At 63.9% G+C, this 56,587-nt stretch carries 55 protein-coding genes (2 of these 55 running past the window's edge); 19 read left to right on the top strand and 36 right to left on the bottom strand.

Going from position 1 to position 56,587, the window contains the following annotated elements:
- The 20 genes from KW832_RS01545 to KW832_RS01450 all read right to left on the bottom strand — a co-directional run.
- Positions 1-216 carry the 5' end (the start) of a hypothetical protein gene (locus tag KW832_RS01545; protein WP_176888249.1) on the bottom strand. 738 nt of this gene lie to the left of the window's left edge, so 216 of the gene's 954 nt are visible here — the first part of the coding sequence; its start codon is at positions 214-216; the stop codon falls past the left edge of the window.
- A gap of 172 nt (positions 217-388) precedes the next feature.
- Positions 389-841: a hypothetical protein gene (locus tag KW832_RS01540; RefSeq protein WP_218298877.1), complete on the bottom strand. Its 453-nt coding sequence runs from the start codon at positions 839-841 to the stop codon at positions 389-391.
- 74 nt (positions 842-915) lie between these two features.
- Positions 916-3,318, bottom strand: a complete 2,403-nt coding sequence (gene gspD, locus KW832_RS01535; RefSeq protein ID WP_218298878.1) for a type II secretion system secretin GspD — start codon at positions 3,316-3,318, stop codon at positions 916-918.
- Between the two features lie 36 nt (positions 3,319-3,354).
- On the bottom strand, positions 3,355-3,723 hold the full coding sequence (locus KW832_RS01530; protein WP_255577456.1) for a hypothetical protein: 369 nt from the start codon (positions 3,721-3,723) through the stop codon (positions 3,355-3,357).
- A 131-nt stretch (positions 3,724-3,854) separates the two neighbouring features.
- Complete coding sequence (gene gspM, locus KW832_RS01525) at positions 3,855-4,409, bottom strand: type II secretion system protein GspM (RefSeq protein WP_199727039.1); 555 nt, start codon at positions 4,407-4,409, stop codon at positions 3,855-3,857.
- The gene (locus tag KW832_RS01520) at positions 4,406-5,407 is read right to left on the bottom strand and encodes a PilN domain-containing protein (RefSeq protein WP_218298879.1); all 1,002 of its coding nucleotides are present in this window, start codon (positions 5,405-5,407) and stop codon (positions 4,406-4,408) included. Before KW832_RS01520 ends, gspM begins: the two co-directional genes overlap by 4 nt.
- Positions 5,404-6,318 (bottom strand): general secretion pathway protein GspK, encoded by a 915-nt coding sequence (locus tag KW832_RS01515; RefSeq protein ID WP_218298880.1) that lies wholly within the window; start codon positions 6,316-6,318, stop codon positions 5,404-5,406. Before KW832_RS01515 ends, KW832_RS01520 begins: the two co-directional genes overlap by 4 nt.
- Complete coding sequence (locus KW832_RS01510; protein ID WP_121507613.1) at positions 6,318-6,929, bottom strand: prepilin-type N-terminal cleavage/methylation domain-containing protein; 612 nt, start codon at positions 6,927-6,929, stop codon at positions 6,318-6,320. Before KW832_RS01510 ends, KW832_RS01515 begins: the two co-directional genes overlap by 1 nt.
- Positions 6,926-7,378 (bottom strand): prepilin-type N-terminal cleavage/methylation domain-containing protein, encoded by a 453-nt coding sequence (locus KW832_RS01505; protein ID WP_055396819.1) that lies wholly within the window; start codon positions 7,376-7,378, stop codon positions 6,926-6,928. The genes KW832_RS01510 and KW832_RS01505 overlap by 4 nt, the downstream gene beginning before the upstream one ends.
- Positions 7,375-7,869: a GspH/FimT family pseudopilin gene (locus KW832_RS01500; protein WP_121422234.1), complete on the bottom strand. Its 495-nt coding sequence runs from the start codon at positions 7,867-7,869 to the stop codon at positions 7,375-7,377. Before KW832_RS01500 ends, KW832_RS01505 begins: the two co-directional genes overlap by 4 nt.
- A 50-nt stretch (positions 7,870-7,919) precedes the next feature.
- Entirely contained in the window at positions 7,920-8,363 is a 444-nt protein-coding gene (gene gspG / locus KW832_RS01495) for a type II secretion system major pseudopilin GspG (protein ID WP_055396821.1), read from the bottom strand.
- Positions 8,364-8,389: 26 nt separating this feature from the next.
- Positions 8,390-9,598 carry a type II secretion system F family protein gene (locus KW832_RS01490; protein ID WP_218298881.1) on the bottom strand — a complete coding sequence of 403 codons (1,209 nt, stop codon included), beginning with the start codon at positions 9,596-9,598 and terminating at the stop codon, positions 8,390-8,392.
- Complete coding sequence (locus KW832_RS01485; protein WP_218298882.1) at positions 9,591-11,309, bottom strand: GspE/PulE family protein; 1,719 nt, start codon at positions 11,307-11,309, stop codon at positions 9,591-9,593. Before KW832_RS01485 ends, KW832_RS01490 begins: the two co-directional genes overlap by 8 nt.
- A gap of 72 nt (positions 11,310-11,381) precedes the next feature.
- Positions 11,382-12,320: a glycosyltransferase family 2 protein gene (locus tag KW832_RS01480; protein WP_370628611.1), complete on the bottom strand. Its 939-nt coding sequence runs from the start codon at positions 12,318-12,320 to the stop codon at positions 11,382-11,384.
- A gap of 68 nt (positions 12,321-12,388) precedes the next feature.
- Complete coding sequence (locus tag KW832_RS01475; protein WP_255577455.1) at positions 12,389-13,582, bottom strand: DUF1972 domain-containing protein; 1,194 nt, start codon at positions 13,580-13,582, stop codon at positions 12,389-12,391.
- Positions 13,579-14,124: a dTDP-4-dehydrorhamnose 3,5-epimerase gene (rfbC, locus tag KW832_RS01470; protein ID WP_218298884.1), complete on the bottom strand. Its 546-nt coding sequence runs from the start codon at positions 14,122-14,124 to the stop codon at positions 13,579-13,581. Before rfbC ends, KW832_RS01475 begins: the two co-directional genes overlap by 4 nt.
- Before the next feature lie 6 nt (positions 14,125-14,130).
- A complete protein-coding gene (rfbA, locus tag KW832_RS01465; RefSeq protein WP_055396830.1) occupies positions 14,131-15,015 on the bottom strand; it encodes a glucose-1-phosphate thymidylyltransferase RfbA in 885 nt (294 codons plus the stop codon).
- A gap of 14 nt (positions 15,016-15,029) precedes the next feature.
- The gene (gene rfbD, locus KW832_RS01460; protein ID WP_218298885.1) at positions 15,030-15,920 is read right to left on the bottom strand and encodes a dTDP-4-dehydrorhamnose reductase; all 891 of its coding nucleotides are present in this window, start codon (positions 15,918-15,920) and stop codon (positions 15,030-15,032) included.
- Positions 15,917-17,011 (bottom strand): dTDP-glucose 4,6-dehydratase, encoded by a 1,095-nt coding sequence (rfbB, locus tag KW832_RS01455; protein WP_218298886.1) that lies wholly within the window; start codon positions 17,009-17,011, stop codon positions 15,917-15,919. Before rfbB ends, rfbD begins: the two co-directional genes overlap by 4 nt.
- A gap of 111 nt (positions 17,012-17,122) precedes the next feature.
- A complete protein-coding gene (locus KW832_RS01450; protein WP_218298887.1) occupies positions 17,123-19,108 on the bottom strand; it encodes an SDR family oxidoreductase in 1,986 nt (661 codons plus the stop codon).
- Between the two features lie 227 nt (positions 19,109-19,335).
- Here KW832_RS01450 and KW832_RS01445 point away from each other — a divergent pair, with 227 nt between their 5' ends.
- The 3 genes from KW832_RS01445 (at position 19,336) to KW832_RS01435 (ending at position 21,666) form a co-directional block, all read left to right on the top strand.
- The gene (locus KW832_RS01445) at positions 19,336-19,941 is read left to right on the top strand and encodes a phasin family protein (RefSeq protein WP_218298888.1); all 606 of its coding nucleotides are present in this window, start codon (positions 19,336-19,338) and stop codon (positions 19,939-19,941) included.
- Between the two features lie 229 nt (positions 19,942-20,170).
- Entirely contained in the window at positions 20,171-20,833 is a 663-nt protein-coding gene (locus KW832_RS01440; RefSeq protein ID WP_218298889.1) for a TetR/AcrR family transcriptional regulator, read from the top strand.
- Positions 20,834-20,889: 56 nt separating this feature from the next.
- Entirely contained in the window at positions 20,890-21,666 is a 777-nt protein-coding gene (locus tag KW832_RS01435; protein ID WP_218298890.1) for a hypothetical protein, read from the top strand.
- Positions 21,667-21,858: 192 nt separating this feature from the next.
- Here KW832_RS01435 and KW832_RS01430 read toward each other — a convergent pair whose 3' ends face one another.
- Entirely contained in the window at positions 21,859-22,626 is a 768-nt protein-coding gene (locus tag KW832_RS01430; RefSeq protein WP_055396845.1) for a type III pantothenate kinase, read from the bottom strand.
- Positions 22,627-22,806: 180 nt separating this feature from the next.
- Between KW832_RS01430 and lysM the strand changes: the two genes are divergently transcribed.
- Positions 22,807-23,292 (top strand): peptidoglycan-binding protein LysM, encoded by a 486-nt coding sequence (gene lysM / locus KW832_RS01425; protein ID WP_055396847.1) that lies wholly within the window; start codon positions 22,807-22,809, stop codon positions 23,290-23,292.
- A gap of 197 nt (positions 23,293-23,489) precedes the next feature.
- Here the strand turns inward: lysM and KW832_RS01420 are convergent, their stop codons facing one another.
- From KW832_RS01420 to KW832_RS01390, 7 genes are all read right to left on the bottom strand, one after another.
- Complete coding sequence (locus tag KW832_RS01420; RefSeq protein ID WP_218298891.1) at positions 23,490-23,912, bottom strand: rhodanese-like domain-containing protein; 423 nt, start codon at positions 23,910-23,912, stop codon at positions 23,490-23,492.
- A gap of 137 nt (positions 23,913-24,049) precedes the next feature.
- Positions 24,050-25,018, bottom strand: coding sequence for a M48 family metallopeptidase (locus tag KW832_RS01415; RefSeq protein ID WP_218298892.1), 969 nt, complete (start codon positions 25,016-25,018; stop codon positions 24,050-24,052).
- 11 nt (positions 25,019-25,029) lie between these two features.
- Positions 25,030-25,806: a 1-acyl-sn-glycerol-3-phosphate acyltransferase gene (locus KW832_RS01410; RefSeq protein WP_121508834.1), complete on the bottom strand. Its 777-nt coding sequence runs from the start codon at positions 25,804-25,806 to the stop codon at positions 25,030-25,032.
- 65 nt (positions 25,807-25,871) lie between these two features.
- Positions 25,872-26,483, bottom strand: a complete 612-nt coding sequence (gmhB, locus tag KW832_RS01405) for a D-glycero-beta-D-manno-heptose 1,7-bisphosphate 7-phosphatase (RefSeq protein ID WP_055396855.1) — start codon at positions 26,481-26,483, stop codon at positions 25,872-25,874.
- Positions 26,484-26,535: 52 nt separating this feature from the next.
- On the bottom strand, positions 26,536-28,677 hold the full coding sequence (glyS, locus tag KW832_RS01400; RefSeq protein WP_218298893.1) for a glycine--tRNA ligase subunit beta: 2,142 nt from the start codon (positions 28,675-28,677) through the stop codon (positions 26,536-26,538).
- Positions 28,678-28,697: 20 nt separating this feature from the next.
- Positions 28,698-29,603: a glycine--tRNA ligase subunit alpha gene (gene glyQ / locus KW832_RS01395; RefSeq protein ID WP_008907201.1), complete on the bottom strand. Its 906-nt coding sequence runs from the start codon at positions 29,601-29,603 to the stop codon at positions 28,698-28,700.
- Positions 29,604-30,061: 458 nt separating this feature from the next.
- The gene (locus KW832_RS01390) at positions 30,062-31,138 is read right to left on the bottom strand and encodes an asparaginase (RefSeq protein WP_121422219.1); all 1,077 of its coding nucleotides are present in this window, start codon (positions 31,136-31,138) and stop codon (positions 30,062-30,064) included.
- Between the two features lie 214 nt (positions 31,139-31,352).
- Between KW832_RS01390 and KW832_RS01385 the strand changes: the two genes are divergently transcribed.
- On the top strand, positions 31,353-32,270 hold the full coding sequence (locus tag KW832_RS01385) for a LysR family transcriptional regulator (protein WP_055396861.1): 918 nt from the start codon (positions 31,353-31,355) through the stop codon (positions 32,268-32,270).
- Positions 32,271-32,496: 226 nt separating this feature from the next.
- Here the strand turns inward: KW832_RS01385 and fabB are convergent, their stop codons facing one another.
- The 6 genes from fabB to KW832_RS01355 form a co-directional block, all read right to left on the bottom strand.
- Positions 32,497-33,720, bottom strand: a complete 1,224-nt coding sequence (gene fabB / locus KW832_RS01380) for a beta-ketoacyl-ACP synthase I (protein ID WP_055396863.1) — start codon at positions 33,718-33,720, stop codon at positions 32,497-32,499.
- Complete coding sequence (gene fabA, locus KW832_RS01375; RefSeq protein ID WP_008907199.1) at positions 33,717-34,238, bottom strand: 3-hydroxyacyl-[acyl-carrier-protein] dehydratase FabA; 522 nt, start codon at positions 34,236-34,238, stop codon at positions 33,717-33,719. Before fabA ends, fabB begins: the two co-directional genes overlap by 4 nt.
- A 159-nt stretch (positions 34,239-34,397) precedes the next feature.
- Positions 34,398-36,020: an apolipoprotein N-acyltransferase gene (gene lnt / locus KW832_RS01370; protein WP_218298894.1), complete on the bottom strand. Its 1,623-nt coding sequence runs from the start codon at positions 36,018-36,020 to the stop codon at positions 34,398-34,400.
- On the bottom strand, positions 36,020-36,904 hold the full coding sequence (locus KW832_RS01365) for an HlyC/CorC family transporter (RefSeq protein ID WP_055396869.1): 885 nt from the start codon (positions 36,902-36,904) through the stop codon (positions 36,020-36,022). Before KW832_RS01365 ends, lnt begins: the two co-directional genes overlap by 1 nt.
- Before the next feature lie 114 nt (positions 36,905-37,018).
- Positions 37,019-37,756 (bottom strand): GNAT family N-acetyltransferase, encoded by a 738-nt coding sequence (locus KW832_RS01360; RefSeq protein WP_055396871.1) that lies wholly within the window; start codon positions 37,754-37,756, stop codon positions 37,019-37,021.
- A 221-nt stretch (positions 37,757-37,977) separates the two neighbouring features.
- Positions 37,978-38,460 carry an Lrp/AsnC family transcriptional regulator gene (locus tag KW832_RS01355; protein WP_055396873.1) on the bottom strand — a complete coding sequence of 161 codons (483 nt, stop codon included), beginning with the start codon at positions 38,458-38,460 and terminating at the stop codon, positions 37,978-37,980.
- Between the two features lie 163 nt (positions 38,461-38,623).
- Between KW832_RS01355 and KW832_RS01350 the strand changes: the two genes are divergently transcribed.
- From KW832_RS01350 to phhA, 5 genes are all read left to right on the top strand, one after another.
- A complete protein-coding gene (locus tag KW832_RS01350; RefSeq protein WP_055396875.1) occupies positions 38,624-39,565 on the top strand; it encodes a triacylglycerol lipase in 942 nt (313 codons plus the stop codon).
- A 3-nt stretch (positions 39,566-39,568) separates the two neighbouring features.
- Positions 39,569-40,558: a lipase secretion chaperone gene (locus KW832_RS01345; protein WP_218298895.1), complete on the top strand. Its 990-nt coding sequence runs from the start codon at positions 39,569-39,571 to the stop codon at positions 40,556-40,558.
- Positions 40,559-40,743: 185 nt separating this feature from the next.
- Positions 40,744-41,856: a 4-hydroxyphenylpyruvate dioxygenase gene (hppD, locus tag KW832_RS01340; RefSeq protein ID WP_056059508.1), complete on the top strand. Its 1,113-nt coding sequence runs from the start codon at positions 40,744-40,746 to the stop codon at positions 41,854-41,856.
- Between the two features lie 73 nt (positions 41,857-41,929).
- Entirely contained in the window at positions 41,930-42,898 is a 969-nt protein-coding gene (locus KW832_RS01335; RefSeq protein WP_218298896.1) for a tripartite tricarboxylate transporter substrate binding protein, read from the top strand.
- Positions 42,899-42,963: 65 nt separating this feature from the next.
- Positions 42,964-43,803 (top strand): phenylalanine 4-monooxygenase, encoded by an 840-nt coding sequence (gene phhA / locus KW832_RS01330; protein WP_218298897.1) that lies wholly within the window; start codon positions 42,964-42,966, stop codon positions 43,801-43,803.
- Between the two features lie 1,187 nt (positions 43,804-44,990).
- Here phhA and KW832_RS01325 read toward each other — a convergent pair.
- Complete coding sequence (locus KW832_RS01325) at positions 44,991-45,887, bottom strand: triacylglycerol lipase (RefSeq protein WP_218298898.1); 897 nt, start codon at positions 45,885-45,887, stop codon at positions 44,991-44,993.
- A 98-nt stretch (positions 45,888-45,985) separates the two neighbouring features.
- On the opposite strand from KW832_RS01325, the gene KW832_RS01320 reads away from it, so the two are divergent.
- From KW832_RS01320 to KW832_RS01280, 9 genes are all read left to right on the top strand, one after another.
- Positions 45,986-46,729: a hypothetical protein gene (locus tag KW832_RS01320; protein WP_218298899.1), complete on the top strand. Its 744-nt coding sequence runs from the start codon at positions 45,986-45,988 to the stop codon at positions 46,727-46,729.
- A gap of 74 nt (positions 46,730-46,803) precedes the next feature.
- Complete coding sequence (locus KW832_RS01315) at positions 46,804-48,486, top strand: AMP-binding protein (protein WP_099731323.1); 1,683 nt, start codon at positions 46,804-46,806, stop codon at positions 48,484-48,486.
- Between the two features lie 304 nt (positions 48,487-48,790).
- Positions 48,791-49,744: a sugar ABC transporter substrate-binding protein gene (locus tag KW832_RS01310; protein ID WP_218298900.1), complete on the top strand. Its 954-nt coding sequence runs from the start codon at positions 48,791-48,793 to the stop codon at positions 49,742-49,744.
- A gap of 160 nt (positions 49,745-49,904) precedes the next feature.
- Positions 49,905-51,566 carry a sugar ABC transporter ATP-binding protein gene (locus tag KW832_RS01305; RefSeq protein WP_218298901.1) on the top strand — a complete coding sequence of 554 codons (1,662 nt, stop codon included), beginning with the start codon at positions 49,905-49,907 and terminating at the stop codon, positions 51,564-51,566.
- A complete protein-coding gene (locus KW832_RS01300; protein WP_218298902.1) occupies positions 51,563-52,555 on the top strand; it encodes an ABC transporter permease in 993 nt (330 codons plus the stop codon). The genes KW832_RS01305 and KW832_RS01300 overlap by 4 nt, the downstream gene beginning before the upstream one ends.
- Before the next feature lie 57 nt (positions 52,556-52,612).
- Positions 52,613-53,635 carry a LacI family DNA-binding transcriptional regulator gene (locus KW832_RS01295; RefSeq protein WP_218298903.1) on the top strand — a complete coding sequence of 341 codons (1,023 nt, stop codon included), beginning with the start codon at positions 52,613-52,615 and terminating at the stop codon, positions 53,633-53,635.
- Entirely contained in the window at positions 53,632-54,576 is a 945-nt protein-coding gene (rbsK, locus tag KW832_RS01290) for a ribokinase (protein WP_218298904.1), read from the top strand. Before KW832_RS01295 ends, rbsK begins: the two co-directional genes overlap by 4 nt.
- The gene (gene rbsD, locus KW832_RS01285; protein WP_218298905.1) at positions 54,573-54,962 is read left to right on the top strand and encodes a D-ribose pyranase; all 390 of its coding nucleotides are present in this window, start codon (positions 54,573-54,575) and stop codon (positions 54,960-54,962) included. The genes rbsK and rbsD overlap by 4 nt, the downstream gene beginning before the upstream one ends.
- Before the next feature lie 125 nt (positions 54,963-55,087).
- Positions 55,088-56,020 (top strand): MBL fold metallo-hydrolase, encoded by a 933-nt coding sequence (locus tag KW832_RS01280; RefSeq protein WP_218298906.1) that lies wholly within the window; start codon positions 55,088-55,090, stop codon positions 56,018-56,020.
- Positions 56,021-56,156: 136 nt separating this feature from the next.
- Here the strand turns inward: KW832_RS01280 and KW832_RS01275 are convergent, their stop codons facing one another.
- Positions 56,157-56,587 carry the 3' portion of a DUF4124 domain-containing protein gene (locus KW832_RS01275; RefSeq protein ID WP_218298907.1) on the bottom strand. The gene runs 169 nt beyond the window's last position, so 431 of the gene's 600 nt are visible here — the last part of the coding sequence; its start codon lies beyond the right edge, outside the window; the stop codon is at positions 56,157-56,159.

Here is a 56,587-nt window from a genome sequence, read left to right as displayed (position 1 = left end):
GGTGACGTGGTTGGAGTTCGCATCAAAGAACGTCCAGAACACAGGCACAACGTTGCCGGTGTTGTTGACCAGACCCACTGCAGTGGTGTCGGTATCGCCGTTGTGGATCACGTTAGGAACCACGAAACCATTGCTGTACGTACCCACGGTGTACGCCTGCGCCACACCAGCACTCAGCGCAGCGGCTGCAACGGCTGCCATTGCAAATTTTTTCATCTTCTCAGTCCTTAGATAATTGAAGGAAGCTTTCCCACCCTGTGCGGGATCTGCAACCCATCCGTACTCCGTTTGGGTTGATGCAATCTTATACTGATACCTTTGATTTTTTCAACCTATTTCCACCAGAAACCCAACACACCCTTGTTTGTTGCACTCAAACAACGAAGTATCACTGGGCTGTTGGAAACATGACACTGCGCCGCTGCACATGGTGCCACACACCGTCAATGCGGCGCCATTCGTCTTCGGTCGCAGCCTCTTGCTTTTTCAAGCGCAGCAACGGCAAAGAGTAGCGCATCCACACATTGACAGTCGCGCGGTCGCCCTCAATGGCGCGCACCCCACGCACCTCCACCGCATCGAATGTAATGCCTCCACGCTTGAGATAGCCCTCCAGGGTGGCGCTCGGATCCTTGGACATTTCCTCATAGGCCCAGGCACTCACGCGGTCGTTTTTCTGAATGAGCGCCCAGTACGCCGTCGACCGGGCCAGAAGTGCAGCTTGGTCATCTTCGGCCGACACCACTGCACCCCCAGCGGTAGCGCAGCCCACCAGCACTGCCAGTACCGCAGGCGCTGCCAAGGTCGTGACGAGATGACGACGGGTAACAGGTTTTGTCATGTAAAGAATCTCCTGATTGACTATCTATATATGGGATACGCCACGCTGGCTAGGGCCATAGCAGCCAGGCGCAGTCAGCGCGAAGGTTGCAACTGGGCATCTGGGGGGCGGAAACTCATGGGTTGGGCCTGCAAGGACAAGGAGCGCATGCGTTCGCGCATCTCCGCACTGGCCGAACGCAATTGGTCATCGTCCTCCAGGGCGCGGGGCGTCATTAGCACCAGCAGCTCCGTGCGTCTACGCTGGTTTGACGTATTTGAGAATAGGGCCCCCAACACCGGGACGTCTGCAAGCCCCGGCAAACCGGCACGGCTGTTGGTGTCATTTTCACGGATCAACCCACCCAGAACGATGGACTCGCCGGAACGCACTGCGACACGCGTTTGTATTTGCCGGGTCTGAAAGGACCGCTGACTCGTCACAACGTCCCTGTCACCCACATCGGTGACTTGCTGAGAGATATCCATGGAGATCAACCCCCCCGCATTGACGGATGGCGTGACTGAGAGCATCACACCAGTATCTTTGTAGGTAATGGACTGAGTGATAAAGCTACTGCCAGTAGCAGCCGAAGTTGAACTCAGAATGGGCTGTTGGTCTCCGACTTGAATGGTCGCGGTGTGGTTGTTCAGCACCAGGAGCGACGGACTGGATAACAACCGGACCTGATTTTTTGAGGCAACGGCGTTCAGCGCGGCGCGAACCACGTTCGCCTTGGTAATGGTGTACGAAAAGCCAGGCACTTTAGGGCCTATCCCGCTGATTTCGCTGTTGAGATCCAACAGTGCCCCACCTTGGCGGTCCCTGCTAAGACCGTTCTGCAGGAACCACTCCACACCATATTCAAGGTTGCCCGTGAGGCTCACCTCCACGATGCTGGCCTCGATCAACACCTGCATCGGAGCCTTGTCCAGTTCGCGCAGAGCCTGCTCGATACGGCGGTATTCGGTGCGCGGAGCACGGATCAGCAGCGCATTGCGCTTTTCGTCCGCAACCACACGCACGTTGCCATCCAATTGACTCGTTGACGTAAGGGATGTGTTGTTCGAAGAAGTTCTGTTTCCGCCAGCACCCAGCGCTGCGTTCATAGGACTACTGCCAGTGCCAGTGCCGGAACTACTGCTATTGCCATAGAGGCCGCTGGAACTGCCCGTATTGCCAGTGCTGCCCGTACCCAGACCGGAGCCCCCCGCCCCCCGTGAGAACTGCGTGGGCGCCGAGCCCGCCGCGACGCCACCCGAGCCGGCTTGCCCGGACTGCCCACCAAAAAGGCCATTGAGCATTTCCGCCAGCTGCAATGCCGAGCCGTTTTGCACCGGATACACGAACAGGCTGGCCTCCAGCGTATCGGTGGGACGGTCCAGGCGACGGATCCAGGTTTCCACTTGGGCCAACAAATGACTGCGCGGCGTGACCACCACCAGGGCATTCAGACGCTCAACGGGAAAGACGCGAATCAAGCCACCCAAAGGGGTCGCCATCTGGGCGCCGGCACCGCTGGCACCACCACTTGCGGCCGCACCACCTGCAGCAGCACCCGACGTGCTAGGCGCCCCCCCCGCAGGTGCGGCACCAGCCCCCCCATAGGGATCGGAGGATTTGTCGGAGCCTAGCATCGCCTGCAGAGCATCCCGTACCACGTTGACGTTGGCGTTTTCCAACACGAACACACCCAGCGACATGCCAGAGAGAAAGTCCACGTCAAACGCTTCTACCATTTCCAGCCAACCACCCAACTGGGCCTTGCTGCCCTGCAGCACCAGCAGGTTGCGCAGGGAGTCCACGTAGACGATGGCCTCACGGGGTGCGATAGGCGCCAGAATCTTGGCCATCTCGGCCGCTGCTATGTGGTTCAAGGGAACGATAACCGTCCCGGCACCTGACAGATCCTTGAATTTGGACGCCCCTACCACCGGGCGCGCGCCTACGGTAACGGTACGCTTGGTCACGTGATAGACCCCCGCGTTGTCGCGGACGATGGCCAAGTCGTGGGGCAACAGCACCGCATCCAGCACATCCAGCACCTGACTGCGCAGCAGCGGCTGGCGCGTATGCAGGCTCACCACCGTTTCGCCACCTGCGTCGATGGTGTAGTTGAGCTTGAGCAGGTCACCTAGCAACGCTGTAGCCAAGTTGCTGACAGTGACATTCTCGAAATTGAGCGCCACCTTGTCGCCCTTGGCAAGCACGGGATCGATTGCAGGCGCCTTGTCGCGCTTGAAAAACTGGTCGTTGCCGGGATATAGCTTGGTGCTGGAAGAAGCATTCTTTTGCGCCTGCTCCTTGGGCGCTGACGCCGCCGGTGCAGGGCTTGGCGCCACTGGCGCAGCCGCAGCTGCAACAGGCTGCGATGGCCCCGGTGCTCCGCCAACTGCGACCTTGGAGTCCGCAACTCCGGACGCCGCAGGACCTCCCTGCGTGCTGGCACAGCCTGCCGCCAGCAATGCGAGCAAGAGGATGGATGGCCGAATATTCATAGAGATAGCTCCAATATTGGGGTACGCCGCTAGGGCTTATTGATTTGTTGCAGGCCTGCGCAGGCGGTCACCGATCGGTCCGGCTTTCACGGCCGCCGCACTTCCCGCTTCCAGCGGGCGCTCTACACGTTGGTCATCAGCTGACACAAAGAGAGCCTTGCGGCCATCAAAGGACTCAACTCGCCAGGGTTTGGTTTCCCCGGTGATCTTGAGGGTGCTGCCATCGGGGCGCTGCAAGATGGCCACACGCTCCTTGCCAGACTCAAATACTGCAGTGAGGCGCGCCTGCAGCAACTCCGTGACCAAACTGGTCTTTTTTTCTTCCACCGCCACCGGGCGCCGCGATGCCCACAACAAGGGGCGCTCCACTGCCTGCTTTGCCCGGACCTTGATCACAGGGGGCATGGGCTCAACCTTTGGAAGATCGGGCCGGCGCGCTTGCGGCGGGTTCCAGCGCTCTTTTTCGGTATGCCACCAGTAAGCGCTCGCAGCCACAGCTACGGCACCCAGGACGGGGCCGACGTACCAAGGTTTGATCATGGCTTGGCCTTTTCTGGTGCCAAGGGGGCCTCCAGCTGCAAAGACAGGCGTGCATTTTGCGGACCCGCGCCAGAACTTGCCCCCTCACGCGTGATGTTGGCGGTGCGCACCCAGAAAGGAGGGCGGTGCGTCTGAAGACTTTCCATAAAACTCACCAACTTGACCCATTCACCATTCACGGTTGCCGTCAAGCGTATGCGCGCCAGCTTGCCATCCACCCCAGGCTCCAGCGCGACCTGGGATGAAACCAGCGTGCCGCCAGAAGCCATGATCATCTGGCGAAGCTTCTGCTGGATATCGTTTTGAGAAGTTTCGCCAGCAGGGTGCACCAGCGGGGCCACTGTACTGCTTGCAGCGCTGAGCAGGGTTTCGATTTCAGCGCCGGCGTTCACCACCCCTTCCAGGCGTTCGCTACGGGGCTCCAGTTGTTGCAGGGCGTTGTTGTAACGCGCCCAGAGAGTGCTGTAAATCAGAGCGGCACAAGCCAAGGCGCCAACAAACAGCACCAGCAGCAAAACCACCGAATGACGGCGCCATACATTCATTTTCATGGTTTTGCTCCCTCGCCCCGCCAGCGCATTTCAAACGTGAAGCGCTCTTTATTCAGCGTGCCGTCGCGCACATTTGCCCCGGTGGCGCGCACATCCACCAGGCCAGGCTGGCGCCCTAGATGCCCAATAAGTTCGGTAGCATTTGCCGTCAATCCCGTGATCCGGATTTCGCTACCGTTGACTTCGATGCGATCCAGCCAGGTGTCGGCAGGAATAGCGGCGGAAAGCGCATCCACGACACTGGCGAGAGGCAGGTCCGTACTGATGTTCTTGCGAAGCTCTTCCGCCAAGTCTGCCTGGCGGCGCAGTTCATCCATCTTCTGGCGCAAGGGAGCCGCCTTGGGCTCCAGCATGTTGACGTGCTCCACAGCGCGGACCACCGCCTGGCGCTTCAAGACCAGAGGCATGAGTGCCGGCAATGACAGTGCGGCGAGCAGGACAAGCACCAGCCCCACCCCCAACCAATCCATCCAACGCTGGCGGTTGTACTGCTTTTGCCACGCCGCTGTACGGACGGGAAGCGCGCGCCCCTGGCGCATCAGATATACAGGGGCATTTTCGGCAAACCCGTGCTGCGTCAATTGCTCGGCCAGGGTGTTGCGTCGGCACATGCCCCACTCCACCATCCAACCACCTTGGGCTTGAGGTTCTGCCCACCATGCCGCCACAATCTGTTCCGGCGGCATGGGAGAGACCCGCCACAGGGCTTCTTCGACGCCGCCTGCCAACGAGCGCCGCGGCATATCCGGCAACTGCACGGTGCCCCAAAGACAGCCGGACTCCGGTACCAGCAGGCTGGAAGCCTTTCGATTGTTGGCGCGCTTGCGGGCACGGGTTCCAGTGATGGTCCAACGCCCTCCGTCGGACGCAATGGCTGCACTCGCGACTGCAGGCCAGGCGCCATGCTCCATGAGAACGCGCATGAGATCACCGAAACCCCATGCCATTCGGTCCAGTGTTTTTTGCGCACGAAGAGATAGCTGCCCCCAACCTGTCATGGCTTGAATTCCTGTTCCGGCTTGTTTAAGCGGCGTGTCGGCTCCAAAGAGAGCGTTGTCCAGGGCGTCAGACCACCGGGACGCTCGCTGAGATCGATCCATGCCTCACGCTGCCACCAGCGATCACCTTCAGCCCGCACAAAAGCATTGAGGCGCACTGTCAGACCGCCTCCAGCGCGGGCAGGCGAGAAAAATTCGGCTGCAGCTCCTGTCAAAAGCACGCCAGCCCGCGTTTCCGGTGGGGAGTTGTGAATGCGCGCCCCCAAACCTAGCTGTCCCGTGAGGACGTCGATCAGGGCGGGAGGGGCTGAATCGATTTCGATGCGTTGCTGCCCATTGATACCCAAGTGGGGCGCGATTATCTCATAGAGCTCAGACGTCATTCCCAGGACTGATCTCAGTTCCGAAAGGTCATCCAGCGCGCCATTTCGAGGCAGGGAGGGCCAGCCAGCAGCGCGGTATTGGGCAGCCTCAGCCCCGCCCACCCCACCTGGCGTGTCGTCAGGGTCGATGAAGTCCCGCACACGTGAGGTCAAGATGGCAGCCTCCCCCGAGGAGAGCCCTCCAGCTCTTTGAAAAAGCGCCTGCAGCAAAGCTTCGCTGGCGACATTAACGTCTACCAGCCCTCCAGAGGGCGTGATCTCCACCCAGATGTCATTCGGCCCCATTGGCAAACGTTGAATGCGGTACCAACTGTCTGCGGTCTTTTCGGACATCATTCGCTGCGCAGTCAGTTGGATCGCGGCGTCCAGCACGGACTCAGCGCGCAAGCGTTCCAAATCCAGCCCTGCGCGCTGCGTTTGCTGGCGAATCCCCCGTGAACTCGCCATCACCACCAATGACAAGGACGCAACCAGCCACAGCACCAGAATCAGCGCTGCGCCCCGGCTGCCGTGTTTCGACCGCTTCATCACCTTGCCCTCGCGAGAGGGAACACCAGAGGAGGCCAGTCTCCGCGCGCATCGGCAATTTCCACCCGGATACGTGCGGGGTACTGCGCTTTGGCAGAGTCCCATTGCTGAGTCCACTGACCCGTCAGCCCGTCCTGGTAATGCCACTGAAGCGTTCGCACATCCGACAGAAGTGTTTCGCGCAAAGCCTTGCCCCAGTCCAGCGCCATCAGTGCTCCGTCATAAGGAACGGCTTCTACCGACAGATCGACGCGCCCATCGGCATGGCGCAGGGGGCTCATGCGAAATACATAGAGCCCCCCAGCATCCCCCCGCTCCGGCAATGGCGCCACCCAGATCGCACCCGCAGCATTTCCGCTAAAAAAATTCACAAAGATGTTTTCGTCGCGCCGACTCAACAAGCGCAGGGTGTCAAACTTGCGCCCAAGCCATTGGCTGACCACCAACATGCGTTCAGAGCGCTCAATGACGCGCTGGTTGCGCTCTTCCGAACGCCCGATGACTCCCACGCCCGCAAACATCAGAGCGACCACTGCGGACGTCACGGCCAATGCGACCAGCAACTCCAACAAGGTAAAACCACGGGAAGTTTTTCGAAAAGAGTGGGTCATGGTGCAGACCTGTAGGGCTTCCATGTGGTCCATGTGACAGCCGTCACACCATCTTTACTGACCTCTACGGTCACCCTTGCCGCACGCACAGGTGGCCCGGCTACCGGGCGACCACTCTCGTCCATCATTTGGACCGGTTCGGGCGCCACCTGAATCCGCCAATTCCAATCGCCTGCCCGCCCGGAATCCTGTCGCATCAAATCCTCTGCAAAGGTTCCAGCAGCCACTGCCGACCTGGCCACGAGAGAGGCCTCCACCCGAGCCTCCACATCCACCACATTTTTGGAGCCTTGCCCCACGCTGCGGTAAAGACTTGCCAGCGCAATGGAAGCAATTGCCATGGCGACCAAGGCCTCCAGCAAACTGAACCCCCGTTGATTCCGTGGCGCTCGCCTGAATGACTTGAAAATAGGATCAATCAGGGGCAACAGACAGCACGTCACGGTCATGACTGGGCCGCGACCATGGATTGCTCCACCGTCCCAAGGAGCCAGTTCACGCGAAAGCTGACGCCCTGCCCACCTCTTAGCACTGCAAGCCGCCCGCCACGTGCGCCGCCGTCGGAATTGAACACAAAAATAGGTTCTCCCACGGCAGTTGCAGTTTTGCCAGTCCGCGAATTGCGTTCAATCGCTTCCCACTGGACCACCAGTGATGCAGGCACCTCCAGGGCCAGGCGCCCGTCAACCACCAGCCTGCGAATGTCTGACTGGTAGGTCACGGTCACCGAACGGCCTTCCTGGACGCTGAGCGCACGCGCTTTGTTCAATTGGCTGGAAACATCCCGTACCGTCTGGTTGTAGCGTGACCGCTCCATGTACGCCTGCCCGCCCGCCCCTACCACGGAGACAGTAATGGCAGCCAGCACCAGCACGACCAGCATCTCCAACAACGTGAAGCCACGGATGCGGAGGTCTGACGCCAACAAAGGGCGGCTCATGCGAAACAAGTCACCAGACGGCACGGGGGAGTGGAAAGCGCAACAGAGCCTCAGTTAAAAACGTCCGCGTTCTCACCGTCACCGCCCGGCTTGGCGTCGGACCCCAGTGAGAACACGTCGGGCCCGCCATTGCGTCCCGGGTTTTTGTACAAATAGGCGGCACCCCAAGGATCAGAAGGCAGGCCCTTCTTCAGGTAGGGACCATTCCATCCCTGGGCCGTTGCTGGCCGCTCTGCCAGGGCACGCAGCCCTTCCGCATCATTGGGATAACGGCCGACGTCCAGCTTGAAAAGGTCCAGACTCTGCTCAATTTCCGAGATCTGAATGCGGGCCGTCTTGGACTTGGCACCGCCGAGTTGATCAAGCACCTTCGGGCCCACCAGCCCGGCAAGCAACGTCAGAATCACCAGAACCACCAGCAACTCAATCAGCGTGAAGCCCGAGGAACGCTGCGCTCGCGCCATTGCTTTGTGTTCAAAATTCACTACATTCATTTCAAAATCTCTCAAATAATCCAGAATCAAATTGTGTCGTTGATCGACAAAACGCCACCCAGAATCGCAATAATAATGAAGGCAACCAAGGCCCCCAAAACAATAATAATCAAGGGCTCCATGGCTGCCAAAACACGCCCCATGGTACGCCGACCTTCATCCTCGTAACGATCTGCCAAACCCAGCAGAGTAATATCAAGCTGCCCTGTTTCCTCAGCAACCCGAATAAGCTGCGGGGTGCTGGATTTCCCGAAGTAAGGAGAGACAAACCCTGTGGAAAGTCGTTTGCCTGTTTTTACAATACCCACCAGAGGTTCAATATCCTTGCGCAATGCGGTATTGGTCAGTGTGTCCACAGCAATGCGCAACGCATCCACCATGGGTACACCCCGCTGCAGCAAGATGCCGAAGGTGCGGAAATAAATAGCAAACTGCAGATTCCGCAACACCTTGCCGAACAGGGGGAGGTCCAACAGCACACTGTCAAGGCGCAACCGCCCCGCAGGCGTCGCGCCCCAGCGGGAGCCCAAGAACAAGATCACCGTCAAGCCTAACAGGATTGCCATCCAGTGCGAGCGGATCAGATCACTGAGATCGACCACCAAGCGCGTGGAGTAAGGCAGTTTGTCGCCCATGGAATCAAAAATTTCCCGAAACTGGGGAACCACAAATGCCAGGAGCATCACGACGGACAGCACCGCAACAATCAGCAAGATGACGGGGTACGTCATGGAGGAAATGACGTAGTTGCGAAGCTTGTCTTCTGCCTCCAGTTGCACTGTGAGTTCTTTCAGAACCACATGCAGCGAACCAGAAGTTTCCCCCGCCCGAATCAGAACCAGATATTGGCGCCCAAGATCCCGCTCAAACGGCAGCAGCGACTGGTACAGCGACTTACCGCCACGCACCCCTTCCTCGACCTTGGCAATGAAGGCTTTCAGCCGCTCCGTGTTGGCCGTCTCCTTGAGCATGACCAGCGCCTTGTCCAGCGGCATGTTGGCCTGCTTGAGGTGGGCCATCTCGCGGCTGAACAAAAGGATCTCGCCACGTTTGAGCTTGCCCCCCCGGCTTTGCGGCTCATCTTGGGCAACTGCTGCCGACTCGTCTGCAATACGAACCGGCGTCACGCCCTGCCCAATGAGTCGCAGTCGAGCGGTCTCCACGTTCAGCGCGCGGATCGTCCCCTGGCAGGCCTTGCCATCGGACGTGATTCCATCGTATTGAAATTCAATCATTTTGACGCGCAACGCGCAGGACTTCTTCCGCAGTCGTCAGACCTTTGAAGACCTTGGTGGCGCCATCCTGCAACAAGTTCCCCCCGGCATAGGCGCCATCTCCGCCCCCCAACGAAGAACCTCTTTCGAGCACCACCTTTTTTACGTCTTCTGACATTACCAGCAACTCATGAACGGCCAAACGCCCTCGGTAGCCGGTCCCCCGGCATGCAGGGCAACCGACGGACCGATAGATGACCTGGCCCTCCTCCATGGCCATGCCCAGGGAGGCTGCGGCCGCCTGCGCCTGGTCCGGCAGCAACGGCGCTTTGCATTCCTCACACAGCTTGCGCACCAGGCGCTGCGCCAGCACGCCAATGACGGACGCCGTGATCAGATAGGGCTCCACACCCATGTTGATGAGCCGCACGATGGCCCCGAGCGCGCTGTTGGTGTGCAGGGTGGACATGACCAAGTGGCCTGTCAATGCCGCCTGCACCGCAATTTCTGCGGTTTCGCCATCGCGCATTTCCCCGATCATGATCACATCAGGATCCTGGCGGAGAAAGGATCGCAACACCTTCGCAAAGGTCAGCCCGATCTGGGGCTGGACCTGCACCTGGTTGAGCCATTGCAGCCGGTACTCCACCGGATCTTCCACCGTCAGAATCTTGAGGTTCTCGCCCTCCAGTTCCTGCATCGAGGCATACAGCGTGGTGGACTTCCCGGAGCCTGTGGGACCTGTCACCAGAAAGATCCCATGCGGCACGCTGAGCAGCTGACGCATGGTTTTCAAAGTGGGTGGCGTGAAGTGCAGGCTCTCCAACGAGAGCAGGTCGAAGTTCTTTTCCAGCAAGCGCATGACGACCGATTCGCCAAACATGGTGGGAATGGTGGACACGCGAGAGTCCATTTCCTTGCCATGCACGCGCAGCTTGGTGCGCCCGTCCTGCGGCATCCGGCGTTCCGCAATGTCCAGCTGCGAAAGGATCTTGATGCGGGACACCACAGCGGGGGCATCCTTGTTATCAATCTCGTCAATGGGGTACAGCTCGCCGTCCACCCGTATCCGGACCACCGATTTTTCTTCGTAGGTTTCGATGTGAATGTCGGAGGCCTGGGCCGCCACGGCCTGGGAGAGGATATGGCTCACGCGCTGGATGATGGGGGCCTCCGAGGCCATGTCCCTCAGATGCTCGATGAATTCCGAAGCCTCGAACTGGTCCGCAACGGCTTCTCCTTCCGGCTCCGACTCCTGGACGTACCAGGCATTGAGCTGACTGGATATTTCAGACTCCAGGCCAAAAAAGACCCTGGGCACATCCCCAAAGACCAGGCGCAATGCATCGCGCAATGCCGCGCTCTTCGGATCTACCGACGCGAAATCCGGCGTGAACTCAGCGTCCTCTGCATTTCCCAAAGGAAGCAGGTTGTTGGCCAGCAAAAAGCTGGTGTTCAGCCGCGAAGTTTCCGGCTTTTCCTTCGGGAAAGCGTCCTGACGCACCAAAGGCAATCCGGCCTGCCGGGACAGTGCGGAGTAGACATCCACCTCAGACACCAGCCCCAGACTGATAAGCAGGCGCCCCAGGCGACCGCCCATGGAACGCTGGACCTCTAGCGCCCTCTCCAGGTCATTGCGCGACAATTTCTGGTCCGCAAGGAGCATCTCACCGAGCCTGGGCGCAGCGATATCGACGCTTTCCACTTCACCAATTTCAGCCGAGAGCTTCATTACCAACGCCTTTGAACATTCTTCCAACCACCCAATACCCGGGCCCGACTTGTCTCACTCGGGCGGAGTGAATCACTTGAACCACAGCAAACAGCGGCTTAATCGATCCAATTCGGGACCCACATAATATTCGCGATACCCAAAAATTCTCGCCCTCAGAGGCCCATCCCTCCACGCAAGGTATTCTGACACGTAGCCTTCATCCAGCCCCAAGGCGCGCAATCGCAGCTGCAGCGCCTGCGCCTGCAGATAGGTAGCCCCACCCAGCACCCGGACACGCCGGACGATCCCCTGGCCATTCGTCAACAGCCGGAGCAAACGCGTCTTCAGGCTACGATCCTTGGCTCCTACCTGGTTGGCGCCATGCTGGCGATACAGGATCAGCGGGGTTGGCACAAAACGCCTATGGCCGCTTCCACTCACCAGGCCACACCACCAGTCGTGCATGATGGTTTCCTGCGGGAGGGGCAAGGCCATTCGCAACAGGGTGCGGTTCACCATCATCGTGCATCCCGTCACCTGGTTAACGCTGAGCAGCGAAAGTGGCGAGCACTGCAGAGGGTCCATACGCTGGTATGTGGCGAAGGACTCCGAAATCACGCCCAAGTGCTCATCCACCACCGTCAGGTCGGAGTGCACCAGACAAGGCAATTCCGCACCACCCTCTTGCTCCATTCGCACCATTTCTTGGAGACACAGCTCGATTTTCGGAGGGAGCCAGACATCGTCCTGGTCCGAGAAAGCAACCCAAGCCGCCACACCATCATGCAGGCTGGCCACCATGAGATTCTCAAAGTTTCGGACCAGCCCTTGCCCATGGTGGGGATTGGGTACAAGTACCAAACGCTCTCCAAAGCGCACCCGGTAGCTCTCCAGGATGGCAAGCGTGTCATCCGAAGACCCGTCATCGCTGACGAGGAGGCGGAAATTCTGGTGGGTCTGGGCCAACAGCGAATCGAGCTGGGCACGGAGATACTTCGCCCCGTTGTACGTAGCCAGCAGCACATCCACCAGCGGTGACTGCGACGGGGCAGCCCCGCCCGCCCCTCCGCGTGAGGCCAATCGATGAGTCGGCTCAGTCACACGGTCCCCGTGCTGGTTGTTGCAGCGCGGTGGGGCCGGCATTCTGAATACATCAGCGCCTCGTAGGCATCTGCGATGCCCTCCCAAGTGTAGTGCTCCGCCACGATATCGCGGGCGCGCTGGCTTCGCTGCGGTAGCATGGCGTCCGACTGGCCAACCACCAGGTCCAGGCTGCGAGCGAGTTGCTCGGGGGTTGCAAAGTAGTCGGCCGCATCGCGTGCCACTTCGCGGTTGAACGGGTTGTCATGCGCAATGACCCAGTTTCCGCAGGCCAGTGCCTCGAGCAGCGAAGGGTTCGTCCCCCCCACGGAGTGCCCGTGCAGGTAACAGGCCGCATGTACACGCAAGCTTGCGAGCTGCCCGGTGTCGTAGATGCCCCCCAAGAAACGCACGCGGTCGCTGGCATGTTGCCTCAGCAGTTGCTGGTAGGCCGTGGCACCGGACACATCCCCTACGATGACCAACGGCCAGTCACTGCCGTGCATCTCATAGCCTTGAACGATTTCAAGGATATGGTTTTCCGGCTCCGGGCGCGCCACGACCAGCATGTAGCGGCGGGGCTTCAGCCCCCAGGCAGAAAGCACGGAAGGGTCCACGTCCCGGTCCTGCACCAGTTCGGCGCCGTAGGCAATGAAGCTCGACGGAGCCCCCTTGGGATAAGTCTCGCGGAACCGCTGTGCAATGGCCTCGGCATCGGCGATGAGGCGCGTGGCCACCCGGCTGGCCACCCACTCCATGCAGCGCAGGTAGATGCGTGCAACCCTCCCCCATTTGCTGCGGGCCCACTCCAGTCCGTCCACATTGATCCAGACCGGAACCCCAAAAACCCGGGGCCACCAGCAGGCCCACGCAGCGCCATACCCCAGCATGTAGACCAGGTCGTACCCCCGCCGGGCGTCCCACAGGCAGGCACAGTCGTAGGCTAGGACCGATGCAGCTCCCCACCGGGGCCGACGTTTGTGGCGTACGCGAACACCTTGGTAGAAGGTGTCTTCGACGGACGACTCGCTGGTCTCTGCATACACAGTGACCTCGTGGCCACGCTCCACCAGGCGTATCGAGAGTTGTTCGGCAAAGGTTTCGAACCCCCCATAGCTCGCGGGGATGCCCCTGGCTCCCAACAGGGCGATCCGCAGCTTGGCAGGGCGGTCCAGAGATCCGCCCGTTGCACGCCCCTGCGCCGTCGTCAAAGGTCTGCCTCAGCGAACCAGCGCCCCGCCTGATCCTTCGCCGAAAGCTGAATGGCGGCCTCCACGGCTGGCCAGGCGATGGCAAGCTGTGGATCGTCCCAGCGAATGCAGCGCTCATGCTCTGGGCTGTAGTAGTCGGTGGTCTTGTAAAGGAAGTCAGCCGATTCGGACAACACCAGAAAACCGTGAGCAAGCCCCGGCGGCACCCAAAGCTGCCGGTGGTTGTCCTCGGTCAACAGGGCCCCCACCCACTGGCCAAAGGTGGGTGACCCCTTGCGAATATCCACTGCCACATCAAACACAGCGCCACGCACCACGCGCACGAGCTTGCCCTGCGCCCTGGGGGGCAACTGGTAGTGCAGGCCCCGCAACACACCCTGGCTGCTGCGGCTGTGGTTGTCCTGCACAAAATCGCACTGGACACCCGTGGCCTCCCGGAAGGCCTGCTGGTTGAAGCTTTCGTAGAATAAACCACGGCTATCGCCGAACACCTTGGGCTCAAGGAGGACAACGTCTGGGATGGATTGCCGGATGGAGTGCATGGGGGATCAATAGACTTTGTCGTTCAGCAAACGCTGGAGGTACTGGCCGTAGCCGTTCTTGGCAAGAGGTTGTGCCAGGCGCTGCAACTGGGCACTGTCGATCCAGCCGGCGCGCCAGGCAATTTCCTCGGGGCAGGCAATCTTGAGGCCCTGGCGATGCTCCAGCGTCGCAATGAACTGGCTGGCCTCCAGCAGGCTTTCATGGGTGCCAGTATCCAGCCAGGCATAGCCGCGGCCCATGATCTCGACATTGAGCTGCCCCTGCTCCAGGTACAGCCGGTTCAGGTCGGTGATTTCCAGTTCGCCGCGTGGCGATGGCTTCAAGCTCCGGGCCATCTGCGCAACCTGGTTGTCGTAGAAGTAGAGGCCTGTGACGGCATAGCTGCTCTTGGGCTGAGCAGGTTTTTCCTCCAACGACAACACTTTGCCCTGGGCATCGAACTCGGCCACACCGTAGCGCTCCGGGTCGTGCACATGGTAGGCAAACACGCTGGCACCCGCAGAGCGCTGTTGAGCGTTGCCCAGCAGTTCATGGAAATCGTGCCCGTAGAAGATGTTGTCTCCCAGCACCAGGGCGCTCGGAGCCCCATCCAGAAAAGACTCCCCGATCACAAACGCCTGCGCCAAGCCGTCCGGGCTGGGCTGCACCGCGTATTGCAGGTTCAAGCCCCATTGGCTTCCATCCCCCAGCAGCTGGGCAAAACGCGGCGTGTCCTGCGGGGTGCTGATAACCAGGATGTCCCGGATGCCCGCCAGCATCAGCGTGCTGAGCGGGTAATAGATCATGGGCTTGTCGTAAACGGGCAGCAGTTGTTTGCTGATGGCCAGCGTGGCCGGGTGCAGCCGGGTGCCGGAGCCTCCTGCGAGGATGATGCCTTTGCGTTGCGTCATGGTCTGGGGTCCGTTCAGAGAATTTCCGTGAGCATGCGCGCCACGCCCTGTTGCCAATGGGGCATCTGCAAACCGAAGGTGGACTGCAGCTTGTGGGTACTCAGGCGCGAGTTGTGGGGGCGCACGGCCGGTGTGGGAAATGCGCTTGTGGGCACAGGCGCGACCTCTTTTGCTATTATTTTTGTAGCTATCTGCGCTTTCTGGGCTTGCGCCAGCACGTATTTTGCATACTGATTCCAGTTGGTCTCACCCGCAGCCACGCAGTGGTACAGGCCTGCATCCTGCGGGCGCTGCTGCAGGTGGCGCAGCGCGTGGGCGGTCACATCGGCCAGCAGGTCGGCACCGGTGGGCGCACCCCATTGGTCATCAATCACCGTCAGCCGCTCACGCTCTTGCGCCAGCCGCAGCATGGTCTTGGCGAAGTTGCCGCCGCGTGCTGCGTAGACCCAGCTGGTGCGCAGGATCAGGTGTTTGGCGCCCGCCTCTGCAATGAGCTGCTCGCCTTCGAGTTTGGTGCGGCCGTAAACGCTCAGCGGGGCGGGTGTATCGGTCTCCACCCAGGGGCGGCTGCCGCTGCCATCGAAAACATAGTCCGTGCTGTAGTGCACAAGCCAAGCACCCAGCTTCGCGGCCTCCTGCGCAAGGGCTCCGGGCGTGGTGGCATTGAGGGTGCGGGCAAACTCGGCTTCGCTCTCAGCTTTGTCCACGGCCGTGTGGGCGGCGGCATTGACGATGACATCGGGGCGCAGGGCGCGCACCGTATCAGCCACGCCGGCGGGGTTGGAAAAGTCACCGCAGTGCTCGGTGCTATCGAAGTCCAACGCCGTGACGGAGCCCAGCACCGACAGGCTGCGCTGAAGCTCCCAGCCGACCTGGCCACCCTTGCCAAACAGCAGGATGTTCATGCAGTGACGCCCGTCACAGCCGCAGCGGAGGCCTCCTGCGCATACTGGGTCTGCACCCAGTCGCGGTAGGCGCCGGTCTGCACGCTGGCCACCCAGTCCGCATGGTCCAGGTACCACTGCACGGTCTTGCGGATGCCGGTGTCGAAGGTCTCGGCGGGCTTCCAGCCCAGCTCGCGCTCGATCTTGCGGGCGTCGATGGCGTAGCGGCGGTCGTGGCCCGGACGGTCTTTCACATAGGTGATCTGGGTGCGGTAGCTTTGGCCGTCAGCACGGGGGCGCAGCTCGTCGAGCAGGCTGCAGACCATGTTCACGATCTCGATGTTGGGCTTCTCGTTCCAGCCCCCCACGTTGTAGGTCTCACCGGGCGCGCCGGCCTCCAGCACGCGGCGGATGGCGCTGCAGTGGTCCTTGACGTACAGCCAGTCGCGCACCTGCATGCCATCGCCATACACGGGCAGGCTCTTGCCAGCCAACGCGTTGACGATCATCAGCGGGATCAGCTTTTCGGGGAAGTGGTAGGGCCCGTAGTTGTTGCTGCAGTTGGTGGTGAGCACCGGCAGGCCGTAGGTGTGGTGCCAGGCGCGCACCAGGTGGTCGCTGGCGGCCTTGCTGGCGCTGTAAGGGCTGTTGGGCTCAAAGCCACGCGTCTCGGCGAAGGCCGGGTCGGTGGGGGCCAGCGATCCGTAGACCTCGTCGGTGGACACATGCAGGAAGCGGAAGGCGGCACGTTCGCCCTCGGGCAGCGCGCTCCAGTAAGCACGCACGGCCTCCAGCAGGCGGAACGAGCCCACGATGTTGGTCTGGATGAAATCCTCGGGACCATGGATGGAGCGGTCCACATGCGATTCGGCCGCGAAATTAACCACGGCGCGCGGCTTGTGCTCAGCCAACAGGCGGGCCACCAGGGCGGTGTCGCCGATGTCGCCCTGCACAAAGATGTGGCGCGCGTCGCCCTGCACGCTGTCCAGGTTGTGCAGGTTGCCCGCGTAGGTGAGCTTGTCGAGGTTGACCACGGGCTCGCTGGAGGCAGCAAGCCAGTCAAGAACGAAGTTGGCGCCGATGAAACCCGCGCCGCCAGTAACCAGAATCATAGGGAGGGCCGTGTGAAATGCCTGCTCGGCAGAACCCACGATTATCCCACCCCGCCCGGCCCCCGGGTAACAGAGTTCAACGCGGGTATTTCTGCCCGGGCCGGCGGGTCATCAGAAGTGGATGCCACGCATCATCTGCTGCAGCGCCACGGCCTCGGCCGACAGCTGCGGCTTGGCGTCCTTGCTGCCCTTGGCGGCGGTGGAGTCTGGGAACATGCGAAAGCTCGTGTTCATGGTGATCTGCGCCACGCGTGGCACCAGCGCGTGCAGCAGCTGGCCGGTGATGCCCAGCCGCGTGGCGATGCGCACCGGCTTGAAGATGCAGGCCTGGGCAATCATGTCCGCCGCCTCCTCGGGGCTCAGCGTGGGCACGTTGTTGTAGATCTTGGTGGGCGCAATCATTGGGGTGCGCACCAGGGGCATGTTGATGGTGGTGAAGGTGATGCCCTGGTCGGCAAACTCGCTCGATGCGCAGCGCGTCCACGCGTCCAGCGCCGCCTTGCTGGCCACATAGGCCGAAAAACGCGGCGCGTTGGTCAGCACGCCGATGGAGCTGATGTTGACCACATGGCCCTTGCGCTTAGCCACCATGCCGGGCAAGAAACCCATCGTCACGCGCAGGCAGCCGAAGTAGTTCAGCTGCATGGTGCGCTCGTAGTCGTGGAAGCGGTCGTAGCTCGACTCGATGGCGCGGCGGATGGAGCGGCCCGCGTTGTTGATGAGGAAGTCCACACCGCCGTGGTTGTCGATGAGCAACTGCACAAAACGGTCGCAGTCGGTCATGTCGGCAATGTCTGCCGAATAGGCGATGAACTGGTAACCCTTGGCCTTGGCTTCGGCACAGGCCTCGTCGAGCTTGTCCTGGTCACGCCCGCAGATGATGGTGGTGGCGCCTGCCTCGGCAAACTTGTGCGCTGCCGCCAGCCCAATGCCAGAAGATCCACCGGTGATCAGCACCACCTTGCCCGCCACCGTGCCCTTGAGCGTGCGGTCGATGAACAGCTCGGGGTCCAGATTGCGCTCCCAGTAGTCCCACAGCCGCCAGGCGTAGTCCTTGAGATTGGGGCAGGTGACGCCGGAGCCCTTGAGCGCGGCCAACGTTTCGCGGCAATCAAAGCGCGTGGGGTAGTTCACGAAGGTGAGCATGTCCTCGGGCAGGCCCAGGTCCTTCATCACCGCGTTGCGCACGCGGCGCACGGGCGCCAGTGCCATCAGGCTCTTCTTCACGCTCTTGGGAATGAAGCCCAGCAGCGCGGCGTTGACGAACAGGTTCATGCGCGGCGCATGGGCTGCGCGGCTGAAGATATCGAGCACATCGCCCACGCGGTAGCCCACCGGGTCCACCAGGTGGTAGCACTTCTTGGTGATGTCCTTCTGGTGGCTGATGACGTTGAGGGCGTTCACCACAAAGTCCACCGGTACGATGTTCACGCGCCCCCCTTCCAGGCCCACGGTGGGCATCCAGGGCGGCAGCAGCTGGCGCAGGCGCTGGATGAGCTTGAAGAAGTAGTAGGGGCCGTCGATCTTGTCCATCTCACCCGTGGTGCTGTCGCCCACCACCATTGCCGGACGGTACACCGTCCAGGGCACCTTACAGTCCTGGCGCACGATCTTTTCGCTCTCGTGTTTGGTCTGGAAGTACGGGTGGTCCAGGCCCTCGGCTTCTTCGAACATGTCCTCGCGGAACACGCCTTCGTACAGGCCGGCAGCCGCGATGGAGGAGACATGGTGGAAATGCCCGGCATCAATCGCCTTGGCCAGGTCCACCGTGTTGCGCGTGCCCTCGATGTTCACGGCCACCTGGGTTTCTTCGTCAGCAGAGAGGTCGTACACCGCCGCCAGGTGGTAGAAATGGTCGATCTGGCCTTTGAGCTTCTTCACGTCGTCTGCCGCCACGCCCAGCTTCTTCGCGGTGAGATCGCCAAACACAGGGATCGCACGCGTGGGCCCGACACCCCAGAAGCTGCGCAGGTCGGCCACCTTGTCCGCACTTTCCTTGCGGATCAGGAAATGCACCACCGCCCCCTTGCGCTCCAGCAGCTTCTTGACCAGCCGCTTGCCAATGAACCCCGTTGCCCCCGTCACGAAATACTGCATGGATAACTCCTCTGAGATAGCTTCATTCTTGCCCAAGGCCTGCGCGCACCGATTCAGCAGAAACCCGCGCCGATGCTAGGCGGCCAGCGAACGCCCCCGCTAGATGGCACGCTCTACATTTTTAGGAGCGCGCGCCTACACCTGTCGCGCCGTGCGGCGTACAGTGCGGCCATGCGTCGAAGGCAACCCGCCCCGGCAAACCCAACCAACCGCACCACGGAGGCCTTATGGTCAAGAAACTGCAGAAACTCAACGCTGACAAGAAAAAGAGCAACGCCCAACTGTCCAGCACCGTCAAGGACTCCGCCCAGCAGATCTGGCTGGCAGGCCTGGGTGCCTTCTCCAAGGCGCAGGAAGAAGGCGGCAAGGTGTTTGAAGCCCTGGTCAAGGAAGGCCTGACCATCCAGCGCAAGACCCAGGCGGTGGCCGAAGAAAAGATCACCGAAGCCACCAGCCGCGTGACCACCATGGCCAGCGACATCGGCTCCAAGGCCCAGGGCCAGTGGGACAAGCTCGAAAACATCTTTGAAGACCGCGTGGCCAAGGCCCTCGCCAAGCTGGGCGTGCCCTCGGCCCGCGACCTGGAAGCCCTGAGCGCCCGTGTGGACGCCCTGGCCAAGGGCAGCAAGGCTGCACCCGCCAAAGCTGCTGCCAAGGCAGCCGCCAAACCCGCAGCCAAGGCTCCCGCCAAGAAGGCAGCGGCAAAGAAGGCGGCTCCTGCAAAGGCAGCCGCCAAGCCCGCTACCAAGGCCCCCGCCAAGAAGGCTGCGGCCAAAAAGACCGCGACACGTGCTGCTGCCGACGCAGCCACCAGCACGCCATCGGCCAGCTGATCACGGCTTGCTACCGGCAAGCACCCAGCCCGCTCCAAGCGGTCCACGCGCCAAGGCGTTTGGACCGCTTTTCTTTTTTTGGTGAAACCCATGAAGTGCGCTACAAGCAGCCTAGGTACTGCATACGCACCCCAAGTTCATGTCGCACTGCAGCATGACCGCGTGGGTTAGAGTAGCCATCAGAGACAACGCAACAACGACGCCAAACGACGCGAAGGGGCCCGCACACATGGTGAAGAAAGCGCCACGCCGCACCGCAGAACGCATTCTGGAAGTGACGCTGGACCTGTTCAACCGGTTCGGTGAGCCCAACGTCTCCACCACCCTGATCTCGGCCGAGCTGCGCATCAGCCCCGGCAACCTGTACTACCACTACCCGGCCAAGGACGAGCTGATCAACGCGCTGTTTGATCGCTACGAAACCTCGTTGACCGAACTGCTGGCCGCCGCCGATGGTGTGCGCAATGTGGAGGACGCCTGGTTCTTCATGCACTCGCTGTTCGAGCTGATCTGGCAGTACCGTTTCCTGTACCGCGATCTCAACGACCTGCTGTCCAAGAACCGGCGCCTGGAAACCCACTTCCAGGCCATCCTCAAGAACAAGACCCGCGCCGTGCGCGCCATGCTCGACGGCATGGGGCGCGCAGATGCACTGCACATCGACTCGCGCGAACTGGAGGCCACCGCCACCAGCATGGTCGTGGTGCTCACTTACTGGCTGAGCTTTGAATACGTGCGCGACCCGCGCCGCGCACTGGAGCCCAAAAGCGCCCAGGCCGCGCTGCTGCGCGGAGCCCACCATGTGCTGAACCTGCTCATGCCCTACCTCGAAAGCGGCCAGCGCGCCCACCTGCTGCAGCTGGTCGGCGCCTACGCACCAGCGCCAGGCTGATACACGGCCCACCCGCCACAGACACCCACCAACAAGAACTTCCGGAGACACACACCATGGCCAAATGGACCCCCTTCCCCCACGCCGGCGACTACCAATTTGACGCTGCGAGCGTCAAGAAGCATTGGGCACGACTGCATGGCGGTGATGCCGAACCCTGCCCCAAGGACGCTGCCGCGCTGGAAGCCTGGGCGCTGTTCCACAACGGTGATTTTGAGAAAGCTGCGGCAGCGGGCCTGGCTGCCGGTGGCGCGGGTCTCACTGCCGCCAACAAGGCCACCTCCATCTATGCCAACTACCTGGAGCCGAAGGAGAAGGCGCGCCTGGACCTGTTCATGCAGGTGGCCGAACGGGCGGAGGCCCAGGCCGCCAAGGAGCCCGACAACGCCAACGCCTGGTACTGGCATGCCTACGCACTGGGCCGCTACAGCCAGGGCATCAGCGTGGCCAAGGCGCTGGCGCAGGGCTTGGGTGGCAAGGTGAAGGACTCGCTGGAGAAGGCCATTGCCCTGTCGCCCAAACACGCCGATGCGCGCATTGCGCTGGGCGCCTTCCATGCCGAGGTGATCGACAAGGTGGGCTCGCTGATTGGCGGCATGACCTATGGCGCCAAGAAGGACACGGGCCTCAAGCTGTTTCAGGAAGCCCTCAAGCTCAACCCGGGATCGGCCATCGCGATGATCGAGTACGCCAATGCGCTCGTCATGCTGGAGGGCGACAAGAAAATGCAGGAAGCTACCGCGCTCTACGAAAAGGCCGCCGCCGCTGAACCCATGGATGCCATGGAGCGGCTGGATGTGGAGATGGCGCGGGCTGAACTGGAAGAAGAGTAAGAGGCATCCCCCTGAGCGGCTTTGCCGCTTCCCCCTTCTCTCGACTGGCTACGCCATTCGGGAAGGGGGACGACACCCTCGCTGCGGGACGGCCCTTGCTCGGTGTCTCTGGCCTGCGCAGCGCCAGTTTTGCACAGAGGTTTGCCGTAGATTGCCCTGTCGCGCTGCTATGGATGCGGCGCTCAAAAGCCCTCAACCCCCAAACCGCTGCGCGGCAATCTCCAGCAGGCCGTCAAAAATCAGGTTGTCCACCAGCTCAAACGGCCGCGTCATGCTGGGCGCCATTTTCCAACCTGCGCCGCCGGTCATGATGCAGGCGGGCTCCTGGCCACAGTGCTGCAGCAAGTGCTGGTACATGCGCTCCACGGCACCGGCGATGGCGTAGGTGCCGCCGCTGGTCAGTGCATCGCTGGTGTTGGTGGGGAACGGGCGCACTTCACCCGTGGGCACATGCAGGCCGGCGGTGCCGGACTCGAGCGCGCGCAGCATGATGCCGTGGCCGGGCAGGATGAGGCCGCCCATGAAGCGGCCCTCAGTGTCGATGCACTCCACCGTCACGGCCGTGCCCACCATCACCACCACCAGCGGCCGCGCCGGGCCACGTGCCAACACATGGTGGCGCGCGCCGATCATGGCCACCCAGCGGTCCGAGCCCAGGCGCGAGGGATGGTCGTAGCCGTTGGTGAGCCCCGCCTCCTGCGCCGAGGACACCACCCACGAGGGGGTGACATCCCAGATTTCCATCTGCTCTTGCACGCGGCGTTTGACGGCATCGCCCGCCACCACGCAGCCCAGCATGCGCTCCGGGTGGGGCAGCGACTCCCAGCTACCTTCAGCCAGGCGGTCGATGTGGTCCAGAAACTCGGCGCCATGCGCAATGAGCGCAGCCCCGGGGCGGGGAGCGTCGTACAACGCCCATTTGAGACGGGTGTTACCGACGTCGATGGCCAGAAAAGTCATGCGGCGGATTATCCCGAGTTTTGCGATGCACCCCTGCCCGAGGGCGACAGCCCCCGGCTGCACCACCCCTGCCCGCCCACAAATTGTGAAAAATCGTGTCGCGCCCGTGTCCGACACGACGCAGCCGCCCATTGCCGCTACAGTGGTCCTTCCTGTTTCTGCAACATTAGGAGGTACGACATGGGTCTTTTCAGTTTCATCAAGGAAGCCGGCGAAAAGCTGTTCGGCGGCAAAGAAGCACAGGCCGCCACGGCAGCAGCCCCCACGCAAGATGAACTCAACGCCAAGGCATCCAAGGCCATCGAGACCTACATCGCGTCCCAGAACCTGGGCGCCAGCAATGTGCAGGTCGCCTTTGAAGGACCCGAAGGCAAAGTCACCGTGAAGGGCACAGCCCCCACGCAGGCGGCCAAGGAAAAAGTCACCCTGTGCTGCGGCAACGTGGCCAGCGTGACCAGCGTCGAGAACCTGATGGATGTGACCAACCCCGAGCCCGAAGCCCAGTACCACGACGTGGTGCGCGGCGACACGCTCAGCGCCATCGCCAAGAAGTTCTATGGCGACGCCAACAAGTACCCCGTGATCTTCGAGGCCAACAAGCCCATGCTGAGCCACCCCGACAAGATCTACCCCGGCCAGAAGCTGCGGATCCCGCAGGCCAAGTAACCCCCTGAGTCGCCTGCGGCGCCTTCCCCCAAGGGGGTTCGCACCCGGCGGTCCGGCAAGCCGGTTCCACGGGTGCACTGGCCTGAGTCGGGGGTGTACCGATGCCCCAGACGAACGGAACGCCGGGGCAAGTCAAGCTTTAGAGCCAGCTGCCAGCGCTTATCTATAAAGCGCTGGCAGCTATTTTTTTGGGAGCATCAACCCTGCTTCCACGGCAGACCGTGAAAACGCCAGCCGCCCTTTTTGCCGCGCTGACCCTGCGCATCGGCGTCGCCCTCAAAACCCTCCAGGATGTTGTAGGCCGTGATGCCCAGCTCAGTAGCGCGGCGCGCTGCGGCGATGGAGCGCACGCCGCTGCGGCACAGCAGCACAGCCCGGGCGCCCTCAGGCACGGCCGTGCGCATCTGCGCATCAAAATCCGCGTTCATGACCATGCCCGGCCACTGCTTCCACGCTACGGCGACGGCGCCGGGCACCTGCCCCACCCATTCACGTTCGGCGTCGCTGCGCACATCCACCAGCACGGCCTGGCCGGCCTGTACCCACTGCCAGGCCTGCTGGGGCGTCACGTCACCGGCATAGCCGTCGGCGGGAGAAACGGAGGAGAGCGTATTTGTCATGGTTTGGATCCTTTCTGGGCACTAGGCAAAACGTTTGAACTGGGCGCGACCAATGCGAGGGACGCAAGCCAAGGGCCGCCCCGCAGCGAGGGCGTCGTCCCCCTAGGGGGAAGGCGCCGCAGGCGACTCAGGGGGATTCACCACAAAGGCGCGGGCTCATCCCGCAAGCGGCTGCGCAGCTGCGCATAGTCGGGCACCACGGTGGCCACGGTGTCCCAGAAGCGCGGACTGTGGTCCATCACGCGCAGGTGGGCCAGCTCGTGCGCCACCACGTAGTCGATGATGGCCGGGCGGTAGTGCAGCAGGCGCCAGTTCAGGCGGATGGAGCCGTCGGCCTTGGCACTGCCCCAGCGGGTGTTGGCGCTCGACAGGCGCAGGCTGGCCCAGCGCACACCCAGCAGCGGGGCGAAATGGTCGAGCCGGGCCGTGAAGTGGCGGCGCGCGTCACGCATGAGCCAGGCCTGCACGGCGTCGCGGATCTGCGCGGGGCTGGCGCTGTGGGGCAGGCCGATGTGCAGGCTGGGTGGCACCACATCGGTGCCCGCCACCAGCGCACCGCCTTTGCCCGCAAAACCGTGGCTCGGGTCCAGCACCACGGTCAAAGGCTCGCCCAGATAGGGCAACACGGCGCCATCGGCCCAGACAATACGACCGCCTTCCATGCGCTGGTGGCGCTCGCGCGCCTCAGACAGCTTGCGCAGGATCCATTCGGACTTCTCGCGCAGCGCAGAATCCACGCCCGACAGGGTGACCCAGCTGGGCGCACGTACCGACAGCCCATCGGCCCCCACGGTGAAGCCGATGGTGCGGCGCCGCGCGCGCTGCAGCGCATAGGCCACGACGGCGTCGCCCAGCAGCACTTCGCGGCTGGCCTGCGGGTGGCGAAATTCGGCCGGAGACAGCAGAGATGGCAGCGGTACAGCAGGTGCAGCAGGTGCAGCAGGCCGATTCACTACTGATTTAGGAGCTACTGGCGCCTGCCCATCCAGCGCTGGAGGCAGATTTTTCTTGGAATCTGCAGCCTTCACCCCCTGCGCCGCAGCCGGTCCTGCCGGTGCGACCGGCGGGTCGAAAAAGTCGAGCGCCAACTGCACAAGCCGCTGCATCACGCTCTGGCCTACTTCTCGCCCGCCTTGCCGTGCGGGGGGATGACCACGGCAGGGTACGCATCAGGGTCCAGGCGGCGCATCTCGGCCTCGATCCAGGCCTCCACTTCGCGCATCAGCTCGTCGGGCTTGCGGCCTACGCTGGAAATGGGCTTGCCGATGGACACATCCACCACGCCCGGGCGCTTGATGAACGCCTTGCGCGGCCAGACCTTGGCGGACGTCACAGCAATTGGCACCACTGGCGCGCCGGTGTCGATGGCCAGGCGGGTGCCGCCGGTCTTGTAGTTGCCCTTTTGCCCACGCTCAATGCGCGTGCCTTCGGGGAACATGATGATCCAGATGCCCTGGGCCAACAGGTCCTTGCCCTGCTGCACCACCTTGTGGAAGGCCTGGGTGCGCTGGTCGCGGTCGATGTGGATCATGTCGAGGCGGCCGATAGCCCAGCCGAAGAACGGCACACGCAGCAGCTCCTTCTTGAACACATAGGCCAAGGGGCGCGGCATGATCGCTGGCATCAGAAAGGTCTCGTACGTAGACTGATGCTTGACCAGCAGCACCGCCCCCGCGTTCTCGCCCTGCGGCAGATTCTCCATGCCGATCACGTTGGCCCGGATGCCCAGGATCACGCGGGCACCGCTGATGCACAGCGACAGCCACGCGCGGGCGATGCGGTACAGCGGCTTGCCGCGCACGCCCAGCAGCGTGCCCAGCATGATGGTCAGCGCATAGGGCACCACAGTGATGCCCATCCAGAGAAGGTGAATGACGGAACGGATAAAGGCCATTTTGATGGTCATTTTGGCCGCCAGCGCTTATCTATCAAGCGCTAACAGCTATTAAAGTAATAGCATCAGAAAGCGGCACCACCAGGCGCTGGCAGGGGTGTCGCCGCCAGGGGTGCCGCAGCGGGCTGCACAGCAGGCAAAAGCTGGTCCACAAAATCACCCAGGCTGGCATGCACGCGCGTGCCCGGCGGAACCCCCGCTGGCAGGGGGCCACCCGGGTGTACCTGCGCCGACTGCCCCGTGCACACCAGGTGCAGCTGTGCGCCCAGTGCGGCGCCTGCCTGCAGGTGCGCGGTGCAGCTGCCCACCACCTGCACATCCTCACGCTCCACCCCATAGCGGTCACTGATCTGCTCCAGCAGGCCGGGGGCGGGCTTGCGGCACGCACACTCCTCATCGGCCGCGTGGGGGCAGTAGAAAACGGCATCAATGCGCCCGCCCACCGCCGCCACCTGACGGTGCATCTTGGCGTGGATGGCGTTGAGCGCCACCACATCAAACAAGCCCCGGCCCAGGCCCGGCTGGTTGGTGGCCACCACCACATGCCAGCCCGCATGGTTGAGGCGCGCAATGGCTTCGAGCGCGCCCGGCACAGCGGTCCACTCGTCGGCAGCGGTGACGTAGTCGTCCGCCAGCGGATTGAGGGTGCCGTCGCGGTCGAGGATGGCGAGTTTCATAGGAGGGGTTTACCTTGTGAGAACCGCCAGCCTAGCAGCTTGTGCAAACCGGTCAAACCGCCAGGCGGGACAGGTCGGCCACGCGGTTCATCGCGTTGTGCAGCATCTTGAGCAGGCCCAGGCGATTCATGCGCACATCCAGTTGCTCGGCGTTGACCATCACATCGTCAAAGAACGCGTCCACCGGCGCACGCAGCACGGCCAGGGTCTGCAGGCTGGCGGTGTAGTCGCCAGCGTCGAACTGCGCATTGGCCTCGGGCATAAAACGCTGCAGCGCAGCGTAGAGGTCCTGCTCGGCTTTTTCCTGCAGCAGCTCGGGGTTCACGTGCGCGTCCACCGGGCCTTCGACCTCGGCCTTCTTAAGGATGTTGCCCACGCGCTTGTTGGCAGCGGCAAGGGCGGGGCTTTCGGGCAAGGCGGCGAAGGCGCGCACAGCGGCGAGTTGTTTTTCGACCAAGGCCAGACGCTGCGGGCGCAGGGCTAGCACCGCGTCGACTTCCTGGGCGCTGTAGCCTTGCTCACGCAGGCTGCCGGCGAGGCGGTCGTAGATGAAGTCGGCCAGGGCCGCTGAAGCATCGGTGATCTTGTCGCCAAAGGCGGGCACTGCACCAGCCAGAAGCGCATTCATCTCCAGCGGCAGATCCTTCTCGACCAGCATGCGGATCACGCCCAGCGCGTGGCGGCGCAGCGCAAACGGGTCACGGTCCCCCGTGGGCAGGTTGCCAATGCCAAACATGCCCACCAGGGTTTCCAGCTTGTCGGCCAGGGCCACCACGACGCCTGCGGTGTTGCGCGGCAGCGCATCACCCGCAAAACGCGGCTTGTAGTGGTCTTCGATCGCGTGCGCCACGGTCTCGCCCAAGCCGTCGTTCAGGGCGTAGTAGCCGCCCATGATGCCCTGCAGCTCAGGAAACTCGCCCACCATGTCGGTCACGAGGTCGGTCTTGGCCAGTTGCGCGGACAGGTCGGCATCGGCCACCAGAGCAGCGTCGCCCAGTCGCGTGGCAATGACCTTGGCAATGGCCCGCACGCGCTCCACGCGTTCACCCTGCGTGCCTAGCTTGTTGTGGTACACGACCTTACCCAGACCCTCGACGCGCGAGGCCAGGGTCTTCTTGCGGTCCTGATCAAAGAAAAACTTGGCATCGGCCAAACGGGGGCGCACCACGCGCTCGTTGCCGCCGGTCACAAAGCTCGTGTCTTCGGGGCTGATGTTGCTGACCACCAGGAACTTGTTGGTCAGCTTGCCTGCAGCGTCCAGCAGCGGGAAGTACTTCTGGTTGGCCTTCATCGTGAGGATGAGGCATTCCTGCGGCACGCCCAGGAACTGCTCTTCAAACTGGCAGATGACCACGTTGGGGCGCTCGACCAGCGCGGTCACTTCGTCGAGCAGCGCCTCGTCTTCAATGGGGCGGGCGCCATTGCCCACCTTCGCAGCAGCAGCGGCCAGCTGGCGCGCGATCTCGGCCTTGCGCTCGGCAAAGCTGGCGATCACGGCGCCATCCTTCTTCAGCGTGCCGGCGTAGCTGTCGGCATCGGCCAGCACCACGGGCGACACGGCGGCTTCAAAACGGTGGCCGGTGGTGCTGTTGCCAGCGGTCAGACCCAGCGCCTTCACGGGCACCACCGTGCTGCCATGCAGCGCGACCAGGCCGTGTGCGGGGCGCACAAAGTTCACGCTGGTCCAGCCGGGCAGCTCGCAGTCGGTTTCAAGTTGGTAGCTCATCACCTTGGGGATGGGGAGCTTGGCGATGGCTTCATCCAGCGCCTTTTGCAGGCCCGCCGCCAACGTGGCACCGGGCACCACGCTGTCGTAGAACAGGGCTTCAGCCTTGCCGTCCTGCGCGCGCTTCAAGGCAGCCACAGCGGCTACGGGGTTGGACACATCGGCGCCCAACGCCTGCAGCTTTTTGAGCAGCGCGGGGGTGGCGTTGCCGCTGGCGTCCAGGCCCACGGTCACGGGCATCAGCTTTTGCTGCACGGCCTTGTCAGCGGCCTTGTCGGCCACGGCAGTCACATGCGCAGCCAGACGGCGTGGCGAGGCGAAGGGCGTGACCACCGAGGCAGCCGTCGCCAGGCCCAGGGCCTTGAGCTGGTCGCCCAGCACGGTGGCGAAGGCATCGCCCAGCTTCTGCAGCGCCTTGGGGGGCAGTTCTTCGACAAACAGTTCAACGAGGAGGTTTTGGGTCGTCATGTTCTTGTTCTTTCGCTCGTTCACGCTGCCTTTTTGACCATCTGTTCCACCCACTCGCGCGGCGCCATGGGGAAGCCCAGGCGCTCGCGGCTTTCGTAGTAGCTCTGCGCCACGGCACGGGCCAGGTTGCGGATGCGGCCGATGTAGGCGGCGCGTTCCGTCACGCTGATGGCACCGCGCGCATCCAGCAGGTTGAAGCTGTGTGCGGCCTTGAGCACCTGCTCATACGCGGGCAACGCCAGCTGCTGCTCCATCAGGTACTTGGCCTGCTTTTCGTGCGCATTGAAGGCGGTGAACAGAAAGTCAGCATCGCTGTGCTCGAAGTTGTAGGTGGACTGCTCCACCTCGTTTTGCTTGTACACGTCACCGTAGCTCAGGGTGTCGGTCCACTTGAGGTTGTAGACGTTGTCCACGCCCTGCAGGTACATGGCCAGGCGCTCCAGGCCGTAGGTGATCTCGCCGGTGGCGGGCTTGCAATCGATGCCGCCCACCTGCTGGAAGTAGGTGAACTGCGTCACCTCCATGCCATTGAGCCACACCTCCCAGCCCAGGCCCCAGGCGCCGAGCGTGGGGTTCTCCCAGTCGTCTTCGACAAAGCGGATGTCGTTCTTTTTCAGGTCGAAGCCCAGGGCTTCGAGGCTGCCCAGGTACAGCTCCAGGATGTTGGCCGGTGCGGGCTTGAGCACCACCTGGTACTGGTAGTAGTGCTGCAGGCGGTTGGGGTTCTCGCCGTAGCGGCCGTCCTTGGGGCGGCGGCTGGGCTGCACGTAGGCGGCCTTCCAGGGCTCGGGGCCGATGGCGCGCAGGAAGGTGGCGGTGTGCGAGGTGCCGGCGCCCACTTCCATGTCATAGGGTTGCAAAAGGGCGCAACCCTGCGCGTCCCAGTAGGACTGCAGCTTCAAAATGATTTGCTGGAATGTCAACATGGCGTCTTTGGCTGAGGCACTGGCAAGCCAGGGCCTAGCAAGTAAGGGGAAAAAGAAGAAAAGGCGGTGCGGATGCCAGCCCCGGCGCCTGCCACCCCAAAGGTAGCAAGGACGGGCCTCGCGCGCGCAAACCAGTGATTTTACGGCGCGCAGCCGCACGTGCTGCGGCAGCGCCAGCAACATCGGCCCGCGCCCATGAAAAAAGGCCGGAGCCCTTTTGGAGCACCAGCCTTCCCAACCAGTCACGCAGGCTATAGCCCGTTGCGTACCAGTGACCACCTTTGCGGGTAGCCCGTCGGCGCACGTGTTGTGCGCCAAGTCAAATCAACTATCCATCGCACTGGCCGGAGCGCCACCACAGGGCGCTGCCTGGGCGAGTGCCCCCGCGCAACGGCCGCCCCGCCGCGCTGGGGGCGTCCCCCTTCAGGGGGAAGGCGCGCAGCGCCTCAGGGGGTGCTTCAATACTCCCAGAAGATGCGCTGCAGTTCCTTGCTGTCGTTGGTCTTGGTGAGGGCCACCATGGCCAGGATGCGGGCCTTTTGGGGGCGCAGGTCGTGGGCCACCACCCAGTCGTACTTGTCGTCGGGCTGCTCGGCATTGCGCAGCACAAAACCGTCGGGCACGCGGGCCGAGCGAACGATCTGCACGCCCGCAGCACGCAGTGCCTTGAGCGAATCCACCGCCTGTGCCGCCACCGAGCCATTGCCCGTACCGGCGTGGATCAGCGCCTTCACGCCAGCCTTGCCGTAGGCTTCAATACCCGTGGTGTTCATGTTGCTGTAGCCATAGACGATGTCCACGGCGGGCAGCGCCTTGATGTCGTCGATGTTGAACTCGGACTGGGTGGTGTGGCGCTTGACCGGCGCGCGGAACCAGTAGTTCTTGCCTTCCACCACCATGCCCAGCGGGCCCCATTGGCTCTTGAAAGCCTCGGTCTTGATGTTGATGGTCTTGCTCACGTCGCGACCGCTCTGGATCTCGTCGTTCATCGTGACCAGCACGCCCTTGCCAGCGGCGTCCTTGCTGGCGGCCACGGTCACGGCGTCGTACAGGTTCAGCGCGCCGTCGGCCGACAGGGCCGTGCCGGGGCGCATGGAGCCCACCACCACGATGGGCTTGTTGGTGCGCACGGTGAGGTTCAGGAAGTACGCGGTTTCTTCGAGCGTGTCGGTGCCGTGGGTGATGACGATGCCGTCCACATCCGCCTGCTTGACCAGGGCCGACACGCGCTGGCCGAGGCGCAGCAGGTGCTCGTTGGTGAAGCTTTCAGACGCGATCTGGAACACCTGCTCACCGGACACCTTGGCCACGTTGGCCAGCTCGGGCAGACCTGCCAGCAGTTTATCGACCGGCACCTTGGCAGCAGCGTAGGTGGCGCTGTTGGCGGCCGAGGCGCCAGCACCTGCAATGGTGCCGCCGGTGGCCAGCACCACCACATTGGGCTTGGCAGCCTGGGCCATGGCCACAGCGGACGCGGCCGACAACAGCAAGCCTGCGAGCCAGCGGCTGGCAGTGGGGGAGGAAGAAATGCGCATGAGGGTGTCTCCTGATTTTTTTGGGGTTGGCGACGCGCGTTGCGCCGCTCTTTGCAAAACCCGCCCGTGAAGCGGTGCCGCATCCTATGAGAAAGCAGAACACAGTCATGCGGAATAATTGACCCACCCTTATGAATTTCACTCACACCCCCAACACCTCCACCCGATCCCAGTATTCGGGTCTCACAGGCACACACACCGGAGCAGCGCTGGAATGAACCTGCGGCAACTGGAAGTTTTTCAGGCCGTGCTGCAGACCGGCAACATGAGCGCAGCGGCGCGCCTGCTGTGCATCACGCCCTCGGCGGTCAGCAAGGCCATTGCGCACACCGAGCTGCAGCTGGGCTACCGGCTGTTCAACCGCACACCTTCGGGTCTGACCCCCACCCCCGAGGCCCAGGTGCTGGCGGCCGAATCCACTGGCATCTACCGGCAGCTCGACGCACTCAAGCGCACTGCGCGCAACCTGGCCACCAGCGATTCGGGCGATGTACGCCTGGGGGCGATCCCGTCGATCACCCACGAGTTTCTGCCGCGCCTGTTGCAACACCATGCCGAGCAGCATCCGCAGGTGGGCGTAGAGGTGCGCACCATCCACCAGGACCAGATGACGCAGGCGCTGCTCACGCGCAGCGTGGACTTTTGCCTGGGTTTCTACAAACACCCGCACCCGCAAATTGCGAGCGACCTGCTGGTCAGCGGCAGGCTGTACCTGGCGGTGGCGACCAGTGTGTGGGCACGTGCACCCCGTGCCGCCAGCCCCGGCGCGCGGCTGGCGCAGGTGCCGGTGATCCGCCTGGTGGGCGACGACCCCATGCGCCAGGCGATTGACGAACTCGCGCAACGGCTGGGCTCTCCCGCCGGGCCTGGCATCCAGGTGCAGACATCGCGCCTGGCGCTGGAGCTGGTGCGCCGGGGCATGGGCTGGACGGTGGTGGACTTTCTCACCGCCAAGGGGCTCGACCCCGCGCAGATAGTGGCGCAGGAGCTGCACGAACTGCCCCCCATGTCGCTGTACAGCTACCACGCAAGGGCGTTGCCACCAGGACTGCAGGCCACGCGCATGCTGGCGATGCTGCCCACCCTGCTGCACGAGGCCCTGCAGCCCAACCCCAAGCCTGCCAAGCGCTAGGAGGCTGCGCTGCAGAAGGAGCATCGGCTGCAACGCGCGATAAACCGGTCTCGCGCGGTACTACCTCCTGCGCCCAGGGACCCACCCTGGGCTTGTCGGTAGCTCCACGCGATCCTCGGTTTTCGCGCGTTTCGCTTCGATGCCTTCCGCAGCGCAGCCTCCTAGCCCATGAAAAACAGCCTGCATGTCCAAAGACAGGCAGGCCGTTGCAGTGGGCAGGCTGCGGTCAGTGGTTCCAGCGGCGCAGCACCAGGCTGGCGTTGGTGCCCCCAAAGCCGAAGCTGTTGGACAACACCGTGGTCAGCTGCGCATCGCGCGTTTGCGTAACCAGGGGCATGTCACCCAGTGCCGGGTCGGGCGTCTCCACGTTGGCAGAACCGGCGATGAAGCCTTTGTTGAGCATGATCACGCAGTAGATGGCCTCTTGCACACCCGTGGCACCCAGCGAGTGGCCCGTGAGCGACTTGGTGGACGAAAACGGCGGCACCTTGTCGCCAAACAGGGCGCGCATGGCGCGCACTTCCTGCATGTCGCCCACCGGCGTGGAGGTGCCGTGGGTGTTGATGTAGTCGATGGGGGCGTCGAGCCCTTCCATGGCCTGCTGCATGCAGGCAATGGCGCCATCGCCCGAGGGGGCCACCATGTCTTCGCCATCGCTGGTGGCGCCAAAGCCCACCACTTCGGCCAGGATGGTGGCGCCGCGCGCCTGGGCGTGTTCGAGGCTTTCCAGCACCACGGCGCCGCCGCCGCCGGCGATCACGAAGCCGTCGCGGTTCGCGTCGTAGGCGCGCGAGGCCTTCTCGGGCGTGGCGTTGTACTTGCTGGACATGGCACCCATGCCATCAAACAGCAGCGACATGCCCCAGCTCAATTCCTCGCCACCACCCGCAAACATCACGTCCTGCATGCCCCAGGCAATCTGCTGCGCGGCTACACCGATGCAGTGGGCCGAGGTGGAGCAGGCCGAGGTGATGGAGTAGTTGATGCCCTTGACCTTGAAGTTGGTGGCCAGGCAGGCAGAGACGGTGGAGCTCATGCAGCGCGTGACCTGGTAGGGCCCGACGCGGCGGATACCCTTTTCGCGCAGCGTGTCGGCCGCCTCGATCTGGTTGGCAGGCGATCCGCCGCCCGAGCCCATGATGAGGCCGGTGCGCGGGTGGCTCACCTGCTCAGGCGTGAGACCCGCCTGGGCAATGGCGTCTTCGAGTGCGATCTGCGCATACGCGGCCGCATCACCCATGAAGCGCAGCTGCTTGCGGTCGATACGCGCCTCGATGTCGATCTCAGGCGCACCACCCACCTGGCTGCGCAGGCCCAGCTCGGTGAATTTTTCGACGGCCTTGATGCCGCTTTTGCCTTCACGCAGGGAGGCTTCCACAGTGGCCAGGTCGTTGCCAATGCACGAGACGATGCCCGCGCCGGTGATGACTACGCGCTTCTTGGTGGTCATGCTGCGTCCTTGCCGTCTTCCTCGCGCTTGAACAAGCCCACGCGCAGGTCATTGGCTACATAGATTTCCTTGCCATCAGCCAGCAGGCGGGCATCGCCAATGGCCATGACCAGCTTGCGCTTGATGACGCGCTTGATGTCGATTTCGTAGGTGACGAGCTTCACGTCCGGGCCCACTTCGCCGGTGAACTTGACCTCGCCTGCACCCAGCGCACGGCCCCGGCCGGGCAGCTGCAGCCAGGTCAGGTAAAAACCGATGAGCTGCCACATGGCATCGAGCCCCAGGCAGCCGGGCATGACCGGGTCGCCCTGAAAGTGGCAGGCAAAGAACCACAGGTCGGGCTTGACATCGAGCTCGGCGCGGATCTTTCCCAGCCCGTGCGCGCCACCATCGCTGTCGATGTGCGTGATGCGGTCAAACATCAGCATGGGCGGCAGCGGCAGGCGCCCGCTGTCGGCGCCGAACAGCCGGCCCTCGCCCGAGGCGATCAGTTGTTCGTAGGAAAAGGAATCTGCCATTTTCAGTCGTGCTCCAGAACAGCGGTTGGCCCGCCTCAAATCATCGTTGTATGCAATACAGCCCCGTCTTGCGGGGCTCTATTATCAAGGCATAGGGAGCTGCCTCTAAACAATGGCCTGCCAAGCCACCCGCCCCGCCCTGTCGGCGCCTGACCTGGATCAATGGCGGCGTGCCCCCGTGTCCTTGTTTCTCGCCCACACGCCAAGCGCCAGCATCAGCGCCCCGAACATCCAGAGCGGCCACAGGCCCCAGCGCGACACCCACCAGGCGTAGGGCGTGATGGCCCAGCCACTTTGCGCATCCAGCCCCCGGCCTTGCACCTCGCCCTTGAGCACGCCGCGTGTAGTGCGCGCCAGCTGGTGCGTCACCACACCCCGGTGGTCGATGATGGCGGTGGCGCCGGTGTTGGTGGCGCGCACCATGGGGCGCTCGAACTCCAGGGCACGCATGCGGCTGATCTGCAGGTGCTGGTCAATGGCCACGGTATCGCCAAACCAGCCGATATTGCTGAAGTTGACGAACACCGTGGGCGCCTGAGCCGGGTCGATGAAACGAGCCCCCAGCTCTTCGCCAAAAAGGTCTTCGTAACAGATGTTGGGCGCAATGCGCTGGCCCGCCCAGGCAAAGGAGGGCTGCCCCACCACACCCCGGTTGAAGTCCCCCAACGGAATGTTCATCATGGCCGTGAACCACCTGAAAAAGGGCGGGATGAATTCGCCAAACGGCACCAGGTGGTGTTTGTCGTAGCGGTAGGGCGTGGCCCCGGTGGCGGGGCTCATGCCAAGCACCGAATTGGTGTAGCCCTGCGCCTCGTCGCCCAGCGGAATGCCCAGCAGCGCGGCCTGCGGACCCTGCGCGTAGCGCTGCTGGATGCCTTCCAGATAGCCCGGTATGAGCTGCTGGGGCAGCAGCGGGATGGCCGTTTCCGGCGCCACCACGAGATCGGCCTTGGCGTCGCGCAGCGCTTCGGCATACCACTTCAGTGCCAGCGGCACGCCGCTGCCCGACTGAAATTTCTCGTCCTGCGGGATATTGCCCTGCAGAAGCTCCAGACTCAGGGAAGGCGCGGGGCGCTGCAGGGGTGTGGAGCAGAGATGGATGGCACAAAAGCGGTCTACCGTGGCCAGGGCCAGCGCTGCCCCCAACGCCAGCAGCAGCGCCCACAGGCGCCAGCCACGGAAGTCGGCGCGCCGCACTTGCACCGCCCCCATCGCCAGCATCGCAGCAACCGCCCCCAGCCCATAGACGCCCCCGTAGCGCGCCAGCGCCGCCAGCGGCCCATCCACATGGGCATAACCGCCAGCGCCCCAGGGGAACCCCGTCCACAAGGTGCCACGCGCCAGTTCGGCCACCAGCCAGAATGCTCCAAAAATGATAGCTGTTAGCGCTTTACTGGTAAGCGCCAGGCGGCAAAAAATCCCCAACATCACCGCGTAGTAGCTGGCGAGGAACGCCGCCAGCCCCAGCACCGCCGCCACGGCCAGCGGCGCTGCCAGCCCGCCGTAGGTGTGCATGGAGATGAAAAGCCACCAGAAGGTCCCGGTCAGCCAGGCCGTGGCAAACAGGCCACCGATGACCGCGCCGCGCTGCCAGGAGACAGACACCGTGGCATGTGGTCGCACCAGCCAGGCCAGCACCGCCATGGAGGCGATCTGCAGCCACCACTGTGGCTCACCGCTCCAGGGCCAGGCCAGCGAGGCCGCCTGCGCAACGCCGGCAGCCACGGCCAGCAGCGCCTGCAGGGCCAGCGGCAGCCCCGGCGTGGAGGTAGCGCGGGCCATCAGTCGCTGGCGCTGGCTTCTTCGACCCGCGACACCTTGAACCAGCGCACGGCGCCGCCCTTGGTGTGCAGCACGACGAAGTGCAGGCCGCTCAGCTGCAGGTGCTCGCCGCGCTTGGGCACATGGCCCATTTCGTGGGCAATCAGGCCGCCGATGGTTTCGAAGGTTTCATGGGGGTCGCTGCCCTGAACCAGCACATCAAACGCCTCGCACACCCGCTCCACCGAGGTGTCGCCACTCACCCGGTAGGTGCGGTCGGCCAGGCCAAAGATGTCGCCGTCGTCTTCGGGGATGTCGAACTCGTCCTCGATCTCGCCCACGATCTGTTCAAGCACGTCTTCAATGGTGATGAGCCCGGCCATGCGGCCAAACTCGTCGATCACGATGGCCAGGTGGTTGCGGTTGCCGCGAAACTCGCGCAGCAGGTCATTCAGGCCCTTGCTTTCAGGCACAAAGGCGGCCGGGCGCAGCAGCGCTCGGATATTCAGCTCCGGCGCCCGCTGCAACTTGAGCAGGTCCTTGGCCATGAGGATGCCGATGATGTTCTCGCGCTCGCCCTGGTACACCGGAAACCGCGAGTGCGCGGTGTTGATGACAAGGTGCAGCATCTCGTCAAACGGTGCGTCGATGTTGACGAGGTCCATGCGAGGGGCTGCCACCATCACGTCGCCCGCCGTCATGTCGGCCATGCGGATGACGCGCTCCAGCATCACGCGCGAATCGGCCCCAATGACTTGGTTGTCTTCGGCCTCGGCCAGGGTCTCAATGAGTTCTTCCGTGGAGTCTGGCCCCGGATGGATGAACTCGGCCACTTTCTGCAGGAAGGTGCGCTTGTCTTCCCTCTCGGGTGGTCGCCCGGGGTGCGCGGGATGCGGGTCAGACACTGGAGTGCACGACGTGCGGTAGTGAATCAGGCCCCTAGGATAGCGGATAGTTGTGACGGCCCGCTACGCAAACCCCGCAGGCCGCGCAGCGCGACCTTGGGATGGATGGACGGACTATTCAGCAGATTGGTGGCGCGCGTGCTGCACGCCACTGCGCACTTCCTGCACGCTGGCCAAAAAGTCCCAGAACTGCTTGGCCTGCTTCTTGATCTGGTAATCCACCTCGGCGAACTGCTGCTCGACCATCTCGGTCATGCGCGTGTCCAGGCTGGCCGGTTCGATCTGGAGGTAAGCCTCGGACTCCGAACCATCGCGGCGCACGGTGGCACCGGCCTTGCGGGCAATTTTCAGCATGGCGGTGTTTTCGGAGAGCGCATGGATAAAAACCATGTTCACACCTTCATTGCGCGCATGCATCACGGCCCGCTCGAACAGGCGTGCACCGAAGCCCCGGCCACGCGCCTGCTTGAGCACCGACACGCCAAATTCGGCGCAATGTTTGTACTCTGGGTGCTCCGAGAAGGCCAGATGCGCCATGGCGATCAGTTCGAGGCGGCGGTTGTAGATGCCGAAGATCTCGTCGCGGTTGAAGTCGAGCTGCTCGGCATAGCGCCGGATCTGCTCGTCGTTGGCGGCGTAGCCAAAACGCAGGTAGCGGTCTGCGGGCTCCAGCTGGAGCAAATGTTGGGTGATCCGCTCCCGGTAGGAGGGACCCAGGGCACGAATGGGAACCATCACGGGGACCTCCTGCTTGACGCGAGTTTCATGGGCAGGCGATTCGCCCATCACCGGGCGCAGCATATCCCTGCCTGCATACCAGGATGCCTTGAGCCAGTCTTTGGTTGCGATCATGGCTGCAAATATAAGGGTTTTCCCTCATTATTTCCAGCAAAAATGCTGCGCTGCAACAAATTAGTGAGGTAGCTCAAACCTGTTCCACACAGCACTCCTGCCCCACTTGGCAAGCTGGGCGCCTCCGCCAACGGCTTCCCGCAAGGGTATAGCGGCATGGGGCGCGGGGCAACATGGGGTGTCACGCTCGCGGCACCTTCAGCACCCGTTCAAAAGCCTATTTACACCGGCACGGCTGTGGTCGCCTTCACGCGGTCCAGCACAAAACTGGTCTTGCAGTCCTGCACGCTGGGGTGTTTGAGCAGCGTGTCCATGATGAACCTGCTGTAGTGCGCCATGTCGGCCACCACCACGCGCAGCAGGTAGTCCATCTCGCCCGTGAGCGACGCGCACTCCACCACTTCGGGCCAGGTCTGCACGCTGGCGCGGAACAGGTCCATGGGGTTGCGCTTGTGGCTTTCGGTGTGTTTTTCGAGGCGCACATTGAGGTAGGCCGTCAGTCCCAGGCCCACGGCCTCGGGGGGCACCAATGCAACGTACCGGTCGATGACACGGCTTTCCTCCAGGCGCTTGACGCGGCGCAACACCGCACTGGGCGACAGGCCCACCTGCTCACCGATGACGTCGTACGTCTCCCGGCCATTTTCTTGCAGACGGCGCAGGATGGCCCTGTCCAGCTTGTCGAGTGCGTTTAAAGCTTGCATGGCGCAAGATTTTATGAAGTTTTGACTTTTCGCGCCTTCTGAATTGCAGGCTCGGGTATGTCCCGATAGTGACCCCACACGAAGAAAAGAAGAATAAACCTCGCAAAAACGAACGATCGTTCTTTTTTGCAAATACAAAAAACATACCTATGGAGACAACTGCATGACCGGATTCCTCAGCCGCTTTTTGCGGCGATTTGTTCTGGCCGCGACCGCCGCATTGCTGCTCGTCGGCGCCAGCGCGCAAGCCCAGACGGGCACCACCCAGACCCGCTACCCCATCGTGCTTGTGCACGGGCTTTTCGGGTTTGATTCGGCCCTGGGTGTCGACTACTTCTACGGCATCCCTGACGCCCTGCGCCAGGGCGGCGCCAAGGTCTACGTGGCCCAGGTGTCGGCCGCCAACAGCACAGAGGTCCGGGGTGAGCAGCTGCTCGCACAGGTGAACACCATCCTGGCCATCACCGGCGCGGCCAAGGTGAACCTGGTGGGGCATTCACACGGCGGGCCTACGGCGCGCTACGTGGCCGGGGTGGCGCCGGGCAAGGTTGCCTCGGTGACCTCGGTCGGTGGGGTCAACCGGGGATCGCGGGTGGCGGACATCATGCGTGGCGTGGCACCCGCGGGTTCGGTCTCCGAAACCATCGCCAACGGGGCGGCGTCGGCGCTGGTCGCGCTGATCAACCTGACTTCGGGCGGCTCGGGCCTGCCACAGATGCCCACCGCCGCGCTGGACTCGCTCACCACCGCCGGTTCCGCCGCCTTCAACCGACGCTTTCCGCAAGGCGTCCCCACCTCTGGCTGCGGCAGCGGCGCAGAACTCGTCAACGGCGTGCGCTACTACTCCTGGACGGGCACCAAGACCCTGACCAACGTGCTGGATGCGAGCGACGCCCTGCTGGGCGTGTTGGGCTTGGTCTTCGGCGAAGCCAACGACGGCCTGGTGTCGGCCTGCTCCTCGCGCCTGGGCAAACACCTGGGCGACTACCGGCAGAACCACCTCGACGAAGTGAACCAACTGCTGGGCCTGCGCGACTGGTTCTCCACCGACCCGGTGACGCTGTACCGCCAGCACGCCAACCGCCTCAAGGCACAGGGCCTGTAAGCCGTGAACCGCGCCCGCGCCTTCGCCGCAGGGGTGGCCCTGGTCGCCGCCACGGCCGCCGTGGTCTGGTGGCCGGGTTCACAGCAAGGCCTGCCGGGCGCGGTGGACCCGCGTTCGGTGCCCGGCGCGGCGGCAGCGCCAACCGGCGGTGCAGGCCAGACCCTGTCGGCGCGGCCCATGGAGAGCAGCTTCTTTGCCACCCGCCGCGCCACCGACCCCGACGGCAGTGAAGACCCCCTGCTGGTGCACGGCCTGCGCGACACGCTGGAGGCGCTGCTCACAGAAGCCCTGGAGGACGGCGCGACAGACCCCGCCGCACTCAAACAACGCTTGGCGGCGCTGGTGGGCAAACACTTCCCGGCAGCCCTGGCCACGCGGGCGTTGGCGCTGGCCGAGCGCTATGTAGACTACCGAGTGGCCCTGGGCCAGCTGCGCCCTCCCCAGGACCCGAACGACCCCGGTGCCCTGCGCGAGGCGCTGGAAGCCCGCCACAAGGTACGCCAGCAGTTTTTTGACGGTCCCGAGCACGACGCCCTGTTCGCCCGCGAGGCGGAGCTCGACCGCTACACCCTGGCGCGCCTGGAAATCGAACGCAACCCCCAGCTCACCGCCGAGCAACGCGCCCAGGCCTTGCGCGATGCAGAGAACGAACTGCCCCAAGCACGCCGCGCCGAGCGCGCCGCCACCACCGAACACCTGAACGCCGCCGCCCAAACCGCCGCGTTCAACGCGCAAAACACCGACGAGCGCACCCGCCACGCGGCCCGCAGTGCGCAATACGGCGAGGCCGCCGCCCACGCGATGGCCCAGCTCGACCGGGAAGAACAACACTGGCAGCAACGGCTCGACCAATACACCCAGGCGCGCACCCAACAAGGCGAAGGCCCCGCGCTACAGCGACTGCGCCAGCAGCTTTTCTCTGCCGAGGAGCAGCAGCGCATCGACGCCGCCCTGGCGCTGCGGCGCCTGCCACCGGTTACGCCAGGGTCGTGAGGCCGGTGGCCGTACGCAAAAGACAGCGGCTACACGATTCAGCAGCGCCCTAGTCATGCGCTGAAATTTGATCATTCACAATATTCCTGCAAATGGGAGGCCCAAGCCTCTTGATTTCGCCAGAAACATGAGGCAGGGCGCGCCTACAGTCCATGACATTCCTCAACGAATGCCGGAGACACCCCATGAACGCCGCCTTGCCGCAAGAAACCGCCGCCCAACTGGAAGCCTGGGACAACCCCATGGGCCTGATGGGGTTCGAGTTCGTCGAATTCACCTCGCCCCAGCCCGGCGTGCTGGAGGCCGTGTTCGAAAAGCTGGGTTTCACCCTGGTCGCCAAGCACCGCTCCAAGGATGTGGTGCTGTACCGCCAGAACGGCATCAACTTCATCCTGAACCGCGAGCCCCACAGCCAGGCCGCCTACTTTGGTGCCGAGCATGGCCCCTCCGCCTGTGGCCTGGCCTTCCGTGTGAAGGATGCGCACAAGGCTTACAACCGCGCACTGGAGCTGGGCGCCCAGCCCATCGAGATCCCCACCGGCCCCATGGAACTGCGCCTGCCCGCCATCAAGGGCATTGGTGGTGCGCCGCTGTATCTGATCGACCGGTTTGAAGACGGCAAGTCCATCTACGACATCGACTTCGAGTTCATCGAAGGCGTGGACCGCCGCCCCGTGGGCCATGGCCTGAACCTCATCGACCACCTTACGCACAACGTGTACCGCGGCCGCATGGGCTTCTGGGCCAATTTCTACGAGAAGCTGTTCAACTTCCGTGAGATCCGCTACTTCGACATCCAGGGCGAATACACGGGCCTGACCAGCAAGGCCATGACGGCGCCCGACGGCAAGATCCGCATCCCGCTGAACGAAGAATCCAAGCAGGGCGGCGGCCAGATCGAAGAATTCCTGATGCAGTTCAACGGCGAGGGCATTCAGCACATCGCTCTGATCTGCGACAACCTACTGGACGTGGTGGACAAGCTGGGCATGGCCGGCGTGCAGCTGGCCACCGCGCCCAACGAGGTCTATTACGAAATGCTGGACACCCGCCTGCCCGGCCACGGCCAGCCTGTGCCCGAACTGCAGTCGCGCGGCATCTTGCTGGACGGCACCACGGCCGACGGCACGCCCCGCCTGCTGCTGCAGATTTTCTCCACCCCCATGCTGGGCCCGGTGTTCTTCGAATTCATCCAGCGCGAAGGCGACTACCGCGATGGCTTTGGCGAAGGTAACTTCAAGGCGCTGTTCGAGTCGCTGGAGCGCGACCAGATCCGCCGTGGCGTGCTGAACACCTAAGACATCAGACATCCAGGGTTAACCCTGAACAGGTGCCTATACTGCGCGCTCCCCGGAACTCATAAGGATCCCGATGTCGCTCCGTAGCACCCTGTTCAGTGTTGGCCTGACCTGTGTGGCCACCTTTGCCATGGCCCAAAGCCCCTCTGCCCCGCTCACCATCGTGGTTCCCTACCCCGCTGGTGGTCCGCTGGACACCTCGGCCCGCATCGTGGCCGAGGGTGCTGCAGCCCAGCTTGGCTCCATTACCGTGGAGAACAAACCGGGGGCGGGTGGTAGTACCGGTGCCGACCAGGTCGCCAAATCACCCAAGACCAGCAACCAGGTGCTGATGGGCGCCGTGGCCACCCACGCCGTCAATCCCTGGCTGTACAAGAACTTCCCTTACAACGCGCTCAAGGATTTCAAACCCATCGCGCTGGTAGCCCGCACGCCCAACGTGCTGGTGGTGAATGCGGAGCAGGCGGTCAAGCTGGGCATCAAGACCACGCCCGACCTCGTGCAGTACCTCAAGAAGAACCCGGATCAGGCCAAGTACGGATCGGGCGGCAACGGCAGCATCGGCCACATCTCGGCCGAGATGTTCAAGTCGCTCACCAACACCAAGATGGGCCACACGCCGTTCCAGGGCTCCAAGCCCGCGCTGGCGGCACTGGAATCCGGCCAGGTGCTGATGGTGTTTGACAACCTAGCCTCGGCGTTGCCGCAGATCCAGTCGGGCAAGCTGCTGGCGCTGGGTGTAACCACGTTGAGCCGCAACGAGGCGCTGCCGAACGTGCCCAGCATCAACGACAGCGTGCAGGGCTTCAACGTGTCGACCTGGTTCGGCCTGTTCGCGCCCGCCTCGCTGCCCGATGCCGACGCGCGCCGGTATGCCAATGCGTTCTCGGCAGCGATGCATTCGCCCGCTGGCAAGGAGAAGTTCAAGAAGATGGGCATCACGCCTGAAGAGCTGACGCTCGACGGGTTTGCGCAGTTTGTGCGCTCGGAAAACAGCAAGTACGAGTTCCTGATCCGGGCCGCAAAGATCAAGATCGATTAGCAGCCGCATGGGCTGGTGCGCACCCCCGTCGCGGTGCGCCGACCATGGCGGCAAAGGAGAAAAAAATGGGACAAGCCCCTGTCGTCTATGGCCAATCCACCCGCCCACCGCGTGGCGACTACTCGCGTGCCAACGCGGACTACACCTGCCCGCAGGACTACGCGAGCTACACCGACGCCGACCACGACACCTACCGCCGCCTGTACGAGCGCCAGCGCGCCCTGCTGCCCGGCCTGGCGAGCCAGGCGTTCATCGACGCCCTGCCCTCACTGGGCGCCAGCGACCGCATTCCGCGCTTCGAAGAGGTCAACGAGCGCCTCTACAAGGCCACAGGCTGGGAGCTGGTGGGCGTGCCCGGGCTGATCCCCGAGGTGCCGTTTTTCACCTTGCTGGCCAACCGCAAGTTCCCGGTGACGGACTGGATCCGCAAGCCCGAGGAGTTCGAGTACATCGTCGAGCCCGACATTTTTCACGACCTATTCGGCCACGTGCCGCTGCTGTTCAACCCGGTGTTTGCGGACTATGTGCAGCGCTACGGCCAGGGCGGTCTGAAGGCGCAGGGGCTGGGGTCGTGCGAGATGCTCTCGCGTTTGTACTGGTACACGATCGAGTTCGGCCTGATCCGCGAAGCGGGGCAGTTGCGGGCGTATGGCGCTGGCATCTTAAGTTCGTCGGGTGAGCTGGCGTATTCGGTGCAGAGCCCGGAGCCGCAGCGCATTCCACTGCAACTGGAGCGCACCATGCGCACGCGCTACAAGATCGATACGTACCAGCAGACGTATTTTGTGATCGACAGTTTTGAGCAGCTGTTTGAGATGACGGCGGCGGACTTTGCGCCGATCTATGAGCGGCTGCGTGGGTTGCCGGAGTTTGCTGCGGATGAGCGGGAGGCTGTGGCGGCTTGATTTTTGATCAAAATGGCTGCTAGCGCTTATCCAACAAGCGCTAGCAGCTATTTTTTTGATAGCCAATCGACGTTCGGGCTGAGCTTTCTGAATCTTTGCATCTCACCGGCCGTTCAGGTTGGGCTTCTCGAAACCTGAGCGCGCTCGCAGGCTCGCGGATGGGCCGCATGCTGGGTTGACGGGCAGAGGCCGGGGTGTGCGCCCGGCGGCGCAGTAACTTTCTCTTGTCTCGCCAAGAGAAAGTCACCAAAGAGAAAGCGACCCTGCTGTCTGCGACCCCTTCGCTGCGCTACGGGGCAACCTGGGGTGCTCGGTCACGGGGTGCGCCGTGGAACTCGCTTTGCGCTACGCGCGCCGCTCAGACAACCACGGCGAGCTAGACCACGAAGCATGGGCGCTCCGACGCCCATGCCCACCCCGCGCCCTGCGCGCCCCAGGCGCATACAGAAGGGAACCCGCGAATCGGACATCCACACGGGCCATCGCTGCACTCGGCCCAGCCTGCGCAGCGCGAGGCGCTTGCGACCGCGAGATGGGGCCGAGCGCAGCAAAGGCCCGTGCGGCTGCTTGGCTGTTCGGCTGTTGGATGTTTGACTGCCCAACCCCCTGCTGGCTGCGCCTGCGGCGGGGCGGTTGTGGGGTGAGCATGGGCGTCGGAGCGCCCATGCCTTGTGAACTGACTCGCCGTGGTTGTCCGAGCGGCGCGCCGCAGGCGCAAAGCGAGTTCCACGGCGCACCCCGCAACCGCCCCGACGCAGGTTTGCCCCTTCGCAACGCGAAGGGGTCGCAGACTGGGGGTCGCCTTTCTTTTGGGTACTTTTCTTTGGCGAAGCAAAGAACAAGTACCTCGCCCGCCGGGGCGACTCCCGGCCTCCGCACTCACCACAAGCATGCGCTTCAAACCAGCGCGCCCAGGCTTCGACAGGCTCAGCCCGAACGGTAGACGGAAACTCGATGACTATGAAAACAATAGCTGCTAGCGCTTTATACATAAGCGCTAGGGATGTCCTGCATAACTCCCTGCGGTCTGTGGCAGCGCGGTCTCGGGCAGTCCGCTGCGTTGCTTTTCTTGCCAATAGCACCGCTATTGGCTGCAAAAAGACGCCTTGCGGTCTGTCCCGATCCGCACTACCACCGACTCGCGAGGGTTATGCAGGACATCCCTAGAGGCCAAAACAATCAAAAAATCACCCCCACCCCATCTCCTCAAGACAAGCCTTCATCACTCCCGGATCAAACGCCATCTCCACATGCGCAACCCCTTCCACGAACCGGTTGTCCGCCCCCGGCAAACTGGCGGTACTCGCGGGAAACACAATGTTGTCGCAGTTCGAATACCAGCACGTAAACAGCGCCGCCCGCCCCGCCGGTTCGGCCCGCTGCAGCGCCACCACCCAGTCCCCCGCCAAGCTCATCTGCCGCCCATTCACCGCACGACTGAAACGCCCCAGCCACGTGCCCCCATGCGGCGTGCCCAGCGTCAACACCCGGTGCACCCGCCCATCCGCCTGGTGCGTCCGCAGCCACGCCCGCGCCGCCAAGCCCCCCATGCTGTGGCACAACAACACCGGCGCCTGCCCCGTGGCCGCCGTCACTTGGCGCACGGCGTCTTCGATGATGTCGGCGTACTCGTCAATCGACCCCATCACCGGCTCCAGATTGACCGCCACATAGGCATGTCCCCGTGCTTGCAATGGCGCAAACCACGGCAGCCACAGGCCCCGGTTGCACATGAAGCCATGCACCAGCACAACGCCGCGCTTTCCGGTGGGCTGCGCAGGCACCCAATCGGGCAATGACTGGTGGCGAAACGGCTGGCGCCAGCAAAACACCATCAACGCCACCCACACCTCGGCCCACCAGGCACCCACGACCTGTGACAGGCGGGCGCGGGGCGCAGCATCGGCACGGTTGGTGATGTGCATCAGCACAAACTCCACCGCCATCACCACCAGGTAAATGCTGAGCGGCACCAGTGCCCCCAGCACGGCACGCAACGGTGAATGGGGCCACTGCCACACCAGCCAGACGGCCATGGTCAGCAGGATGAACAGGAGCAGGATTCGTTGCCAGCGCGCGATCATGGTGGTAATGGGCAGATGTTGTAATTGACCAGCCGCATTGTGCGGTCTGACCATAGCCCGACACCGCACCCCGCAGAACGCAGAAAGGACCCCGCCCCATGGATGCCGCCCAGACCATCCGCGACTGCATCGCCGACGTGACCGCCCTGCGCCTGCACCGCACGGGCGACCCGGCGCTGGGGGCGGCGGTGGGCAGCGTCAAAAGCCTGCAGGCGCGGCGCTTTCGGGGCACCTATGCGGACCTGATGGGCTCGCCCGCGTTCGGACCCGCAGCACAGTTCTTTCTGGAAGAGCTGTACAGTGACACCGACTACACCGACCGCGATCTGCAGTTTGGCCGCATCGCCGGCACGCTGCAGACCATGTTCCCCCAACCGGTCGTAAACACCGCCGTGGCCCTGGCGGTGCTGCACGCACAGACCGAGGGACTGGACCAGGACATGGGCCGTGCGTGGTTGCTGCGCGAAGCCGATGCGGCCAACGTTGCCGCCCGCTACACCACCGCCTGGCGCACTGTGGGCCAGCGCCATGCGCGCCAGCAGCAGCTGCAGCGCGTGCTGGCCATGGGGAATGACCTGGCGCGCCTCACGCGCACCCCCGGCCTGCGGATGATGCTGCGCATGATGCGCGGCCCGGCCAACGCTGCGGGCATGGGCGCGTTGCAGAGGTTTCTGGAGGCCGGGTTTGACACCTTCGGCCAGCTTGCGCGCCAGCGCGGCGGGGTGGAGCAGTTTCTGGCCACCATCGAGCAACGCGAGCGGGCGCTGATGGAGCAATTGTTCGATGCCGATCCTGTCACCTGCGGGACCCAGCTCGCCAGCACACTAGGACAAGCCCGATAGCCCGTTACGCGCCCGCCTTCCACAATCTGTGCCCACCTATCAATGGCATTTGGCGAGCACAAGGAAACAAGCGCATGGAAAAGATCTGGCTCAAGAGCTACCCCCCGGGCGTCCCACACGACGTGAAGCCCGAGCAATACCGCTCTGTGGCCCACCTGCTGGAAGAGTCGTTCCGCAAACACGCATCGAGCCCGTTTTCGGTCTGCATGGACCAGTGGATGACCTACGGCGAGCTGGAACGCCGCTCGGCCGCGCTGGGCGCCTATCTGCAGAGCCTGGGGCTGGAGCCCGGCGCGCGCGTGGCCATCATGCTGCCCAACATCCCGCAGTTTGGCGTGACCATGGCCGCCGTGCTGCGCGCTGGCTACACCTGCGTGAACGTGAACCCGCTGTACACCGCGCGCGAGCTGGAGCACCAGCTCAAGGACTCGGGCGCCACGGCCATCGTGATCCTGGAGAACTTTGCCCACACGCTGGCTGAGGTCATTGACCACACGGCCGTCAAGCATGTGGTGATGGCCTCCATGGGCGACCTGCTGGGCTTCTGGTTTGGCAAATGGATCACCTTCGCCGTGCGCCACCTCGCCAAGATGGTGCCTGCGTATGACCTGCCGCTGTCCAACGGCCGCAAGGTCGTCACGTTCAAGAAGGCGCTGTCGCTGGGCGAGCACAAGTCGCTCGCGCCCAGCCAGGCCACGCTCGATTCCATCGCCTTCCTGCAGTACACGGGCGGCACCACAGGCCTGTCGAAGGGCGCGGTGCTCACCCACCGCAACATCGTGGCCGCCACGCTGCAGGCCGAGGCGTGGTTCACGCCCGCGTTGTCCAAGGTGGGCGACCTGAGCAAGGCCAACTCCATCGCCGCGCTGCCGCTGTACCACATCTTCGCGCTCACGCTGTGCCTGCTGGCCATCCGCCAGGGCTCCAGCCTCACGCTGATCCCGAACCCGCGCGACATTCCGAAGTTCGTGGCCGAACTCAAGAAGCGCCCCTTCCACATGCTGCCTGCGGTGAACACGCTGTTCAACGCGCTGCTGCAAAACCCACAGTTCAAGACACTCGACTTCTCGCACCTGTGCGTGTCGCAGGCCGGGGGCATGGCGGCCAGCGAGGGCACGGCCAAGCAGTGGCAGAAAGTGACCGGCAGCACCATGATCGAAGGCTGGGGCATGAGCGAGACCTGCGCCATCGGCACCAACAACCCGGTGATCAGCACCACCTTCAGCGGCAACATCGGCCTGCCCTTGCCGGGCATCGACATCGCCATCAAGGACGACGAAGGCAACAGCCTGCCCCAGGGCGAGTCGGGCGAGATCTGCATCCGCGGCCCCAACGTGATGGTGGGCTACTACAACCAGCCCGAAGAAAACGCCAAGGCCTTCACGCCCGACGGCTTCATGCGCACGGGCGACATCGGCATCATGGACCCGCAGGGCTACACCCGCATCATCGACCGCAAGAAGGACATGATCCTGGTGAGCGGCTTCAATGTGTTCCCCAACGAGCTGGAGCAGGTCATCAGCCTGTGCCCCGGCGTGGTCGAATGCGCGGCCATTGGCGTTCCCGACGAGAAGCAGGGCGAGGCCATCAAGGTGTTCATCATCAAGAACGACCCGGCCCTGACCGAGGACGAAGTGGCGAACTACTGCCACCAGAACCTCACGGGCTACAAGCGCCCCAAGTACATCGAGTTCCGCGACGAGCTGCCCAAGAGCAATGTGGGCAAGATCCTGCGGCGCGAGCTGCGCAAGGCTTGACGCCATTCATGGGGGGGTGCGCCCCGAGTGCAGCCCCATGCATCCTCTCCCCAGGGCGCTTTAGCGCCCTTTTTCTTTGGTGCAACCCATGGACGCCATCCGCCGGAACCTGGTGCTCCCATGTCCCTATCTTCGGGTTTTTACTGATTAGCAAACGTTTGCGCAAACGTTTGCTTTCGCTATCATCCAGTTCGCGACAAGGCACCGGGCACCCGCAGCCGCTTCTTTTTTGCTGTATCAGCTGCGAATTTCCCTCCACGCTGTCGGTCGCCTCAGTCCACATTCCAACCTGGAGACAACACCCATGCAGTTCACCCGCCGTTCCGTTCAGACCGCCGCCGCCCTCGCCGTTGTGGGCAGCCTGCTGGCCAGCCCTGCGTTTGCGCAGGACAAGCCCAAGATCGCGCTCATCATGAAGTCGCTGGCCAACGAGTTCTTCCGCACCATGGAAGACGGCGCCAAGGCGCACCAGAAGGCCCATGCCAAGGAATACACGCTGGTGGCCAACGGCATCAAGAACGAGACCGACACGGCAGCGCAGATCAAGATGATCGAACAAGCCATGGCGCAGAAGGTCAGCGCCATCGTGCTGGCACCCGCCGACTCCAAGGCGCTGGTGCCCGTGGTCAAGACGGCCATCGACAAGGGGATCCTCGTGGTCAACATCGACAACCAGCTCGATGCCGACGCGCTGAAGGAAAAGAACATCACCGTACCCTTCGTGGGCCCCGACAACCGTGCAGGCGCCAAGCTGGTGGGCGACCACCTGGCCAAGACGCTGAAGGCCGGCGACAAGGTCGGCATCATCGAAGGCGTGTCCACCACCTTCAATGCGCAGCAGCGCACCCTGGGCTACCAGGACGCCATGAAGGCCGCCAACATCACCGTGGTGGGCGTGCAGTCAGGCAACTGGGAGATCGAAAAGGGCAACACCGTGGCCGCCGGCATGATGCGCGAGCACCCTGACCTGGTCGCCCTGCTGGCCGGCAATGACAGCATGGCCCTGGGCGCCGTGGCCGCCGTGAAGGCTGCGGGCAAGACCGGCAAGGTGCAGGTGGTGGGCTATGACAACATTGGCGCCATCAAGCCCATGCTGGCCGACGGCCGCGTGCTGGCCACCGCTGACCAGTACGCCGCCAAGCAGGCCGTGTTCGGCATCGAGCTGGCGCAGAAGGCCCTGGCCGCCAAGACGCCGCAGAACCAGCTGCCCGCCACGGTGAAGACGGAGGTGGTGCTGGTGACGAAAGACAGCAAGTAAGCCTCGGAGCGGAGAACAAAGCTCTTCTGGCGTTGTTGCCGTGTCTTGTCGTACTTCCAGTACTGCCTGCGACACGGCGCCTAGCCAGAACCGCTTCGCTGAGCTTTGTTCACCGCTCAAGACATAAAGCCCGCTCTGCAGTCGCCCCCATCACACCACCATGCTCAGCCCCTCCGCCGCCCGACAAGCCACGCCCCTGCTCGCCATCCAGGCCGTGGGCAAGGACTACACCGCCACCGTGCTCGATGGCGTGAACGTGGAGCTGTTTGCGGGCGAGGTGCTGGCGCTGACCGGGGAAAACGGCGCGGGCAAGAGCACGCTGTCCAAGATCCTGTGCGGGCTGGAGCAGCCCACGCGCGGCGGCATGCAGCTGGCGGGGCAGGCCTACGCCCCCACGTCGCGCCGCGATGCCGAGCGCCACGGCGTGCGCATGGTGATGCAGGAGCTGGGCCTGGTGCCCACGCTCACCGTGGCCGAGAATTTGTTGATGGGCCGCCTGCCACACCGCCTGGGCTGGCTGCAGCGCGATGTGCTGCACGCCGCCGCCCGTGCGCAGCTGGCCAAGATCGGGCTCGACAACATCGACCCCGCCACCCCGGTCTCGCAGCTGGGCATCGGCCAGCAGCAGATGGTGGAGATTGCGCGCAATCTGCAGGACGACACGCGCATCCTGGTGCTCGACGAGCCCACGGCCATGCTCACGCCGCGCGAGACCAACTACCTGTTTGAGCAGATCGCCCACCTCACCGCGCGCGGCGTGGCCATCATCTACGTGTCGCACCGGCTCGAAGAACTGCGCCGCATTGCCGACCGCGTGGCCGTGCTGCGCGATGGCCGCCTGGTGGACGTGCGCCCCATGGCGGGCATGAGCGAAGACGACCTCGTGCAGCGCATGGTGGGCCGCGTGGTGAGCGACCTGGACCACCGCCCGCGCCGCCCCGTCGGCCCCGTGGTGATGAGCGCCCAGGGCCTGGGCCGGGGCACCGCCGTGCAGGACGTGAGCCTGGAGCTGCGGGCCGGTGAAATTTTCGGCATTGCCGGGCTGGTCGGGTCGGGCCGCACCGAGCTGGTTCGCCTGTTGTTTGGCGCCGACCGGGCGGACCAGGGAAGCGTCACCTTGCACCCGGAATTTGAACAAAAACAGCCTTCTGCGCTCGATGGACAAGCCCAACCAGCTATCAAAAAAGTAGCAAATTCAAATCCGGGAGCAGCACCTGCCTCCCGCGTCCTGCCCCGGGGCTTTGCATCGCCCCTGCAGGCCATCGCTGCTGGCGTGGGCCTCGTCACCGAGGACCGCAAGTCCCAGGGCCTGCTCCTCTCGCAACCCATCCGCATCAACGCCACACTGTCCGACCTGTCGGCCGTGTCGCGCGGCGGCTGGTTGCAGCGCGGGCTCGAAAGCCGCCTGGTGCAAGGCTTTGTGCGCACGCTGGGCATCCGCTGCCGCAGCGCCGAGCAGCCCGTGGGGCAGCTCTCGGGCGGCAATCAGCAAAAGGTGGTGTTCGCCCGCTGGCTGCACCGCGAAGGCCGCGTGCTGCTGCTCGACGAACCCACGCGCGGCGTGGACGTGGGCGCGCGCGCCGAGCTGTATGGCGAGCTGGACCGCATGGCCGCAGAAGGCCGCGCGCTGCTCATGGTGTCGTCCGACCTGCGCGAACTCATGGCCATGGCCGACCGCATCGGCGTGATGAGCGCAGGCCGCCTGGTGGCCGTGTTCGAGCGCGGCGAGTGGTCCGAGCAATCGCTGCTGGCGGCCGCGTTCTCCGAGCCCGGCGGGCGCACCAGCACCACCCCTTCAACCTCTTCTCCTGTGACCGCATGAACGCCCCCACCGCATCTGCCGCGCCCGCTGCGGCGCCTTCCTCCGCTTCGGTCTGGCGCAGCCAGCTGGGCACCTACCTGGGCCTGCTGGCCGTGCTGGCGGGCATGGTGGCGCTGTTCTCGTCGCTGTCCGAATACTTCTGGAGCGCCGAGACCTTCATCACCATCGCCAACGAAATCCCGGCCCTGGCCGTGATGGCCGTGGGCATGACCTTTGTGCTCATCATCGCGGGCATCGACCTGTCGGTGGGCTCGGTGATGGCGCTGGCCGCAGCCACCTCGGCCGCCGCCATCCTGCAGTGGGGCTGGACGGTGCCCGCCGCCGCCGTGCTGGCACTGGCCACGGGCCTGGTGTGCGGCACCATCACCGGCATGATTTCCGTCGCATGGCGGTTGCCCTCGTTCATCGTGTCGCTGGGCATGCTCGAAGCCGTGCGTGGCAGCGCCTATGTGGTGACCGACTCGCGCACGCAGTACGTGGGCGATGCGATCTCGTGGCTGTCGGCACCCTTCTTTGGCGGCATCTCGTTCGCCTTCTTGCTGGCCGTGGTGCTGGTGGTGGTGGCACAGCTGGTGCTGTCGCGCACCGTGTTTGGCCGCTGCGTGGTGGGCATTGGCACCAATGAAGAAGCCATGCGCCTGGCCGGTGTGGACCCGCGCCCCATCCGCGTCATCGTGTTTGCCATGACCGGCCTGCTGGCGGGCCTGGCGGGCCTGATGCAGTCGGCCCGGCTGGAAGCCGCCGACCCCAACGCCGGAACCGGCATGGAGCTGCAGGTGATTGCGGCCGTGGTGATTGGCGGCACCAGCCTCATGGGCGGGCGCGGCTCGGTGGTCAACACCGCGTTTGGCGTGCTCATCATCGCGGTGCTGGAGGCGGGTCTGGCCCAGGTGGGCGCCAGCGAGCCCAGCAAGCGCATCATCACGGGTTTTGTGATCGTGGCGGCTGTGATCGTGGACACGCTGCGCCAGCGCCGCGCCAAGGTCTGAGAGACTGATTACCGCGACCGTCTGCCCCACCAACAACGACCTCATTCTTCTTTTTGCATGGCTACTATCAAGGACGTTGCGCGCCACGCCGAGGTGTCGGTCACCACGGTGTCGCACGTTGTCAACGGCACGCGCCGCGTGAGCCCCGAGGGGCGCGAGCGCGTCGAGGCCGCCATCCGCGCCCTGGGCTACGTGCCCAGCGCCATTGCGCGCAGCCTCAAGAGCAACAACACGCGCACGCTGGGCATGCTGATCCCCAACAGCTCCAACCCCTACTTTGCCGAGATCGTGCACAGCGTGGAAGACCGCTGCTTTGGCGCAGGCTACAACGTCATCCTGTGCAACACCAACGACGAGGCGCACCGCCAGGGCACCTACCTGCAGGTGCTGGCCGAGCGGCGCATCGACGGACTCATCGTGGTCTCTACCGGGCATGACGCCACGCTGGCCACGCAGCTGGCGGGCCTGTCCATCCCCACCGTGCTGGTGGACCGCGAAATCGACATTGCCGAACAGCAGCCCTGCGACCTGGTGGAAACCGCCCACATGCAGGGCGGCCTGCTGGCCACGCGCCACCTGCTGTCGCTGGGCCACCGCCGCATTGCCTGCATTGGCGGCCCCGACGGCATTGCACCCAGCGAGCAGCGCATTGCCGGCTGGCGCACCGCGCTGGCCGACGCGGGCTGCGGCGCGGGGGAGGGCCTGCTGTGGCATGGCAACTTCACGAGCCAGGGTGGCTACGAAGCCATGCACGCCGTGCTGCGCGCGCCCGAGCCGCCCACCGCCGTCTTCGTGTGTAACGACCTCATGGCCATGGGCGCGCTGTGTGCCGCGCACGAACGCGACCTGCGCGTGCCCGAGGCACTGTCCATCGTGGGTTTTGACGACATCGAATTGGCCGCCTTCACCAGCCCGCCGCTCACCACCGTGGCCCAGCCCAAGCAGCGCATTGGCGCACTGGCCGTGGACATGCTGCTGGAGCGCATCGACGGCAAGCGCCAGGACGCGCGCAAGGTGATGCTGCAGCCCGAGTTGCGCGTGCGCGCCTCCACGGCCCATGCGCCTGGAGGTGCGGCATGAGCACCACCCACACGCCCCGCATCGCCGTCGTCGGCAGCCTGAACATGGACCTGGTGCTGCAGGTGCAACACGCGCCGGGCCCTGGCGAGACCGTGCTGGCCGACGCCCTGCACCTGGTGCCCGGCGGCAAGGGCGGCAACCAGGCCGTGGCCTGCGCGCGCCAAGGCGCCCGGGTGGCCTTGTTCGGCCGGGTGGGCGACGACGGCTACGGCCACACGCTACGCGCCGGGCTCGACGCCGACGGCATCGACCACAGCGGCGTGCAAACTGACACCGCAACCACCACCGGCGTGGCCGCCATCACGGTGGAAGCGACAGGGCAGAACCGCATCGTGGTCGTGCCCGGCGCCAATGGCCGGTTTGTGCTCGATGCCGTCGCGCTGGGCACCGCACTGCACGGCGCAGGCGGCCTGGTGCTGCAGTTCGAAACCCCCCTGCCCCAGGTACTGGCCGCCGCCGAGATGGCCCGTGCGGCGGGTTGCCCGGTGGTGCTGAACCCCTCGCCCATCCAGCCCCTGCCCGATGCGATGTGGCCGCTGGTGCACACGCTGGTGGTGAACGAGGTGGAAGCCGCCGCGCTGGCGGGCCAGAGCGTGACCACGCCCGCCGATGCCGCGCAGGCCGCGCAGGCCCTGCGCGCCAAGGGCCCCACCCAGGTGGTGGTGACCCTGGGCGCCGCAGGAGCCGTGGCCGCCGATGCTGCGGGCAACCGCTACCACCCCGGCCTGGTCGTGCGGGCGGTGGATACCACGGCAGCGGGCGACACCTTCCTGGGCGCGCTGGCCGTGGCGCTGGCAAGCGGCGAGCCGCTGGATGCCGCCGTGCGCGAGGGCATCCGCGCTTCGGCGCTGTGCGTCACCCAGCCGGGCGCCCAGCCTTCCATCCCCACCCGCGCCGCCGTGGCGCAAAGCCCCCAACCGCCCGCCTGGAGCCCCCTGTGAAACGCACCGCCCTGCTGCACGCCGAACTCTCCCACGCCATCGCCACCCTGGGCCACGGCGACATGCTGGTGATTGGCGACGTGGGACTGCCCATTCCCCCCGGCCCGCGCCGCATTGACCTGGCGCTGACGCCGGGCATCCCGGCCGTGGCCGATGTGCTGCGGGTGGTGCTGGAAGAAATGCAGATCGAGAAAGCCGTGATTGCCACCGAAGCCATGGAGCGCAACAGTGGCCAGTTGCCCACGTGGTGCCAGCTTCCGGTGGTCCCTAGCAACGTATCGCACGATGAGTTCAAGCGCCTGATCCAGCAGGCCCGCGTGATGGTGCGCACGGGCGAATGCACGCCGTATGCCAACGTGATCCTGGTGGCGGGCGTCACGTTCTGACACAGCCTGGGCGGCCAGGCTGCGGGTTTTGGAGGACTTCGGGCAGGTGCGACCTGCGGTACGCTGGGCAGCAGCCCACGGCGCGGCGTTGAAGCCCGCCACCGAAGCCCCGAATTCCTGCCCCCATGCCCACCACAGCGCCCCACGATCTCCTGCCCCCTGAAATCACCGTTCTCGAACGCGGCTGGCTCTCGGCCAACAACATCCTCTTCATCGGCCACCACGACACGGCCATCGTGGACACCGGCTACTGCAGCCATGCCGACCAGACCGTGGACCTGGTGCGCGGCGCGTTGGCTGGCCGCGCGCTGGACCGCGTGCTCAACACCCATCTGCACAGCGACCACTGCGGCGGCAATGCCGCGCTACAAAAGGCCTGGCCCGGCGTGCTCACGGCCATTCCACCCGGCCAGGCCGACCATGTGCGCCAGTGGGATGCCTATGCGCTCAGCTACACACCGACGGGCCAGGAATGCCCACCCTTTCGGGCCGACACGCTGCTCATGCCCGACTCGTGCGTACTGCTGGGCGACAAGCCCTGGCAGGTGCATGCCGCGCCGGGGCACGATCCGCATTCGGTGGTTTTGTTCGAGCCCCAGGGCCGTGTGCTGATCTCGGCCGATGCGCTGTGGGAAAACGGCTTTGGCGTGGTGTTTCCCGAGCTGGAAGGCGAAGACGCGTTCGCCCAGGTGGCCGCAACGCTGGATGTGATCGAGCAGCTATCACCCCAGGTCGTGATCCCCGGCCACGGGCCGGTGTTTGCCGATGCGCCCCGTGCCATCGATGGCGCACGCCGCCGCCTGGACGGTTTTGTGCGCAACCCGGGCAAACATGCGCTCTATGCGGCCAAGGTGCTGCTCAAGTACAAGCTTTTGGAATGGCAGCAGATCAGTCTCCAGGACCTGGCTGCCTGGGCGCAGGCCACGCCCTACTTCGGCATGCTCCGCGAGCGCCACTTTGCCGATCAGGCCGAGGTTGAATGGCTTGGCAGCCTGAGCGACGAACTGGTGCGGTCCGGTGCGGCCACCCGCCAAGGCGACATGCTGCACAACGCATAGATACGACGTCCGCCCGGACCTTGGCATCCCCGATGAACGCAGCAACGTACCTCAGTCAGTGCCGCCAGGCACGCCCTTGACCGGGCCGCTGCAGGCGTCCCTCTTGGGGGACGGCACACAGCGCCTCGGCACGGCTTCAATGCTTGTGCTGCTTGTCGCACCCCGTCACATGGTTGTTGCTGCTGGACATGCACTGGTAGAACGCCTTCTTGTTGCCCGATGCGCCCTGGCAGTCCGATACGCTGTATTTGCCCTTGGCTTCACGGATCTTGGGTGCCGCCTTGTCAAAGTCCGCCTGGGCCATGTAACCGTCGCGCACGTTCTTCTGGCCCACTTCCAGCATGAGGTCGGCTTGGTAGTGGATGTTGTCCACGGCGGTGGCGCAGTTGAGCGGCACTTGCTTGCCGTCCACCGTGCCCAGGGCCTTCTTCAGCCCCTCGCCAAATTCCTGAACGTCTTTCGGAATCTTCTTGGTGCCATCGGGGTTGAACTGGGTGGCACCCGCCGACTTGCCAGCAGAAGAGACGCTGCCCTTGCTGCCTGCCCCACCGCTGCCACTGGTGCCGT

It is taken from the genome of Acidovorax sp. sif0632, from assembly GCF_019218805.1.
Taxonomy (GTDB): Bacteria; Pseudomonadota; Gammaproteobacteria; order Burkholderiales; family Burkholderiaceae_C; genus Acidovorax; species Acidovorax facilis.
Note: the sequence above shows the minus strand (reverse complement) of the source record. Positions and strands in the feature narration are given on the sequence as shown.

What these genes read in the sequence shown, in the direction of transcription:
- gspG (WP_055396821.1), bottom strand. Translation starts at nt 8,363, where the DNA reads ATGAATGTAGTGAATTTTGAACACAAAGCAATGGCGCGAGCGCAGCGT.
- KW832_RS01315 (WP_099731323.1), top strand. Translation starts at nt 46,804, where the DNA reads ATGGAAAAGATCTGGCTCAAGAGCTACCCCCCGGGCGTCCCACACGAC.
- KW832_RS01415 (WP_218298892.1), bottom strand. Translation starts at nt 25,018, where the DNA reads ATGCAGCGGCTTGTGCAGTTGGCGCTCGACTTTTTCGACCCGCCGGTC.
- KW832_RS01490 (WP_218298881.1), bottom strand. Translation starts at nt 9,598, where the DNA reads ATGATTGAATTTCAATACGATGGAATCACGTCCGATGGCAAGGCCTGC.
- phhA (WP_218298897.1), top strand. Translation starts at nt 42,964, where the DNA reads ATGGGACAAGCCCCTGTCGTCTATGGCCAATCCACCCGCCCACCGCGT.
- rfbC (WP_218298884.1), bottom strand. Translation starts at nt 14,124, where the DNA reads ATGCACTCCATCCGGCAATCCATCCCAGACGTTGTCCTCCTTGAGCCC.
- KW832_RS01280 (WP_218298906.1), top strand. Translation starts at nt 55,088, where the DNA reads ATGCCCACCACAGCGCCCCACGATCTCCTGCCCCCTGAAATCACCGTT.
- KW832_RS01295 (WP_218298903.1), top strand. Translation starts at nt 52,613, where the DNA reads ATGGCTACTATCAAGGACGTTGCGCGCCACGCCGAGGTGTCGGTCACC.
- KW832_RS01540 (WP_218298877.1), bottom strand. Translation starts at nt 841, where the DNA reads ATGACAAAACCTGTTACCCGTCGTCATCTCGTCACGACCTTGGCAGCG.
- KW832_RS01420 (WP_218298891.1), bottom strand. Translation starts at nt 23,912, where the DNA reads ATGACAAATACGCTCTCCTCCGTTTCTCCCGCCGACGGCTATGCCGGT.
- KW832_RS01320 (WP_218298899.1), top strand. Translation starts at nt 45,986, where the DNA reads ATGGATGCCGCCCAGACCATCCGCGACTGCATCGCCGACGTGACCGCC.
- KW832_RS01325 (WP_218298898.1), bottom strand. Translation starts at nt 45,887, where the DNA reads ATGATCGCGCGCTGGCAACGAATCCTGCTCCTGTTCATCCTGCTGACC.
- KW832_RS01430 (WP_055396845.1), bottom strand. Translation starts at nt 22,626, where the DNA reads ATGACTTTTCTGGCCATCGACGTCGGTAACACCCGTCTCAAATGGGCG.
- KW832_RS01435 (WP_218298890.1), top strand. Translation starts at nt 20,890, where the DNA reads ATGGCCAAATGGACCCCCTTCCCCCACGCCGGCGACTACCAATTTGAC.
- KW832_RS01500 (WP_121422234.1), bottom strand. Translation starts at nt 7,869, where the DNA reads ATGAGCCGCCCTTTGTTGGCGTCAGACCTCCGCATCCGTGGCTTCACG.
- lysM (WP_055396847.1), top strand. Translation starts at nt 22,807, where the DNA reads ATGGGTCTTTTCAGTTTCATCAAGGAAGCCGGCGAAAAGCTGTTCGGC.
- gmhB (WP_055396855.1), bottom strand. Translation starts at nt 26,483, where the DNA reads ATGAAACTCGCCATCCTCGACCGCGACGGCACCCTCAATCCGCTGGCG.
- KW832_RS01485 (WP_218298882.1), bottom strand. Translation starts at nt 11,309, where the DNA reads ATGAAGCTCTCGGCTGAAATTGGTGAAGTGGAAAGCGTCGATATCGCT.
- KW832_RS01410 (WP_121508834.1), bottom strand. Translation starts at nt 25,806, where the DNA reads ATGGCCTTTATCCGTTCCGTCATTCACCTTCTCTGGATGGGCATCACT.
- rbsK (WP_218298904.1), top strand. Translation starts at nt 53,632, where the DNA reads ATGAGCACCACCCACACGCCCCGCATCGCCGTCGTCGGCAGCCTGAAC.
- glyQ (WP_008907201.1), bottom strand. Translation starts at nt 29,603, where the DNA reads ATGTTGACATTCCAGCAAATCATTTTGAAGCTGCAGTCCTACTGGGAC.
- gspD (WP_218298878.1), bottom strand. Translation starts at nt 3,318, where the DNA reads ATGAATATTCGGCCATCCATCCTCTTGCTCGCATTGCTGGCGGCAGGC.
- KW832_RS01515 (WP_218298880.1), bottom strand. Translation starts at nt 6,318, where the DNA reads ATGAAGCGGTCGAAACACGGCAGCCGGGGCGCAGCGCTGATTCTGGTG.
- KW832_RS01445 (WP_218298888.1), top strand. Translation starts at nt 19,336, where the DNA reads ATGGTCAAGAAACTGCAGAAACTCAACGCTGACAAGAAAAAGAGCAAC.
- rfbD (WP_218298885.1), bottom strand. Translation starts at nt 15,920, where the DNA reads ATGAACATCCTGCTGTTTGGCAAGGGTGGCCAGGTCGGCTGGGAGCTT.
- KW832_RS01390 (WP_121422219.1), bottom strand. Translation starts at nt 31,138, where the DNA reads ATGCGCATTTCTTCCTCCCCCACTGCCAGCCGCTGGCTCGCAGGCTTG.
- KW832_RS01530 (WP_255577456.1), bottom strand. Translation starts at nt 3,723, where the DNA reads ATGCCCCCTGTGATCAAGGTCCGGGCAAAGCAGGCAGTGGAGCGCCCC.
- KW832_RS01520 (WP_218298879.1), bottom strand. Translation starts at nt 5,407, where the DNA reads ATGACAGGTTGGGGGCAGCTATCTCTTCGTGCGCAAAAAACACTGGAC.
- KW832_RS01300 (WP_218298902.1), top strand. Translation starts at nt 51,563, where the DNA reads ATGAACGCCCCCACCGCATCTGCCGCGCCCGCTGCGGCGCCTTCCTCC.
- hppD (WP_056059508.1), top strand. Translation starts at nt 40,744, where the DNA reads ATGAACGCCGCCTTGCCGCAAGAAACCGCCGCCCAACTGGAAGCCTGG.
- KW832_RS01355 (WP_055396873.1), bottom strand. Translation starts at nt 38,460, where the DNA reads ATGCAAGCTTTAAACGCACTCGACAAGCTGGACAGGGCCATCCTGCGC.
- glyS (WP_218298893.1), bottom strand. Translation starts at nt 28,677, where the DNA reads ATGACGACCCAAAACCTCCTCGTTGAACTGTTTGTCGAAGAACTGCCC.
- KW832_RS01310 (WP_218298900.1), top strand. Translation starts at nt 48,791, where the DNA reads ATGCAGTTCACCCGCCGTTCCGTTCAGACCGCCGCCGCCCTCGCCGTT.
- fabB (WP_055396863.1), bottom strand. Translation starts at nt 33,720, where the DNA reads ATGACCACCAAGAAGCGCGTAGTCATCACCGGCGCGGGCATCGTCTCG.
- KW832_RS01450 (WP_218298887.1), bottom strand. Translation starts at nt 19,108, where the DNA reads ATGCAGTATTTCGTGACGGGGGCAACGGGGTTCATTGGCAAGCGGCTG.
- KW832_RS01385 (WP_055396861.1), top strand. Translation starts at nt 31,353, where the DNA reads ATGAACCTGCGGCAACTGGAAGTTTTTCAGGCCGTGCTGCAGACCGGC.
- KW832_RS01505 (WP_055396819.1), bottom strand. Translation starts at nt 7,378, where the DNA reads ATGACCGTGACGTGCTGTCTGTTGCCCCTGATTGATCCTATTTTCAAG.
- KW832_RS01305 (WP_218298901.1), top strand. Translation starts at nt 49,905, where the DNA reads ATGCTCAGCCCCTCCGCCGCCCGACAAGCCACGCCCCTGCTCGCCATC.
- rfbB (WP_218298886.1), bottom strand. Translation starts at nt 17,011, where the DNA reads ATGATTCTGGTTACTGGCGGCGCGGGTTTCATCGGCGCCAACTTCGTT.
- KW832_RS01510 (WP_121507613.1), bottom strand. Translation starts at nt 6,929, where the DNA reads ATGACCCACTCTTTTCGAAAAACTTCCCGTGGTTTTACCTTGTTGGAG.
- KW832_RS01335 (WP_218298896.1), top strand. Translation starts at nt 41,930, where the DNA reads ATGTCGCTCCGTAGCACCCTGTTCAGTGTTGGCCTGACCTGTGTGGCC.
- gspM (WP_199727039.1), bottom strand. Translation starts at nt 4,409, where the DNA reads ATGAAAATGAATGTATGGCGCCGTCATTCGGTGGTTTTGCTGCTGGTG.
- fabA (WP_008907199.1), bottom strand. Translation starts at nt 34,238, where the DNA reads ATGGCAGATTCCTTTTCCTACGAACAACTGATCGCCTCGGGCGAGGGC.
- KW832_RS01350 (WP_055396875.1), top strand. Translation starts at nt 38,624, where the DNA reads ATGACCGGATTCCTCAGCCGCTTTTTGCGGCGATTTGTTCTGGCCGCG.
- lnt (WP_218298894.1), bottom strand. Translation starts at nt 36,020, where the DNA reads ATGGCCCGCGCTACCTCCACGCCGGGGCTGCCGCTGGCCCTGCAGGCG.
- rfbA (WP_055396830.1), bottom strand. Translation starts at nt 15,015, where the DNA reads ATGACGCAACGCAAAGGCATCATCCTCGCAGGAGGCTCCGGCACCCGG.
- KW832_RS01440 (WP_218298889.1), top strand. Translation starts at nt 20,171, where the DNA reads ATGGTGAAGAAAGCGCCACGCCGCACCGCAGAACGCATTCTGGAAGTG.
- KW832_RS01360 (WP_055396871.1), bottom strand. Translation starts at nt 37,756, where the DNA reads ATGATCGCAACCAAAGACTGGCTCAAGGCATCCTGGTATGCAGGCAGG.